Here is a 56,725-nt window from a genome sequence, read left to right as displayed (position 1 = left end):
TGGCCTTGAACTCTTCAGCCCGCTCCCGCTGCGTTTGATCCTGAGAGCCCAAGGCATCCTCTAGGCAGTGATCGATATGATCTAAAACCAAGGCACGTTTGGCCTGTTGAATAGCCTTCTCAACCGCATGGAGCTGCTGGGCAATGTCCAGACAGTGGCGACCATCCTCTATCATCTGCGTCACGCTCGAAAGGTGCCCCCGAGCCCGGTTCAAGCGCTTGATGATGTCAGGATGTGACTGGTGAGTATGTATTGTCATTTTCTTTCCCTTATTCTATTCCTATCCCCCTGGAGGGGATGGTAATCTATTGCCGCTATGCGGCGCTACCGCGTAAGTAAACTGTTATTTACCTTTTTTATCGTCAATTTTTGTCCTGGTTGATTTAAATGCTCCATCGGCTGCGCCACCGCCTTGGCTATCTGAGCCTACTGCTGCTGTTTTTGCCTAGCCTGGTGCTTTCCAGTGTGGGCGAAGCGAGTGCGCATGGCGCAATGAGCATGATTGGCGTTGAGTCATCTCACCAAGAGAGTGTGCAGAAGGGCCATGGGCATGCCCATGGGCATAAGCACGATGACGGTCGACATCTCTCTCATGAGAGCGGCAGTCACTTCCACGAACAAGCGGATCGCTTGGGGGCGGGCCTTGTCATCGCTCCGAACGTCCGTCATGCCCTGCGGCTAGGCGAACGGCGCGGTTTACCCCTGCGTCGCGCCTACCGATTGGAGCGACCACCACGGCCAGTTGTCGCTTGATAACTGGGGCCATCCTTCGGGTGGCCAATACTAATGTCAGACCCGTGGAGGTTACATGTTTCCATCCCAAGTAAGGGGTGCGCTCGGCTTGCCTATGATGGCCCGACGCCACGCCTTAGCCTTTCTAACCCTGCTGTTAATGCTACTGGGAGCCAGTGGCGAAGCGCTTGCTCACGCGGTGGCTGAGGGTGACAAGGGCTATATCCAAGAGATCTATGGTGTTCATTTGATCTCGTTTATGTATCTCGGTGCCAAGCACATGGTAACGGGGTATGACCACATCCTGTTTTTGCTAGGGGTCATCTTTTTCCTCTACCGAATGCAGCATATCGCCATTTACGTCAGCCTCTTTGCCATCGGTCACTCGACGACGATGCTGTTAGGGGTGTACTTCAATATCGGCATCAATAGCTACCTAATTGACGCCATCATCGGACTCTCCGTTGTCTACAAGGCGCTCGATAACATCGGGGCGTATCAGCGCTGGTTCGGCTTTCAGCCCAACACCAAGGTCGCCACCTTGGTGTTCGGTCTGTTTCACGGCTTTGGCCTGTCGAGCAAGATCATTGAATACGATATCTCGCCTGATGGTCTCGTCCCTAACCTCCTGGCATTCAACGTAGGCGTAGAGATCGGCCAGCTACTGGCATTGAGCGCCATTCTCATTGTGATGGGCTTCTGGCGACGCACGACCGGCTTCTTACGCCACGCGTATACCGCCAACGTCGCCATGATGTGTGCTGGTTTTATGCTGGTGGGTTATCAACTGACCGGCTATTTCATTGCCTAATTGAGGGAGTCCCTAATGTATAACACTGACCTTCCAACCCGTGCCGAACTACCGTCAACGGGTAAGTTACTTCGCTCTACGCTGATGGCCGCCGTTATTGCCGTCGCTTTGCTGATCACCGTCGTGCTGCCTGCCGAGTATGCCATTGACCCCACCGGTGCTGGGCGCTTGTTGGGGCTGACTGAGATGGGGGAAATCAAGACCCAGTTGGCTGAGGAAGCCGAGCTTGACCAGGCCAACGATCAAGCCATGGCCCAACAGGCGTCTCAACCCTCGGCATCTCAAGAGGCGAGTAGCGATAGCCAGCCTGCGACGGCAAGCGATGCTGGTTCTCAGACCGCCACGTCACAGGCAGAGATGGCTCCCCAAACAGCCAATTCAGCCCCAGCGAGTGATCCAGTCGCACCTTCGCCCGCTGAATCTGAAAGGATGATGACCGACGCCAGCGTCGCGCTAGCGGAGGCATTGGCTTCCGAGGAAGCCGCTTCCCAGGCGACACAAGCGGAAGAAGCGTCCCCATGGCGTGATGAGGTGAGCTTTACCCTGACGCCAGGGCAAGGCACGGAGTACAAACTCACCATGCAAGAAGGGGCGGTTGCTACCTTTGCTTGGGCATCAGAAGGTGGCCCTGTCAACTTTGATACGCACGGTGATGGCAATGGAAATTCCATCAGCTACGAGAAAGGACGTGGCGTACCCGAGGATGAGGGGGAGCTAGAAGCCGCTTTCACTGGCAATCATGGCTGGTTCTTCCGTAACCGCAATGACAACGATGTGACCATTGTCTTGCGCGTGGACGGAGATTATGGCGAGTTAGTGAAGGCCCTTTAACGGACTAGCCCCTAGTGCTCTCTAGAGTGCTAGGGGCTTCATGACTGTCATACATCGTTAAACAATTAACGCACTTTATACTCAAGAGCCTTGATACCAATAGCATCTGTTTCAGCCAAAAAAAGAAGCTTTTTTGAGAGCTACCACATTGGGCAGCTCTTGCTTTACCTCCCGTATCACTACAAATACCCCAACTCCGCAAATGACTGGCACCCTTCGCTCGCCACCACTACGTGATCAATCACCTAGATATCCATTAGCTCTAAGGCTTCCTTCAGGCGCTCTGTGATTCGCCTATCTGAATCGCTGGGTTCCGGGTCACCACTGGGATGGTTATGAACCAAAATGACGGCAGCGGCGTTGTAGGCCAGCGTGGCTTTGAGCACTTCCCGCGGATAAACGCTGGCGGTGTCGATGGTGCCCCGAAAAAGCTCCTCGAAACGGATAACCCCGCCTTATTCATGAGTATGCTGATTGAGCATCGCGAAGCCCCAGGTTGCTGGCACCGACTCCCAGCAGCCGTATTTGCGGTGTGAGTACCTGCCGATATATACCCAAATAGTACGGTTTCTTTGTTGCTATATAACCTTCAGTAATCGATTCCGGCCATCAGGGCAGCCGTGATCGCCAGCCATCGTGATGGCCGCCTTGCGCTTGGATCGGTTGTGATATCAACCGTGTATCAGCTCAGTGCGGTCAGCTTCGGTAGCCCCTTAAGCAAGGTGGGCCACCATTTGTCAGCGGCATCGCCAAGGTGAACAGTGATGCGCCGGGCGTGTAGCGAGATAGTGGACGCGATCTTGAGCACTTGCTCGCGCATCCGGCTCAGGCTCCAGCCTTGGTGGGTTTGCCGCTCCAGGAGGCAGCGCAGTCCATGCAAGACCTGGTAGGCGTAGAGACTCAGTAGCAGGCTCACTTCGTTGCGGGCCATCACCTCTTGAACGGTGGAGGCGCCGCGATCGGTCGACGAGAGGTGCACGTCGAGCGCTGACTTCACTTCGCCCATGTGCGCCTCGGCGCTGCCGCGCTTGCGGTAGAGCGCCAGGACCTTCTCCGGCGGCCAGTCGAACTTGCCGAGGTTGGTGACCAGGAAGAAGGCATGCAGCAGTAGGTCATCGGGACGTTCTTGGACCACCAGTACCACGCGCCTTGGCGTCGGCCAGGTGCCGGCTTGGTACGCCAGGTCATGGCACCATTCACGAGGCTGCTCAGGTGGTCGGCCACTCGGTCGCTTGAGATAGGGCGCTGCCAGCTTCTGCAGACCTGTATGGCTACGCAGCCGACCCAGGTACTCGATGTCGCGCTCTTCCAAGGCCTCCAATGTCGCATTGTCAGTGAAGCCAGCGTCGATGCGCACTCGCACCTGGGCACCGGTGCTCTCGTTGAGTCGCCGTACTAGATGAGGGATCCAGGTGTCGGCATCCTCGGCTGGGCCGGCATTGCCCTCCCGCAGCAGGCCTTCGTGTACGGCATCGGTGTTGTCGCTACGCCCGAGACACGCCAGCAGCCGCGATAATGTGGCTTGAGAGGGCCGATCTTGAGCCAATGGCGTCATGCCGCGCGCATCGCTGCAGGCCAACTGCCAAAGCGGGTCACGGCGCAGCGTGTCGGTATCGCTGAGATCGATCCAGCCCATCGCACGCTGCAGCACCAGCGTTCGCAGCTGACTGGCCAGGGAGTGACGGATACGTAGTGGGTTGAGTCTATCGACCAAGTTATCCTCCAGCACCTCGATCACGCCGCTGTCGCTGGTGGTGCGTTGGCCGTCGAGCTCAACGCGTATAGATCCGTTGCAGGTCGGAATCCAGGGAGATATGCTTTCACCCATAGCGGATGGTCCTCTTGAATCAGATTCTTAGCGGAATGCACTGATTTTTATAGAGAATACCATCCGCTATCTTCGTTTTCAGGCCTGCCTCATGAATAAGCCGGGATTAGTATCGCTAAACCCAGAGCGCCGAGTAGTTAGGGAGGTAGAGAAAATAGCTGCATAAAAATCAAACAGGGCGACAGATACCTTGACAGTTACCACCGATACGCGCACGGTGCAGGTTGATGACGAGGTAGAGCTGAAATACTACCGGCTCCAGAAAATCAGTGAAGGCGCCATCGACCTGAAAGTAGGCGAGCCGGAAGCCTTGTATGGCCCGACAGAGGTCGGCACCGGCCAGGCAGAGGAAGAGGTGCAGTTATCGACACTGGTCGACAAGCTCAATGAGCGATTTGGTACTGAATTTACCCCGGCGGATCAGCTGTTCTTCGATCAGGTGAAGGAAACCGCCGTTGCCAACGAACAGCTACGCCAGGCCGTCATGGCTAACAGCCTAGAGAACTTCGAACCGGTATTTAACAAGCAGCTTGAGAACTTGTTTGTAGAGCGCATGGACGGCAACGAAGACATTTTCATACGCCTGATGAACGATACGTCTTTCCGCAACATCGCTTCTCAGTACCTGATGCGGGCTGTGTATAACCAGGTCAAAACCAGCGTTGAGACGGGATAAGGCAGGCGAAATGGAATCATGGGAAGAACTCTTCGCTGCGCTGGAAGCGTTTGACGAGGAACAAGCAGAACAAAAACGAAAGGGATTGAATGACTTCAATTTGCTCAGCTCGGTTCTGTCCGTCAATGATGAAGTCCGGCTTCATACCCGGTTTATCTATGCTCTGCTGAATCCGAAGGGGAAGCATTATCAGGGAACGCGATTTCTTGAACTCTTCCTGGAGGCTATCGGACGACAGGATTGGCTGGATCCGACATGTGTAACCGTGCTGAAAGAACATTGTCCGGATGGCCAGGGAGATCAGATTGACCTGTGGATAACTGATGGTAAACGTCAGATCGTTGTCGAAAACAAACTCAATGCGCAGGACCAGCCCCGGCAGGTTGCGCGTTACCTTGAGGTGATTAATGCCACGGATCCGGCACAGGCAGACGAGACGCTGTTTATTTACCTGACTAAAAATCGACAGGCCCCCTCTGCCTTTGGTTTGGGTGGGTTAACGGTTTGTCACCGGACATCCCGTTTGCTCAACACCAGCAGCCAACCGGTCGCTCACTATCAAAATCTCAGTTACCGGAAAAATACCCAACAAGACAGTATTCATACTTGGCTTGAGTCATGCGTCAACGCTGTCGACCGGCAATCTCACATCGCTTGGGCGTTGCGGGATTATCAGGCAGTGGTAGAACGGGCAACGAAGGAGTATGTGAGCAAGGTGAAAACGCTAAAAGACATTCTCGAAGAAGGCATTGCCGAGGGAAAGCGACACCACGAGCAGGCAATCCAGTTGACCAGAGAATTACCTGCCATACACGCAAGTTGGCTTGAACAAGCATTAACAAGCAATCTCGAAGAGCTATTCGAGCCGTTTGTCAGTAAAGGTGACATGACCAGGATTGGGCCGGAAAACGTAGAGTTGCTGAGGCCCTTCGTCCATACCGCTTTTCAAAAAGATGCTTCCGGCCTCCTGTACGCGCCTAGATTTAATTTTTTCCGAGCGGGTAATGGGACGCGTAACCGTGGCGCTTTCTATCGACTGGAGACCGGGCCATGGGCCAAACAGGCGGTTCTTATGCTGTTTTACGGCTCCAAGATGCTCCATGTGGGCTGCCTGCTGACAGAGCATGCTGATCGCTCTATAGAGGGCCTGATGCCGACTCTGAAGCTTTCAGAGCCTGCTGCACTGAAAAGCAAGATATTTCCTCGGGTTATGACATACGCCGAACCCCTTGAGTATCAGGGTATTATTCACCTTGCTGACTTTTCTAACAGCCCACAACGACGAATTCTGAACCAACTTTTAACAATCTTGGGTTGTGCTGACGGCACGACCGTATCAGAAGGAAACGAGATATGAGCTACGACGCTAACTTCGATCAAACCCGACTCAACCAACTGGCGGAACAGTACCTGGCAGATAATCGAGCAGAAGGGGAGGTGTTTTTTCTGAGTGATTCCGATGATAACCGTCTCGATCATGCTCGTTGGCGATTCGAGGAGGCTGATCACGATTCATTGAAGGATTCCGGCTTCAAAATGCATTTGATGGAGCTGCTGGACACCTTGCTGGTGTATCGCGCCGAACACGATAAACCGAACGCTAGCCAGGGCGTTGTAAAAGTTTGCGGCCGTGATCTGGCAATTGAGTGGCTGCCTCGGAGTAAGTTTGAAGAGTTACGGAATGCGTAAGCCTGTACTGACGTGTCATTAGTGCCGGCATCTACGCAAGCCTGCTCCGATATGTAATGACCCAGCCAACTGCCCATTGAGCACTGGCACGACTACATCGGCGCCGCGCCGCTGGCCGATGCCATCCTGGACCGGCTACTACACAGCACCCACCGCCTGATACTCAGAGGAAAATCGATGTGCAAAAAAGCCGCCCCGCAAGCGGTAGAAGTTGACCTATCGTGACCGGTTAGCTTACAAAACCAGAGCCAGCGAGAGAGGAGTGAGCAAATCGGTCACTATCGGGGCTATTGCCGCAACGGGTGGTCACGTTCGCCGGAATACGCACCGTTTCACTTCCCGATGCAGAAGCTCCCGAATATCTCTCCCAGCAGATCGTCGGCACTGAACTCGCCGGTAATCTCTCCCAGTGCCTGCTGGGCATCGCGAAGATCTTCGGCCAATAGTTCGCCTGCTCCGTAGCCTTCCAACTGAGTGCGCCCTGCTTCCAACGCGGCCATGGCACGGTCCAGAGCGTCCAGATGACGGCGGCGCGCCGAGAAACGTCCTTCGGTAGTGGCGGAAAAGCCCATCACCTCTTTCAAATGGGCTTTCAAGTTATCCACACCCGCTCCCGTTTTGGCCGACAGCCTGACGATGGGAGTGCTTGTGGGTAACTCAGGTGTTTCGAGCCCTGGCGCTTCGGCGCTGCTGTCGATCTTGTTGCGCACCAGGGTCAAGCGCTGTCGGTCTGGCAGGCGGGCCACGAACTCGGGCCAGATGGCCATGGGGTCCGTTGCCTGGGTAAGCGAGGCATCGACCAGCAGCAGCACGCGATCGGCTTTCTCGATCTCTTCCCAGGCCCGGGCAACGCCAATTTTTTCTACCGCGTCCGGCGTATCGCGCAGGCCAGCGGTGTCGATAATGTGCAGTGGCATGCCGTCCAAGTGGATGTATTCACGCAGTACGTCACGGGTAGTGCCGGCAATGTCCGTGACGATGGCCGTGTCCTGCTCGGTCAGCGCATTGAGCAGGCTGGACTTGCCCGCATTGGGGCGCCCTGCAATCACCACGCTCATGCCTTCACGCAGCAAGGCGCCTTGGCCTGCGGCCTGGCGCACACGCATCAGCGCCTGCTGCACCTGCTCAAGATGCGTTGCCACGTGGCCATCGGCAAGAAAGTCGATCTCTTCTTCGGGGAAGTCGATGGCGGCCTCAACATAGACACGCAGTTCGATCAACTGCTGAACCAGCCCAGAAACGCGCTGTGAAAACTCGCCTTGCAGCGAGCGAAGGGCATTTTCGGCAGCCGAGCGTGAGCTGGCATCGATCAGGTCGGCAATCGCTTCGGCCTGGGCCAGGTCCAGCTTGTCATTCAAGAACGCGCGTTCGGAGAACTCGCCAGGCCGAGCCAGGCGGGCGCCCAGCGCGAGGCAGCGCTCCAGCAGCATATCCATGATCACGGGGCCACCGTGCCCCTGCAGCTCCAGCACGTCCTCCCCGGTAAAGGAGTTAGGCCCGGTAAACAGCAGCGCAATCCCTTCGTCGATAATGCCTTGAGCACCACTGAAGGGGCCGTAATAGGCATGACGCGGGGGAGGGCATTGCCCCAGTATGGCCTGAGCGATATGGCGGCTTTCCGGGCCGGATACGCGGATGATGCCCACGCCGCCGCGCCCTGGGGGGGTGGCCAGGGCGGTAATCGTGTCTTGGGTATAGAGTCGTTCAGCCATAACGCGTCCCGGAGATCAAAAAAGAGAGTGTATCGTGTATGCAGCGGAAGAAAAGGGCAGGCCTGAAACGCCAGACCCCCGCTTTAGCGGGGGTCTGGTAAAGGGCGGGATGAGAGGCTACTTGGTGCGCATCCCTTTACCCACGTTGGGGTCTTTCTCGATACTGCGGGTAATCACGTACTGCTGGGCTACCGAGATGATGTTGTTCACCACCCAGTAGATGACCAGACCCGCCGGGAACCACAGGAAGAAGAACGTGAAGATAATGGGCAGCATCTTCATGATCTTGGCCTGCATGGGATCCGGAGGCGTCGGGTTGAGCAGCTGCTGAACGTACATCGATACCCCCATCAGGATGGGCAGAATGAAGTACGGATCTTTCACCGACAGATCCTGGATCCACAGCATGAACGGCGCATGGCGAAGTTCAACGGATTCCAGCAGCATCCAGTACAGCGCGATGAAGACCGGCATCTGGATGAGGATCGGCAAGCAGCCACCCAGCGGGTTGATCTTCTCTTTCTGGTAGAACTTCATCATCTCTTGAGACATTTTCTGGCGATCATCGCCATAAAGCTCTTTGAGACGCTGCATCTCCGGCCCGAGCTTGCGCATCCGAGCCATGGACTTATAGGCCTTGGCTGAAAGCGGGAATAGCGCGAGCTTGACCAGCACGGTCAGCAGAACGATGGACCAGCCCCAGTTGCCGACCAGGTCATGAATCTTGTCGAGCAGCCAGAACAGCGGGTTGGCAATGAACCACAGCCAACCATAGTCCACGGTCAGGCGCAGGTTCGGTGCCACCTGCTCCAGGTACTCCTGGACCTTGGGACCCATGTAAAGGGTAGCCCCCAGCGTCGCTTCGCCTTGGGCGGCTATGCTGGTCACTGGCCCTGCAAAGGCGGCAACGTTGCGGTTGCTGGAGTCGGTGGTCGCGTAGTACAGGTTCTGCTGATTCTGAGCAGGTGCCCAGGCAGAGACGAAGTAGTGCTGAATGATGGCTACCCAGCCACCTTGGGCTTCACGGTTCTCGAACCGACCGCGCTGGATATCATCGAAATCGACTTTTTCGTAGCGGTTATCGGGTGACGAGTAGGCAGCGCCCAGATAAGAGCTCATGCCCATGGCGACGCCACTGGAGGGGTCCGGGCTGTTATCGCGAGCCAGTTGGCCAATGAAACGGGCACTGACCGGTTCATCAGTGTTGTTGGCCAGGTAATAGCTGACATTGACCGCATAGCTGCCGCGCTCGAAGGTCAGGCGCTTGATCACGTCAACGCCGTTGACTTCTGCCGTCAGGTCGACGGTGAGCTCTTGCTCGTCGTTGCCCAGGCGGTATTCGGTGTTTTCAGGCGTAAACGTGATGCGGCTTGCCTGGCCATCCAGCTGCAGGCCAGAGCGTGCTACGTAGCTGCGCGTGGCGTTATCCGACAGCAACACGTAGTTGCGTTCAGAGTCCAGCGTCAGCTTGTGCTGTGGCAGAGCGGCATACACGATATCCCCACCAAAGGGGTCGATGCGTACGTCCAGCACATCGGTAGTGACGGCGATGAAGTCACGACTGGCGGTCGAACTTGGCGAGTCGCTCATGCCTTCATCGATGGCGGCCTGAGGTGCGGAAGTACTGGGAACGGAAAGATCGTCGCTGCCGCCTTCACTCGCAGGTGCCCCATTGCTTGTCTGGGTCATTTCGGGAGTGGAGTCGTAGCTGGTCTGCCCGTAATCCTGATTCCACTGTACAACCAGTAGGTAGGCAAGCACTGCCAGTGGAATCAGTAATAAAAGTCGTTTTACGTCCATGAGGGTTCTGCCCGATGGGTGGTGAACATGCTAATGGCGCAGTGTCATTTGCTCGGCCCATGACACACGAAAGCCTGCCAAGCGGCAGGCCGAGGTCGAGCGGCGAGGTGTGTCGTCAAGTGTCACGTGTCAGGCCATGTGATGGCGGAGATGTCGATACCGCCGGAGCCTCGCGCTGGAGTCGTTTCCACATGCCATGCAATTGGCGAGTCAGCGTCTCGTTGTCGATCTCCTGAACGCCTCGCTTGGCCATGATCACGATATCCACAGCGGGCAAGCGATCCTGACGAAGGCGAACGGATTCTCTAACCAGGCGCTTGAAGCGGTTACGTTCCACAGCAAGCTTCACATTTTTCTTGCTGACTATCAGGCCAATGCGGGGGTGCCCCAGAGTATTCAAGCGCGCTAGCGCCATCATGCCCTTGCCATGGACTTTCAAGTCGGCTTGTTCGAACACGTGACTGAAATCCCCAGCGTTCAGCAATCGCAAGCACCGGGGAAAGCCTTGAGGCGACACACGCAATCCGAGATCAGGCGCTCAGACGCTTGCGGCCTTTGGCACGGCGGCGTGCGATGACGGCACGGCCGTTCTTGGTTGCCATACGAGCACGGAAGCCATGCGCGCGCTTGCGCTTGAGAACGCTGGGTTGAAAAGTGCGTTTCATAACTCGTTATTCCCACGTGGTTTAGGACGGAAATTGAATTCCAGATGACCCGGTCCAGTGAGGAACCAGCCGGGGAGTTTCAATTCAAGACCGGAAATTGTAGAGACTTCCTGGCCTCGGTGCAATTTTTCCTTGCATGAAAAGCGTGAAAAGGGCAATGGCGGCCCACGATGCCCTGTCAGTCTGACGAACGTCAATGACACTACTATTACTAATGGGTTTACTTAAACCTGTTGTTATTAATAGTGGGGATACTAATTGTGGATAACTCATTTATCCCTATTTTTATCAAAACCTTAAAATAATAAAAAATCTGTGGGTAACTGGCTGTGAAGCAGCGTAAAAGCTGTGATTTATGTGTGATTAACGCAGCACAACTCAGCAATTTGCGGTTTTGTACCCATGCCGTCCGCTGTTTTTCCTAAGCTCTCATGGTCATTTGTCCACAGGCGGAAAAGAGCCCCGAGTGCGTGTGGATAACCGTTTCGTTGGGCGCTACAATGGTCGGCCGTTTTCAACCGATGGTGAGATGAGTGTCACTCGCGCTTTGGCAACAGTGCCTGGACTACCTGCAGGACGAACTGAATTCGCAACAGTTCAATACCTGGATACGTCCACTGCAGGCAGAAGAAGGAGAGTCCAACGAGCTTCGCTTGTTGGCGCCGAACCGCTTTGTGCGCGATTGGGTGAGCGATAAATATGCGAAGCGAATCAGTGAACTGATGCGCGAGCTTGCTCCTTCCAAACCTCCCAAGGTCAGCTTGACCGTGGGTAGTCGTCGCACCTCGGCACCTGCGCCACAGCCTAGAGAGCTGGGTAATCCCGTCTCCGCATCGCCTGCTCAGGCGCCTGCTCCCGCCGTCCATACTCCGCCCCGCGGTGAAGTGGGCGATGAGCGTGAAATCGAGCAGTTGCGCGAAGAGTCGGGCGCCGGCCGACGCGGCAACGAGCGCCAGGTACAGGTAGAAGGTAGCCTGAAGCACAGCAGCGGCCTGAATCCCAACTTCACCTTTGATACCTTCGTGGAAGGTAAATCGAACCAGTTGGCGCGTGCGGCCTCTCGGCAGGTATCCGAAAATCCGGGTGGGGCCTATAACCCGCTGTTCCTCTACGGCGGGGTAGGCCTGGGTAAAACCCACTTGATGCATGCCGTGGGCAATGCCCTGGCAGGTAGGCGGGAAAACGCCCGAGTGGTGTATCTGCACTCCGAGCGCTTCGTGGCGGATATGGTGAAGGCGCTTCAGCTCAACGCCATCAATGACTTCAAGCGTTTTTATCGCAGTGTCGACGCCTTGTTGATCGATGATATTCAATTCTTTGCTGGCAAGGAGCGCTCCCAGGAGGAGTTTTTCCATACCTTCAACGCCCTGTTGGAAGGTGGCCAGCAGATGATCCTGACCTCGGATCGCTACCCCAAAGAGATCAGTGGCGTCGAAGAACGTTTGAAGTCGCGGTTCGGTTGGGGCTTGACGGTAGCCATCGAGCCGCCTGAGCTGGAGACGCGGGTCGCGATCCTGATGAAGAAAGCCGACCAGGCCAAGGTCGAGTTACCGCATGATGCAGCCTTCTTCATCGCTCAGAAAATACGTTCCAACGTGAGGGAGCTGGAAGGTGCGCTCAAAAAGGTCATTGCCGACTCCCACTTCATGGGCAAGCCGATCACCCAGGACTTCATCCGTGAGTCGTTGAAAGACCTGTTGGCCCTTCAAGACAAGCAGGTGGGGGTGGATAATATTCAGCGCACGGTGGCTGAGTATTACAAGATCAAGGTGGCGGACCTGCTCTCCAAGCGACGCTCTCGTTCAGTGGCGCGCCCTCGGCAGGTGGCCATGGCGCTGGCCAAGGAGTTGACCAATCACAGCCTGCCGGAAATTGGTGATGCCTTTGGTGGGCGCGACCATACGACGGTATTGCACGCTTGTCGTAAAGTGAAGGCGTTGCAGGAGGAGAGCGCAGATATTCGCGAGGACTACAAGAACCTCCTGCGCCTGCTGACCAGCTAACCCATTATGTCGGCCTGCTGCGGTGGGCCTTTCAGGATAGAAAACCGGAGTTTCGATGAAATTTACCATTTCCCGAGAGGCGCTGCTTCGCCCGCTGACTCTGGTGGCGGGGGTCGTAGAACGGCGCCAAACGCTGCCTGTGCTGTCGAACGTCTTGATCCAGGTCGAAGGTGATCAGGTAGCGCTGACCGGTACCGACCTGGAAGTCGAATTGGTGGGGCGCACGGTGGCCAGCCAGGTGGACCAGCCAGGCGCAGCAACGGTTCCTGCGCGCAAGCTGATGGATATCTGCAAGTCATTGCCGGATCAGTCGGATATTCAACTGGCTGTGGAGGACGGGCGCGCCGTATTACGTAGTGGTCGTTCGCGCTTTACACTTTCTACACTTCCGGTTGCAGAGTTTCCCAACATCGAAGATGCGGATGGTAGCCAGGAGTTGAGCGTACCGCGCGGTACGTTGAAGCACTTGATCGAGTCGACATCCTTCGCCATGGCCCAGCAGGACGTGCGCTACTACCTGAATGGCATGCTGCTGGAGATTCAGAGCAATCTGCTGCGCACGGTGGCCACCGATGGGCATCGGCTGGCCATGTGCTCACGTCCGGTAGAAGTGGCCGTCAGCCAGGCGCAGAAACTGATCGTGCCGCGCAAGGGTATTCTGGAGCTTTCTCGCTTACTTGACGACAGTGACGAGCCCGTAAGCCTGACGCTGGGCGCGACCCATGTGCGTGCTCACACGGGTGATTTTACGTTCACGACCAAGCTGGTTGACGGTAAATTCCCGGACTACGAACGTGTTGTGCCGCGCAATGGTGACAAGGTGCTGATCGCCGAGCGCGCCGAGTTGCGTCAGGTGCTGTCGCGGACCGCCATCCTCTCCAACGAGAAGTACCGTGGTGTTCGTCTCTATCTGGAAGAGGGCAATCTCAAGGTGATGGCCAACAACCCGGAACAGGAAGAAGCCGAGGAGAACGTCGCTGTCGAATACAATGGCAGTGCCATGGAAGTCGGCTTCAACGTTAGTTATCTGGTGGACGTGCTTTCCGTGTTGAATGAAGACCGCGTTCAAATGACGTTGGCTGACCCCAATAGCAGTGCGCTGCTGGAAGAGCCAGGTGGCGGTGATGCGCTGTACGTCGTCATGCCCATGCGTCTATAAACGGCAGCAGGACGTTATCTATGACGGCGCTTCTGGTTTCAGAAGCGCCGTTTTCACGTGTGCTGGACGGCAGTCAATGGTCTTGAAGAGTGACATCGACGCATGAGCATCAAGGAGCTTACTTTCCACGGCCTGCGTAACCTGGCCCCCACCACCGTGCAGCCATCGCCGCGCATCAATGTGCTGCACGGCGATAATGGCAGTGGCAAGACCAGCGTTCTGGAAGGTATTCATGTGCTGGGTATGGGGCGCTCCTTTCGAACCCGTCAGCTCAAGCATGCCATACAGACGGAAGCCCCATATATGACCCTGTATGGTCGTTTGGGGGGTGCCCCTGAGGTTACCCTGGGGGTCAGGCGGTTACGCACTCAGCGCGAGCTGGAGCTGCGTTTGAGGGGGGAGAAGGGGGTGCGCTTGGCCGAGCTCGTGGAGGCGATGCCCCTACAGCTCATCAATCCCGATGCCTTCAGGTTGCTGGAGGGCTCTCCTGCCGGGCGTAGAGAGTTTCTCGACTGGGGTGTGTTTCACGTGAAACATCATTTCCTGGATGCCTGGCGAAGAACGCGCCGAGCAGTGAAACATCGGAATGCCCTTCTCAGGCGTGGTAGAATGGTGGCCAGTGAGCTGGTTGTTTGGGAGCAAGAGCTTGCGCAGTGGGGCGAAGAGATGGATCGGCTTCGCCTTGAGTGGTTTAGCCAGTTCTTGCCCATGTTCGAAGAAACGCTGCATAAATTGCTGCCACTACCTGGCCTGACGCTGCGCTATGCCCGAGGGTGGGATAAGCAGCGCTCTCTGGCAGAAGTGCTGAGGGATAGCCGAGAGACGGATCAGCAGATGGGGTTTACCCAGCAGGGCCCTCAGAGAGCAGATTTACGTATTCGATTGAACAAGCAGCCAGCCGTCGAGGTGCTTTCCAGAGGCCAGCAGAAATTGGTCGTCAGTGCGCTGAAGCTGGCTCAGGGGCGGCTTCTGGAAAGTACCACGCAGCGGCACTGTATCTATCTGATTGATGATTTACCTGCGGAGCTGGATGACAGGCACCGCCATCAATTTTGCCATTTACTGGAAGAAATGCAGTGTCAGGCTTTTATTACCAGCGTTGAAGCCACGGCTCTGAGGAATAGTTGGCAAGCCAGTACGGACATAAAAATGTTTCACGTGAAACATTCCCCGGCTGGATGGAGTCAATTGGAGACGGATGGCTAAACGACACGGAACGAGACAGACTTCACGACGGAGTGGTCAATGAGCGAGCAGGCTTACGATTCATCAAGCATCAAGGTGCTCAAAGGACTGGACGCAGTACGCAAGCGTCCGGGCATGTACATCGGTGATACCGACGATGGCACCGGGCTGCACCACATGGTTTTCGAGCTGGTGGATAACTCCATCGATGAAGCTCTGGCAGGCCACTGCAGTGAAATTCGCGTCGTCATCCACCCGGATGAATCGATCACCGTGAGTGATAACGGCCGCGGTATTCCGACTGAACTGCATGAAGGCGAAGGCGTTTCGGCAGCTGAGGTCATCATGACCGTGCTGCACGCAGGCGGCAAGTTCGATGACAACTCCTACAAGGTGTCTGGCGGGCTGCACGGGGTAGGTGTCTCGGTGGTTAACGCGCTTTCAGAAGAGCTGCGTCTCACCATCTGGCGGCAAGGCGAAGTATTCGAGCAGATCTATCACCACGGCGTGCCGCAGGCTCCCCTTGGTGCCGTGGGCAAAACTGAAAAAAGCGGTACACGTGTACATTTTCGTCCGTCTCCTGCCACGTTCGCCAATATCGAGTTTCACTACGATATTCTGGCCAAGCGGCTACGTGAACTCTCCTTCCTGAACTCCGGCGTTGCAATTCGCCTGATGGATGAGCGTAGTGGCAAGGAGGAGCTTTTCCATTACGAGGGCGGCTTGAAAGCCTTTGTTGATCACCTCAACAAGAACAAGACCGTTCTCAACCCGGTTTTCCACTTCAATGCGGAGCGGGAAGATGGGGTGGAAGTCGAAGTGGCCATGCAGTGGAGTGATGCGTTTACAGAAAACATCTTCTGCTACACCAACAACATTCCCCAGCGGGATGGTGGTACTCACTTGGCAGGGTTTCGGGCAGCGCTCACACGGACATTGAACCATTACATCGAAGCCGAAAATCTGCTCAAGAAATCGAAGGTCAATACCTCCGGTGATGACGCTCGTGAAGGTTTGACGGCCATCATTTCGGTGAAGGTACCGGATCCCAAGTTCTCCTCGCAGACCAAGGACAAGCTGGTTTCTTCCGAAGTGAAAACGGCGGTAGAGCAGGAGATGGGGCGTCTGTTCGCAGAATACCTGATCGAAAAGCCCAATGAAGCCAAGTCGATCGTCAACAAGATGATCGACGCGGCGCGAGCCCGTGAAGCCGCCCGTAAAGCGCGTGACATGACGCGTCGTAAGGGGGCTCTGGACATTGCTGGCTTGCCCGGCAAGCTGGCTGATTGTCAGGAGAAAGACCCCAGCCAGTCAGAACTTTACCTGGTGGAGGGTGACTCGGCCGGCGGCAGTGCCAAGCAGGGCCGTGACCGTCGTACCCAGGCCATCCTGCCATTGAAGGGCAAGATTCTAAACGTCGAGAAGGCACGCTTCGACAAGATGCTCTCTTCCGCCGAGGTAGGCACGCTGATCACGGCATTGGGATGTGGTATCGGCCGCGAAGAGTTCAACCCCGACAAGCTGCGCTATCACTCGGTCATCATCATGACGGATGCCGACGTGGACGGCTCGCATATCCGTACGCTGCTGCTGACGTTCTTCTTCCGCCAGATGCCCGAGCTGATCGAGCGGGGCCATATCTTCATCGCGCAGCCACCGTTGTACAAGATCAAGCGTGGCAAGCAGGAGCTCTATCTGAAAGACGAGCAGGCCATGGTGGACTACCTGACCACGACGGCACTGGATGGTGCAGGGCTCCATGTGAATGCCGATGCACCGGGCATCGCAGGCTCGCAGCTCGAGGCCTTGGTGAATCAGTACCGCAATGTCATGAAGCGGATTGATCGCCTGGCACGTGTTTACCCCATTGAGGTATTGAAGCAGGCAGTACATGCCACTGCACTGCAAGGGGAAGCCAGCCTCAAAGATCGCGGTACCATGCAGAACTGGATTGCCGAGCTTCAGAAAGCCATGGATGACAAAGTGGCGTATGAGGGCGGCCCGCGTTATCAGTTCCATCTTCAGGAAGACACCGAGCGTGGTCTGCATCTTCCCGCAGTGTCACTGATTGCTCATGGCGTGACGACCGATTATGTGTGGGGTCTGGATTTCTTCGAAAGTGCCGACTACCGTGCGATTGCAGGGCTTGGGCAAACGCTTAATGGGCTGTTGGAAGAGGGCGCCTACATTGCCCGTGGCGAGCGTCAGAAGCCGGTCAGCCACTTCTCTGATGTGTTGGCCTGGTTGATGCAGGAAGGCCAACGTGGCTTGTCAGTACAGCGCTATAAAGGGCTAGGGGAGATGAACCCTGACCAGCTCTGGGAAACCACCATGGACCCCGATAGTCGCCGCATGCTGCGCGTGACCATTGAAGATGCCGTTGCCGCTGACATGATGTTCAACACGCTGATGGGCGACGAAGTAGAGCCTCGCCGAGACTTTATCGAAACCAACGCACTGGTGGCCAACCTCGACGTATAAGGCTGGCCTTCACCAGCTATTGGCCATTGATGAAAAATGTTTCACGTGAAACATTGAATCAAAAAAGCCGCAGTGGGCAATGCGCCACTGCGGCTTTTTTATGGGAATTTATGTGAAGAACTGTCCCGCGTGATCAGGCTTGGCGCTTTACAACCGTTTAGCGATTCCGCGCGTGCGAATCTAGTGTTCCGGCTAACAACTGTTCAACGAAATCGGCAAGGTCACTGACGACCAGAGTGTTCTCCAAGCCCACACCTTTGGCTAGCGTTCTCGCACCTTTGCCTGTCTTTACCAGCACACTTTGGCAACCTGCCGTCTCTCCGGCCTGCAGATCTCGCAGGCTGTCACCTACCATCCAGCTGCCCTCCAGGTGATCCAGGCCAAGTGCCTGCTGTATTTGCGTCAGTAGGCCGGGCAACGGTTTTCGGCAGGTGCAGTCATCTTGCGGGCCATGGGGGCAATATGCGATGTGCGCAATATGGCCACCTTCGGCTTCTACCAGGCTGCTCATGCGATGATGCATGGCTGCCAGGGTGGCTTCATCGTAATAGCCCCGTGCAATACCTGATTGGTTGGTGGCCACGGCTACCGTAAAACCAGCCTGTGAAAGCCGCGCGATGGCCGTGATGGAAGCAGGGTAGGGCACCCACTCCGCCAGGGACTTGATGTAGTCATCCGAGTCATGATTGATGACGCCATCTCGGTCAAGCATCACGAGCCGTTCTGGCATCAGAGAAGTCGTCGAGGGCATGAAAGTCCTATTTGCTGCGTAGGTGCTGATTCAGTAGCGCCAAGGCGTGCAGGGTATGGGCAATCTTTTTGCCATCGCTGCCAAAGCGCTGGAAAGGAATTTTCTGGAGGCGTTGCAGGCGCGGCAAGGTCGCCAGAAAGCGTTCGCGTACATCGTCGCGGGTGGCCTGCAGGCCGTCCATCAGGGCTGCGGTCAGGCGTTCACGATGAAGAGGTCGTTTGCTCAGCTTGCCATAGAGAGAAAAGATGAAACAGTGCCAATCGCGCACCATGCAGTCGGTGAGTTCATGTACCTGGCCTGGGTCCGTTTCGAAATCGATGAAAACGACCCCATCTTTGTTGACCAGTATGTTGCGTGCAAAGGCCTCGCTAAGATAGCAGCTGCGTTCATGAACATCATTGAGCGCTGAAATCCCAAGGTTTAACAGTTGGTCGATTTCATCTGGTGTTTGCGCCTGGGTCAATTTCTCCAGCAGCGTGGCTGCGGGTTCCTCCGCGCTGCCCGCATCGGCCAGCAACAGGGCGTCAGGGGTTTCTGCCAGAATGGTCGGTACGGCGATACCCGCGGCAGACAATGCTTTGATGCGACTGGCTTCCAGCGCCACGCTCTCCTGGCCGCCCAGATTGGGCACCGGTTTGAGCGCTTCGATGTTCAGCCACCGCGCCATCAAGGTCAGCGGCAGGTAAGCCAGCCGTGAGTTACGTTTGGCGGCTTTTTTCAGCCATACCTTGCGTCCTGCCATCTGGTAAGACACCATGTTGGACTGCTGCTGAGGCAAGGTGTCGAAAAGAAACATATCGTACATGGCCAACTCCCTTGGCGACGTGAGTGCATAGCCGCCAGGTATGTCAGACGCAGCGGCAATTGAAATGTTTCATTAATTTTACCTTGATGTTTCACGTGAAACAAAAGCTTCGTCAAGCACGAAGAAATAAAAAGCCCGGCCACCTGGGCCGGGCTGCAAGCGTTTCTGACGTGAGGCGCTTACTGGGGTAGCTGAGAAATATCCGCGACTTCCAGGAAAAGCGCCTGCAGGCTGGCGAGCAGAGCAAGGCGGTTGCGACGCACGGCCTCGTCATCGGCCATGACCATGACCTGATCGAAGAACGTATCGACCGGCTCACGCAGCGTTGCCAAGGTGTCCAGGGCTTGCTGGTACTCACCGGCGGCAAATAGCGGAGCTACCTGCTGCTGGCAGTGGATGACGGCCTCCGCCAGTGTCTGCTCGGCGCTCTCCTGAAGCAGGGTGGTATCGACTTGCGTGCTGCCATCGTGCGCCTGCTTGCTCAGGATATTGGAGACACGCTTGTTGGCAGCCGCCAGAGCGGTGGCTTCCTCACGCTGGGCAAAGGCTTTGACGGCACGTAACCGACGCGCAAAATCCAGCGGCTTGCTGACGGGACGAGCACGCACGGCCAGGTACATCTCGGCGGTAATGCCTTCGTCCTGCCCCCAAGCGCGGAAGCGGTCGAGCATGTAGGTCAGCACTTCCTCTACCAGTCCTTCGGCTTTGGGCAGTTGCTGGTGCTGGTCGACGGCGACCTGCAGCAGTTCACGCAAGTCGAGGTTCAGCTCGCCTTTTACCAGGATATTCAGCACACCAATGGACGCGCGGCGCAGGGCAAAGGGGTCCTTGGCGCCCGTGGGGCGCTGGCCGATGCCGAAGATGCCCACCAGCGTATCAAGGCGGTCTGCCAGGGCCAGTGCTTGGCCAGTCAGACGGGCGGGGATGGCGTCGCTGGCAAAGCGCGGCAGGTACTGTTCTTCCAGTGCCTGGGCTACTTCGGCAGGCTCGCCATCCTGCTCGGCGTAGTAGCGGCCCATGATGCCTTGCAGCTCGGGGAACTCGAGTACCATCTCAGTGACCAGGTCGCATTTGGCCAGTGCCACGGCACGCTGAGCGTGGGCAACATCACCCTGGATGCGCTCGGCGATGAAGGTAGCAATGGCCGTGCTGCGGCGTGCCTTGTCTGCCAGCGTGCCGAGCTGCTGCTGAAACACGACGCTTTCCAGCTGAGGAATGCGCGATGCCAGCGTTTTTTTGCGGTCGGTATCGTAGAAGAACGCAGCATCCGCGAGGCGAGGACGGATGACCTTCTCATTGCCGGCAATGACCTGGTCAGGGTCCTGGCTTTCGATGTTGGAAATGGTAATGAACAGCGGCTTGAGCTTGCCGTGGTCATCCAGCAAGTGGAAGTATTTCTGGTTGGCCTTCATGGAGGAGATCAGGCACTCGGCGGGCACGTCCAAAAAGCGCTCATCGAAGCTGCCGGTCAATGCCACGGGCCACTCGACCAAACCGCTGACCTCGACCAGCAGGTCTTCATCGATGACCGCATTGGCTTCCTGAACTTCTGCCTCGGCCAGCACCTGCTCACGAATACGCTCGCGGCGCTGCTGACGGTCGGCCAGCACGTAGGCGTTTTCCAGTACTGCCAGATAATCGTCGGCGTGTTCGAGCTGGATCGCATCCGGGGCGTGGAAGCGATGACCGTAGGTGGTGCGGCTGGCCTGCAGGCCTAGTGCTTCTGCGGCAATCACTTCCTTGCCATACAGGGCCACCAACCAGTGTACCGGGCGGGAGAACTCCACACGAGACGCGCCCCAGCGCATGTTCTTGGGCACCGGCAGCGACTGAAGCGTCTTGCGAATCATCTCTGGCAGTAGTGCTTGGACACTCTCGCCTTGCTGCTGCTCCTGGAAGCCCAGCCAGGTGCCTTTGTCGGTTTCCAGGTGAATCAGCTCATCCACGCTGACGCCACAGGAGCGCGCAAAGCCTTCGGCGGCCTTGGTGGGCACGCCATCCTTGAATGCGGCGGCCAGCGCGGGACCACGGCGCTCCACTTCACGATCCGGCTGCTTGTCGGCCAATCCCGATACCTGGACGGCCAAACGACGCGGTGTTGCATAGGCAGTGACGGAGTGAAACGGAACCTCTGCTTCCTGCAGACCTTTTTCAATACCCGCAGCAAACGCATCAGAGAGCGCGTCCAGGGCGGTAGGCGGCAGCTCCTCGGCACCCAGTTCCAGTAAAAGCGTATCAACGGCCATCATGCGTCTCCTTGGTCGGCTAGCAGTTCGCGGCGCAGGGCCTCGGGCGCCATGGGGAACCCTGCTGCTTTGCGTGATTCGAAGTAGGCGGTCGCCACGTCACGGGCCATGGTCCGCACACGCAGGATGAAGCGTTGACGTTCGGTGACCGAGATGGCGTGGCGCGCATCCAGCAGGTTGAAAGTGTGCGACGCCTTGAGCACTTGCTCGTAGGCGGGTAGCGGCAGGCTGGCGGCCAGTAGTTTGCTGCACTCTTTTTCCTGATGGTCGAAGGCAGCAAAGAGCTGGTCGACGTCGGCGTGCTCGAAGTTGTAGGCTGACTGCTCCCGCTCGTTTTGCAGGTAAACATCGCCGTAGCTGACCTTGCTGCCGTCTGGCGCAATGGCCCAGACCAGATCGTAAACGCTATCGACGTTTTGCAGGTACATGGCGATACGCTCGAGGCCGTAGGTCAGCTCGCCGGTGACGGGGTAGCACTCGATGCCGCCCGCCTGCTGGAAGTAGGTGAACTGGGTGACTTCCATGCCGTTTAGCCATACTTCCCAGCCCAGGCCCCAGGCCCCGAGCGTGGGGGATTCCCAGTTGTCTTCCACGAAGCGAACGTCGTGAACCAGCGGGTCGAGGCCCAGGCGCTTCAGTGACCCCAGGTACAGGTCCTGCAGATTGCTGGGGGAGGGCTTCATCACCACCTGAAACTGGTAGTAGTGCTGCAGGCGATTGGGATTTTCGCCGTAGCGGCCGTCGGTGGGGCGGCGGGAAGGCTGCACATAGGCAGCGTTCCAGGTTTCGGGGCCAATCGCCCGCAGGAAGGTGGCGGGGTGGAAGGTGCCCGCGCCGACTTCCATATCGAGGGGCTGGAGAATCACACAGCCCTGTTCTGCCCAGTACTGTTGCAGAGCAAGGATCAAGCCTTGAAAGGTCGACACATCGGGTGTCGATTGGTTTGTCGAGACACTCATCGCGGAAAGCACCGTTGGCCATGAATTCATAAGCCGTCAAGTATACAATTACAGGCAGATGGGTTATAGGCACGTTAGCAAAACAGCCGCTTTTGATAAGGAGAACGAGATGATCGTGGTAACAGGCGGCGCCGGGTTTATCGGCGCCAATATTGTCAAAGCGCTAAATGCTCGTGGCCGTGACGATGTGATGGTGGTCGACGATCTGCGCGATGGCACCAAATTCGTCAACCTGGCGGACTGCACGCTCGCCGACTACCTGGACAAGGATGATTTCATTGCCCGGGTGAAAGCCGCGCTGCGCGGTGAAACGGTGGACCTGCCGACCATCGATGCGATTTTCCATGAGGGTGCCTGCTCGGATACCACGGAGTGGGACGGCCACTACATGATGGAGAACAACTTCGAGTACTCCAAGGTGCTGCTCAACTACTGCGAGAAGCTGGGCATTCCGTTTCTGTACGCCTCGTCAGCGGCCACCTACGGCGGCAGCGACGTGTTCAAGGAAGCCCCTGAGCACGAGAAACCGCTCAACGTCTATGGCTACTCCAAGCTGCTGTTCGATCAGCACGTGCGTTCGCGCTGGAACGAGCTGACTACCCAAGTGGTAGGTTTCCGCTACTTCAACGTCTACGGCCCTCGAGAGCAGCACAAGGGCAAGATGGCTAGCGTGGCGTACCACAACCATCTCCAGATCCGTAACGGCGAAACGCTGAAACTGTTCGGTGCCTACGGCGGCTATGAGGCGGGCATGCAGAGTCGCGATTTTGTCTACGTTGGCGATGTGGTCGACGTGAATCTCTGGTTCCTGGACAACCCCAGCGCGTCGGGCATCTTCAACCTGGGTACGGGCCGTGCCGAACCTTTCAAGGCGATTGGTGAAGCGGTGATCGATTTCTATGGTCAGGGCGAAATCGACTATATCCCGTTCCCCCAGGAGCTGAAGGGGCGCTACCAGAGCTATACCCGTGCGGACATCGGCCACCTGCGTGCAGCGGGATGTGATGTCGAGTTCAAGACGGTGGCTCAGGGGGTCAAGGCCTATCTGGAGTGGCTGAATGGCTGACTTTGCCAAGCGGCTGCTGGTGGTCGGCCCTTCCTGGGTCGGCGATATGGTCATGGCGCAAAGCCTGTTCATGACCTTGAAGGCGCGCACCCCAGGGGCCACGCTGGGCGTGGTGGCCCCGGCCTGGTCGCAGCCGATTCTCGAGCGCATGCCCGAAGTCGATGAGGTGTTGCCACTGGAGGTCGGCCATGGTGAATTTGGCCTGGCGAGTCGGCGGGAGCTGGCCGCTCGGTTGCGGGGCCGCTTTGACCGCGCCATTGTGCTGCCGCGCTCCTGGAAGGCGGCGCTGGTGCCTTTCATGGCACGGATCCCTGAGCGGGTAGGGTTCCTGGGGGAGCATCGCTACGGGCTGCTGAAAGAGCGCCGCAAGCTGGATAAACAGGTGCTGGATCAGACCGTCAAGCGCTTTGTCTCGCTGGGGCTTCCTGCCTCTGAAGCGCAAACTGGCCAGTTTGCCATTCCCAAGCCCAGGCTCACCATTGACCGTGACAATCTGGTGAATCTGCGGTTGAGCCACGCGCTCTCTTCCCGCCCCGCAATCGGCATGATGCCAGGCGCTGAGTATGGGCCGGCCAAGCAATGGCCATTGGCCTATTTTCATCAGTTGGCGGCAAAACTGGTCAAAGACGGCTTTGAGGTGCGCGTGCTGGGGGGAGCAAAAGACCGTGAGGCGGGGCAGGCGATCGTGAAGGGGCTGTCGCATGCACACAACCTGTGCGGGAAAACCCAGCTGGCCGACGCCGTCGATCTGTTGGCCGACTGCCGTCAGGTGGTCACCAATGACTCTGGCCTGATGCATGTGGCGGCAGCGGTTGGAGTGCGTATTCAGGCGCTATATGGTTCGTCGTCTCCTGCCTATACGCCGCCTCTCACCGAACAGGCGTCCATTCACTACCTGGGGCTCTCCTGCTCGCCATGCTTCGCGCGAGTGTGCCCGCTGGGGCATACCAACTGTCTCAACGATTTGCCCGTCGAGCGCGTCTATCAGTCGATCTGCGCCGACCTGCCGTGAGGGGCTGACGAAGGCGCTGTCAGTGCAGGATCTCGACTTCCTCGGCTTGATCGGCCGGGGTCTCCATGACCTGCGCCGAGGAGCTCTCCTCAGGCTCTCTGCGCTGGGGGGCGAGGCCTTCCCATAGGCGATGCTGAAGCGCTGTTTCTTCGCGCAGACGGGCATTGAGCGTATTCAGCCCGTGGTTTTCCGCCAAGGTAGGACGGCGGCCCAACAGGGAGGTGCCAAGGCCTGCTCGGCCTTCGTGTAGCGGTAATCCCATGGCGTCCAGTATGGTGGGAAACACATCCAGCATGGTGGCTTCGCGGCGTATCCGCTGGGGAGTCACCCTGTCGCCCAGCATGATCATGGTATTGTCGCGATCCAGCGCCGTCAGTTGATCCCATACCGACACGCGCATGGTCAGGTGGTCGCTGAGCACCACCACCAGCGTATTCTCCAGCAGGTTTTCTGCTTCTAGCCGTTCGATCAGATCGCGGGCCAGCCAGGCCGAACACTCCACGGAGTAAAGAATGTCCTGGCCATCGAAGGCCCCTTGACGGTCAATGCAACGCTGAGCGGGAAAGCCGCTGGGGGCATGGCCCGCGATGCTCAGGTTGACCACTGCCCAGGGGCCATCGTCTTCACGGTTCAAACGGCGTATTTCGTCGACGGTGAAGTCGTAGAGGGTATCGTCATAGAGGCCCCAGCTATTGAGATATTCGGGGTCCTCCATGTCCGTGATGAAATCCTCCTTGCCCTTGACCGTGTCGAACTGATGCCCTCGGTAAAAGAGACCTTTCCCCGCAAACTGCGTACTGGCTCCCCCCAGATAGCTGAGCCGATAACCTTGACCCGCCAGAATATCGCCCAGGCAGTCTACGCCAGGCACGACCTGGGAAAGGGGTTCGAACTGGCTGTCATGCAACAGGCCAGCAGGCATCAGGGGAACGCCGCACTGGCTGGCGATCATCCCGGCCATGGTCCAGCCGGTGTTGTCCATTTGCTGCACACCTTCGAAGACGATGCCACGCTCACCCAGCACATCCAGGTCATCGTAGGCGTTGCCGAATATGTCGTGACGATAGGTACGCTCGAGGCTTTCCAGGTAGAGGAGCAGCAAGTTAGGTGCATTGGGCTGGTCTTCCAGCGGTGGCTGAACGTAGCGTCGATCCAGCCAGGCCCCGTCATCGGTCACGATGGCGGCACTGCGTTGCCCCAGCCCATACAGCAGCGGGTTCCCGGCTAACAAGGCAATGGCAAAAAAGCGTTCGGTCAGACGCCAACGCTGGTCGTGGCGTGCGATAGAGATGACGGAGATCAGCATGGCGAGCACGACCAGCGTATACACCACTGCCATGACCATTTTGCCGCCACCGCCATGGTCGGCCATGCCCGCTTGCAGATGGAAAAATACCGCGCCCAGGTCCACACTGCCAAAGCTGTCGACCAGGTAGACGTAAATGCCAAACAGGCTCAGCGGTAGCAGCGACCATGGCCAGACGGGGCGGTAGCGGGCATTCAAGGGAGCACCCCAGCGCAGCTTGAGGCCTACCAGCATCCACACGGTGGCGGTGATGAAAAGCGTCCACCAGGGCAAGCGCGTCAAGACAGTAACGGCATAGCCCAGGCTCGCGCCAATCACGACCAGCGGTAGCCAGGGAGTCAGGGGGGGTGACTTGGAAGCGAGCATGCCATGTCCCTTTTCGTCGCTTGCTGAATGAGCCTGTTAGCTTACCAAATCTCGACGTTCATGGTCGTGGTAGCATGCAACGAAACTGGTCATGAAGCATGAGCGAATGGATCGCTCATCTCGTTGTTATAGATTCGTTGATATAAATTCGCTGGGATAGGTGAACTGTGACTATTGCTGCTGTGTTGATCGTCAAAAACGAAGCCCACCATTTGCGTGAATGCCTGGAAACGCTCACTTGGGCCGATGAAATCGTCGTGCTGGATGCGGGCAGCCAGGATGCTACCTGCGAGATTGCCCGCGCGTTCACGGATAAGGTCCATGTGAATGCCGACTGGCAGGGGTTTGGCATTCAGCGCCAGCGAGCAGAAGCCCTGGTAAGCAGTGACTGGATTTTGATGGTCGACGCCGATGAGCGCGTGACCCCTGAATTGCGTGACAGCATTCAGGCCGCCGTTCAGCAGCCGCCTGCTGCCTATAGCGTGAGTCGGCTCTCCTGGTGTTTTGGCCGTTTCATTCGCCACTCGGGCTGGTACCCAGACCGAGTGCTGCGTCTCTACCCGAAAGGTCAGGCAGGGTATAACGCCGCGTTGGTGCACGAGAAGCTGGTCGTCGACGCAGGCCTTGCCGAAAAGCCGTTATCCGGCGACCTGCTTCACTACACCTACCGCGATCTGCGCCACTATCTGGAGAAATCCGCCCACTATGCCCAGGCCTGGGCAGAACAGCGGGCTGCGCAGGGCAAAACGGCCACGCTATGGCAAGGCATTCGCCATGGTCTGGCCTGCTTTCTCAAGATGTACGTGCTCAAAGCCGGGTTCAAGGATGGCAAGCAGGGGCTGCTGCTGGCTCTGCTCTCTGCGCATTCCACGTTCGCCAAGTACGCTGATCTATGGGTGCGTACCCAAACCGCCGAGAAGCAGCGCTGAGATCTGGTGGGCTGCCGCGTCGAGATCGATGGCAGTCATGTCCTGTGTGTCAGCGCCTGAAGGCGGGCTAAACGCCAGGCGCTTTTCCGCTCGGTTGCAAGTTTGCCAGCGCAGCGGCGTGGCTGAGCGCTTGGCGGGATAAAAGCCCGCTGTGGCGATGTCCAGGCAGCCTGCGATATGCAGCGGGCCGGTCGAGCCGGCAATCAGCATGTCTGCTCCGCCAAGCTGTAAGGCAAAGGCGTCGACACCTGCGGTGTCGGGGAAGTGGTCTGCTTCAACACCCTGTTTGGCTAGCTGCTCCCTCAACTCTTGTGCCTGAGGCTGCTCACTAGGGCCAGCGCTGATCAGCCAGCGTAGTGGCAAGTGCTGGCACTGCTGGTGAACGTGAGTGATCAACTCGGCGTACTGTGCCACCGATAGATTCACCGCCGAGCCGCCACTGCCAGGATGAACGACCACCACGCGCTCTGACGTATCGTTTATCAACGCTTGGCGCTGTGCATGGCGCAGTGCGTCATCCAGCGGCCAGAAGGGTGGTGAAGGCAGGGTAGAGAGTTTCAGCGAAAGGCGTGCCAGCAGCTCACAGGCCAGATCGACGTTGTACTGGTACTCCGGCTTTGCTGACTGCGAGCGGCGTTGGCGTACCCGCACGTTATAGAACACCTGCGCCCACTTGGTCGCGGGGGCAACACGCAGCGGAATACCTGCTTTCATGCCAAGCCAACCAATGCGTGGCGTCGAGAACAGCGTTAGCAGGGCATCGAATTTCGATTGTTTCACGTGAAACAATAGCGCCTGCTGCGCCGCTTTATCGGCCTGGCTTCCGGGGTCGATAATGACCTCATCGACCCATGGGCACGCGTTGGCCAAGGGGGCGGTATAGGCAGGAACCAGCACGGTGACATGGGGCTCTGGCGTTGCCTGTTTCAAGCAGGCCAGGGCGGGCCAGGCCAGCATGAAATCTCCAATCTTGTCGTTGCGGACCACTAAAATGCGAGGTTGCGCAGTCTGGGGATGATTCATGAAGGCTCCTGGGGTGATAATGGTCAACCGTGTCAACGTCATGGCAGAGAGGTATCAGTGGCTCACCATATTATGCAGGTCTGTATGTCGAAAGGGTGGGGCGGACTGGAGATGTACCCGTCGCGCATTATGCCTGAATTGCAGCGCCTGGGGGTGGTGAACCATGGCCTTGCCATCGCCGGGTCGCGTGTCGCCAGCAGTATGGAGGGCGCAGGAGCAAGCGTGTTCACGGTGCCGAGTACCGCCCGAGCACTCCTTTCGCTACCTGCGTTGCTGGGTTATATAGACCGGCATCGTATCGATATCGTGCACTGCCATAAGTCGAGTGACCTGCGTGTTGCGGCACTGCTCAGCCTCTTTCGTCCTCGCTTGAAGCTGTTTTTTACCGAGCATATGGGAGTGACGCGCCCCAAGAAAGGTGTGTATCACCGTTTGGCCTATTCGCGGGTAACAAAAGTCTTTTCGATCAGTCAGGCGACCTATCGACGCAACAAGCAGGCATTGCCCGTCTCGGAGGCGCGCCTTCACTGCCTTGGGCTGGGCGTGAACGTGGATGCCTACCAAGGGGCGGTGCACGCCAAATCAGCGCTCGGCCTTCCTGAGGACGGATGTTTGATTGCACTGCCAGGACGTCTGACGCCCGGCAAAGGGCATGAGGTGTGGCTGGAGGCATTGGCATCGTTGGATCGCCAAGCGTTGTGGTATGGCTTGATCATTGGCGGTGTCACTGCCGATGAAGGGGCTGACGAATCATTTGTAGCGGCGATCAAGCAAAAGGTCGCAGCGCTTGGTTTGCAAGAGCGCGTCCACTTTCTCGGATTTCGCCAGGACTTACCCGCGCTGCTCCAGGCCATCGATATCGCGTGTATCCCTTCGCGTAATGAAGCCTTTGGGCTGACCGTCATCGAGGCCATGGCTGCCCAATGTGCTGTCGTGGGGGCCAATAGCGGTGCTATCCCTGAATTGATAGACCAGCAAAGAGGTCGCCTGGCCGACCCGCTATCGGCTGAAGAGTGGTCCATTGCCCTGAAAGAACTGATCGATGCGCCGGAGACCAGACGGGTGCTGGGTGAAGAGGCGCGTCGATGGGTGGTCGCGCATATGGCGCTCGACGTGCACGCGAAAAAACTGCTGCGCGAATATCAACTGCCCGAGTGAGAGCCCGCCAGATAGCCCGCCACGATGTGAGTGTGCGGGCGTGCACTGGCAAACTTCACCACAGACCGTTCCAGCCGCTGCAAGTTGCCCGCTTGCCATTTGCCCGGCGGGCGCAGTTGGCAGCGGTCGAGATCGATGAGCCAGGGCTTGCCAGCCTCATCCACCAGAATATTGCGGGCGTTGAGATCCACATGATCGAGCCCTGCCTGGTGAAACCGCTTGATCATGGCGCCTACGCGCATCAACAGCGCCTCGTCTGCCTCTTCGGCGCTCAGTAAGGAGGCGAGCGCTCGGGCGCCCGAGATGCGTACGGTCAGCAGGGCCGCCTCATAGGTCAAACCGAACCGAGTGACGCAGCAGGCCACTGGGCGAGGCACGGGAAGCCCTTGCTCATACAGCGCGGCGGTCAAGCGCACTTCACGAAACGCTCGTGTGCGCTCTGCCCCCAGCCAGACATAGCGCTGCTTGCTGACCTTGGCGATGAGCCCGCCGCGCTGGTAAGGGCGCAGCACCCACTGCTCATGGTCGCGTGCCTGCAGGAACAGGCTGCTGCCCCGGCCGGGTGCTTCGCCGACTACCAGGCCTCGCGATTGCCAGTAATCTGCCTCGAACAGCGCCGTGCTCAGTGGGTGAGTCGGGGAGGACAGTTGGTGTGATGCGCAGGCGTCACTTAAACTGTCTGCATCATGTAAAATCAGCCCATTTTTCTGCTGGAGTGCCGCTAAGCGCATGAAGCCCTCTCTGCCTGCTCAACCAAACCATATTGCCATTTTGCGCCTCTCCGCGTTGGGAGACGTGTGCAATCTCGTGCCCACGGTGCGAGCGTTGCAGCGCCAGTGGCCGCATGCGCGCATTACCTGGATTATCGGCAAGGGGGAGCACAGTTTACTGGCCGGGCTTTCCGGGGTCGAGTTCGTCGTGTACGACAAAGCGACCGGGCTTGCCGGCATGCGGGCCATCTGGCGTGAGCTGGCCGATACCCGCTTCGACGTGCTGCTGCATATGCAGCAGGCCATTCGTGCCAGTGTGCTCTCGCTCGGTCTCAAAGCCAGCGTCCGGGTAGGGTATGACAAGGCCCGTGCCAAGGACGCCCAGCACTGGTTCACCCAGCACCAGCTAGCCCCCCACGAGCACGCCCATGTGCTGGAGTCGTTCATGGATTTTGCGCGTCTGTTGGGCGTCGAAGACGAGCGTCTGGAGTGGAATCTCGCGGTGCCTGCCGTTGCCTACGAGGAAGCCCGGGCAATCAGTGGCGACACGCCTTATTTGGTGATCAACCCCTGTAGCAATGCGCGCTTGCGCAATTTTCGCAACTGGTCCGTGGAAGGGTATGCCAGCGTGATTGAACACGCCTGGGTACAGCATGGTCTCAAGAGCGTGCTCACGGGGGGCGGCAGCCCCCTGGAGCGTGAAATGGGCGACCATATCGAGGCGCTCTGCCAGCCGGGGAGCGTCATCAATGCCATCGGCGGCACCTCGCTGAAGGGCGTGCTGGCGCTGATCGATAACGCTCGCGCGGTGATTGCCCCGGATACGGGCCCTGCGCATATGGGCAACGCCATGGGTACGCCGACGCTTGGCCTCTATGCCACCACCAACCCCCAGCGGGCTGCGCCCTATCTGTGGCGCGATTTTGCCGTCAATGCGTACCCCGATGCGGTACGCACCTATCTGCATAAATCGGTGGACGAAGTGAGCTGGGGGCAGCGGGTGCGGCATGCCGATGCCATGGACCTGATCAAGGCGGACGACGTCATTGCCAAGTTAGACGCGCTGCTGGCGCATAGCGCAGCGCACACCACAACAGGACTCTCGGATGAAAGTTGATCTAACCGCCCTGGAACATGCCCGCGTACTGGTGGTCGGGGATGTCATGCTCGACCGCTACTGGCATGGCGGCACCTCGCGTATCTCACCGGAAGCCCCGGTGCCCGTGGTACGCGTGGAAGATGCCGATGACCGCCCCGGCGGCGCGGCCAATGTGGCGCTCAACGTGGCGTCATTGGGTGGGCACGCCGCGCTGGCGGGCCTGGTGGGAGAGGATGACAATGCCGAGCTGCTCACCAAGCGCCTGGCGGCAGCCAATGTAAGCACTTACTTCCAGCGCAGCCCTGATGTTCCAACGATTACCAAGCTGCGTGTAATGAGCCGTAACCAGCAGCTGCTGCGCCTGGATTTCGAGCAGCGCCTCGATAGCGTGGACACCAGCGCCCTGCTGGCGCAAGTGGAACAGGCGCTGCCCGAATGCGACGTGGTGATCCTGTCGGATTACGGCAAGGGCACGTTGAATCAGGTCGAGCGACTGATCGAGATGGCTCGCCAGCACGGCAAGCGGGTACTGATCGACCCCAAGGGTCAGGATTTCACCAAGTACCGGGGAGCCAGCCTGATCACTCCTAACCTGGCCGAGTTCGAGGCCGTGGCGGGCCCCTGTGCCACCGACGCTATCCTGGCCGAGCGAGGCGAAGCGCTGCGTGCCAAGCTGGCACTGGAAGCGCTGCTGATTACCCGCAGCGAGAAGGGCATGACGCTGATCCGTGAAGGCCATGCACCGCTGCACCTGCCCACCCGTGCCCAGGAAGTGTTCGATGTCACGGGGGCCGGCGATACCGTGATTGGCCTGATGGGCCTGGCCCTGGCCGCTAACCATGCGCTGCCGGAAGCCATGATGCTGGCCAACTTGGGCGCGGGCCTGGTGGTGGCCAAGCCGGGTACCGCCACGCTCTCCATTGCCGAGCTTTACACCGCGCTGCATGGCGACAAGCTGGCCGAGTTCGGCGTGATCGAGCCAGCGCCTCTGATCGATGCCGTTCGCGCTGCGCAGCTGCGCGGTGAGCGGGTGGTGATGACCAATGGCTGCTTCGATATTCTCCACGCAGGCCATGTGGCCTACCTGGAACAGGCCAAGCGCCTGGGTGACCGGCTGGTCGTGGCGGTGAACGATGATGCGTCCATTGGCCGGTTGAAAGGGCCGAAGCGCCCCATCAACCCGTTGAACCGACGGATGCAGGTGCTGGCGGGGCTCGGCGCGGTGGATTGGGTGGTGCCGTTCAGTGACGACACGCCTGCCGCCCTGATCGAGCAAGTATTGCCGGATATTCTGGTCAAAGGCGGCGACTACCGCCCCGAAGACATTGCTGGCGGCAGCGCCGTGATTGCCAACGGGGGCGAAGTCAAGGTGCTGGGCTTCGAGGATGGTGTTTCCACCACGGCAATGATCAGCTCGATTCTGGATCGCGAAAGTTGATGACTGCCCCCCGCTGGCCACGGCTGGCCTATTCGGCTGTGCTGTATGGGCTGGCGCCCTTGATTGGCTGGCGCATCTGGCGTGAGCAAGTCCCCACTTGCTCACGACTCCAGCGGCTGGGACTGCGCCTTGCACCACTCCCGCCCGCGCCGCGCCTTTGGCTGCACTGCGCTTCCGTGGGGGAAGTGCGCGCCGCACGCCCGCTGATCGAAGGGCTGCTGGCGCGCTTTCCTCACCACAGCCTGCTGCTGACCACCATGACGGCTACCGGCGCCAGACAGGCACAGGCGTTGATAGCAGAACAGGAGACTGCCGACCAGACGCGCCTTGCCCACCGTTTTTTGCCGTTGGATTTTCCCGGCGCGGCCAGGCGTTTTGTGGCTCGCGTACAGCCGGACCTTGCCATCCTGTTTGAAACCGAGCTGTGGCCGAACCTGCTTCACGCCTGCCATCGGCAGGCGGTGCCCGTTGCCGTAGTGAACGGCCGACTATCGCCCCGCGCGTTTGGCCGCTACCAGCGTTTGCGCCCGCTGATGCAGGGGGCCTTGGCCAACGTGACGTGGCTGGCTGCCAAGTCGCCAGAGGACGCCGAGCGTTTTCACGCGCTGGGCTGTGCGGCTGAATCCACCACCGTGGTCGGGTCACTGAAGTTCGAACAAGCCTTTCCTGAAAGGCTATTGGAAGAGAGTGAGTACTTACTTAATGCCTGGGGTCAGCGTCCCGTGTGGGTCGCTGGCTCTACCCGAGACGGGGAAGAGGCGCTGCTGCTGGCTGCCCATCGTCAATTGCTCACGCGCTTCCCCGCGGCGCTGTTAGTGCTGGTGCCCAGGCATCCACAGCGGTTTGATGAAGTGGCGGCCCAGTGTGAGCGTGAAGGGTTCAAGGTGAGTCGTCGAAGCCAGCAACAGCCCGTCACGCCCGCCACCCAGGTCTACCTGGGGGATACGCTGGGCGAGCTGGCGACGCTGTACGCTGCGGGCAGTGTCGCCTATGTGGGGGGGAGCCTGGTGCCACTGGGCGGGCACAACGTGTTGGAGCCCGCTGCACTGGGTAAGCCCGTGCTGTGTGGTCCGTCACTGGAAAACTTCAGCGATGTTGCCGAGCCGCTCTTGGCCGCCAAGGCACTAACGATGGTTGACACGCCAGATGCGCTGGCAAGCGTTCTGGTAGAACACATCACCAACCCTGAGTGTGCCAGGCAGCGCGGGCTGGCTGGGCAAGCGGCAATCACAGCCCAGCGCGGGGCGCTTTGGCGCACGCTGGATGGGCTTGGCCGGTGCCTGGCCTTGGCCGGGGATTAGTCCTGGCCAAGGCCAGGCTTTGGCGAGAGCTCAGCGTAAGGCCGTGCGCTCTACGCCATCCGCTTTACCCAGCAGCAATACATCGGCACCGCGTGCAGCAAACAGGCCGTTGGTGACTACGCCGACGATGCCATTGATACGCGCTTCCATGGCTACCGGGTCGTCGATCATGAAGTTGAAGCAGTCGATGATCTGGTTGCCGTTGTCGGTGATGACGCCCTGACGGTAAACGGGTTCGGCACCGAGTTTGACCAGCTCGCGGGCCACATAAGAGCGCGCCATGGGAATCACTTCTACCGGCAGGGGAAAGTTGCCGAGCTGGGCGACGTATTTCGAGCCATCGGCAATACAGATGAAGCACTCGGCGCAGGCGGCGACGATCTTTTCACGCGTCAGTGCGGCACCCCCACCTTTGATCATATGCAAGTGAGCATTCACTTCGTCGGCACCGTCGATGTAAAAGGGGACGTTGCCAACGTGATTGAGTTCGAAGACCTCGATACCCTGTGCTTTCAAGCGCTCTGCGCTGGCCTCTGAGCTGGCCACGGCCCCTTTGAAGCGGTCGCGTAACGCGCCCAAACGATCAATGAACAGGTTGGCGGTGGAGCCGGTGCCAATGCCCAGCACGGTGCTTTTTTCGAGATATGGCTCGATTTCATCGAGCGCGGCATCGGCGACAGCGGCTTTTAGTTCGTCTTGTGTCATGATGGAGTCCAATCAGGGTGGGCAGTCGTCCTTAGTATAACGGCCTGAACGCCCGCTGCCGATGGCAACGCCGCTAGACGTTGGCGGCTGTCATCTGCTACCAATAGAGGTTTTGTTCGCACCCGCCAGGGTCACGCCATTTTTCCGGGATATCAGCATGCTCGAAGCAACCGTCAAAAAGATTCTCCAGGCCCGTGTCTACGAAGCGGCCTGCGAGACGCCTATTTCCCCCGCTCCCTTTTTGTCGCGTCGTTTCAACAACCAGATTTTGATCAAGCGCGAAGACTTGCAGCCGGTGTTTTCGTTCAAGATCCGCGGGGCCTACAACAAGATGGCCCAGCTCACGGAAGAACAGAAAGCCAAAGGGGTGATTGCTGCCTCGGCGGGCAACCATGCACAGGGCTTGGCCATGGCGGCCAAATTGATGGGCGTGAAGGCCGTCATCGTGATGCCTCGCATCACGCCGGATATCAAAGTGCAGGCGGTACGTGCGCGGGGGGCAAAAGTGGTGCTGAAGGGCGACGCCTTTGCCGCCGCAGCCGAGCATGCGCAGGAGCTGATCAAGGAGCATGGCTACACCTATATTCCGCCGTTTGACGATATCGACGTCGTGGCGGGCCAGGGCACCATCGGGGTCGAGATCCTGCGCCAGCATAGCGGGCGGCTGGATGCGATTTTCATCCCGGTAGGCGGTGGTGGGCTGATTGCCGGGGTGGCGGCCTACGTGAAATACCTGCGTCCTGACATCAAGATCATTGGCGTCGAGGCCGAGGATAGTGCTTGCTTGAAAGCGGCTCTGGAGGCCGGAGAGCGCGTCGTGCTGGAGCAGGTGGGCGTGTTTGCAGAAGGCGTGGCCGTGGCGCAAATTGGCGACGTGCCGTTCTCTCTGGTGCGTGACCTGATCGACGATGTCATTACCGTGAACACCGATGAGATGTGCGCGGCGGTCAAGGACATTTTTGAAGATACCCGTGCCGTGGCGGAAACGTCTGGAGCGCTGTCGTTGGCCGGCCTGAAGAAATACGTGCAGCAGACCGGTGCCGAGGGAGAAACCCTGTTGTGCATCAATTCGGGAGCCAACACCAACTTTGACCGCTTGCAGCATATTGCCGAGCGGACGGAGCTCGGTGAGCAACGTGAAGCCATTCTGGCCGTCACCATTGCTGAAAAGCCTGGCAGCTTCAAGAAGTTCTGCCGAACGCTGGGCAAACGTATGGTGACCGAATTCAGCTACCGTTATGCCGATGACAGCGAGGCCCATATCTTTGTTGGCGTGCAGGTAAAACCAGGTGGCGAAGACCGCCTGGCGGTGATCGAAAAGCTGCGCGAAGGCGGGTATCAGGTCGAGGACTTGACCGATAACGAATTGGCAAAGCTGCATATTCGCCATCTCAGTGGTGGTCGTCCCAGCGAGCACTTCGAGGAAGAGCTTTATCGTTTCGAGTTTCCGGAACGCCCAGGGGCTTTGATGAACTTCCTCACCCAACTGCCCCATGACTGGAATATTTCATTGTTCCACTACCGTAATCACGGCGCCGCTTACGGCCGTGTGCTGGTGGGCATGCAGGTGCCCAGTGAGGACCGAACCCACGTGACCGAGTACCTGGATGCCATTGGTTACCGCTATTGGCAGGAGAGCGACAATCCCGCCTATCGGCTTTTCATGGCGTAAATGAATGTAAGTGTTTGCTAACTTCGCAGACAAGGACTGCCCGCCAGGTTCACAAGACTAAAACGTTTAATTAAGGGGTGAAAATAGTGCCAATAGCGGTTGTCACTACCCCCCTTATAGCCCTATAGTCGTCGGCGAAAATAATGAGGTGTGTCATCTTTCCAAAGGCAACCCCTTGGTGACGCACCCAGGGCTACCGGCATTTGGAAAGACGTTGGAGATTAGGCATGCGGCGAAGAAAACCTGATATGGTCATGGCGCTAACCGTGGTGTTTTTGCTTGGGGTTTTGGCGACTGGCTATGCCCAGGCAATATCGGGAAGTTGATCAATGGTAGCAGGGTAGAGCGGTATCGACGTCGCGAGCCTGCAAAAGGTCAAACAAGAGGGCTGATCATGGATCAGCCCTTTTTATGGGGCGTACCGTGGCTTGATCGGTGACCACGGCCGTGAGCGGAATATCCCAGGGCTCCAACGGCAGCTGGTCGACCTGTTGGCAAGCGTGCGCCACCCCAATCAAGGCGGGAGCCGGGCCAGGTCTGCGCATGAAGGCCAGACTGCGGTCGTAAAACCCTCCCCCCATGCCCATGCGGTTGGCCTGCTGGTCGAACCCGACCAGCGGTACGATCAGCGTATCCAGTGCCCAGGCGGGCAGCCTATGGCCACGGTGGGCAGCAAACCGTGGGCAGGGCTCGGCAATGCCGAAACGATTCTTGACCATGGGGGTATGCTGGTCGTAACGCACGAACCATAGGCTGTTGGCGCTGAAAGGGCGTAGCACAGGAAGGTAGATCGTGGTGCGTCGCTGGCGAAGCCATGCGATCAGGGGTGTCGGGTCGATTTCGCCATGGATCGGCAGGTAGAGACTGATGCGTTTGGCGCGTCTGATTTCGGGCTGACGCCTCAGGCGCTGGCAGAGTGAGCGGGCCGCCTGCCGTTGCTGTCTGGCGGTCAGCGCCTTGCGTCTACGTTTGAGTTCTCGGCGCAGGGCCTGCTTCTCATCGGGCGTCGTATGCGTCATCGCTATCAGGCCATGTTGAAGTGTTCCCCAGAATGCCGCTGTCGTTCTGGCCCTGAACCTATTGGTTCAGGTGGGTGGCCGCAGCCAGACCGTCAGGCTTTCCGACGCACGGACATGCGCACGGGTCTGGCTAGCATTTGGCCCCCTGGTACTGCGTATAGGCTCGAGGGACTATAACGACTGGCGCGCATTCCAGAGAACATCCCTATCCTAACAGAGGCGCTGCCAATGCCAAAGCATCCATGCCCCGAACGGCTCTCTTTACGCGTCCGTTGGCTTGCGAGTACCTGCCAACGCTCGTTCGAGGCGCTCATTGAGGCGGCTCAGGTTAGCCTCACCCGCACGGTGCTCGTCCAGCGCTTCCAGCAATTCATGGGTGATGTTCAGCGCGGCCATGATGGCAATGCGCTCGTTGCCTAACACGCTGCTCTGGGCGTGAATACCGTGCATGGCTCTGTCCAGATAGCGAGCAGCGCGCTCCAGCTGCACCTCCTGCCCGTTATCGCAGGCAATGACATAGCTGCGCCCCAATAGGGTGATCTCTTTCGTTGGCCGCTTGGCGGTACTCATCATTGACTCCAGCACGGGCCAGTCAGGGCCCCAATGCGTTAACATCACATAAATAGGATGGATAGACGATATTCACTATAAGAGAGCCGCTCGTACGGGGTCAACGCACGTACCGGCCGCGCTCTGCGCAGAATCTTACTCTGACTTTTGCTAAAGCGAGCACAAAACATGTCATTGATTGACGAGCGCCAGGACTTTTCTGACGTGGCGGATGTATTTTTATTGCACGGGAGCATGCAGTCTCCCGCTTTTCTGGATGGGCGCCTATGTGGCCTGCTGGCGCTGCGTGATGTGAGTGCCGAAGGGTGGCTGGAAGAGGTTTGCCTGGGCCTCGGTGTCGAACAGCCTCGGGACCAGGCAAGTGCAGAGCGACTGTTGGGCTGGCGACGTCAGACGCTGGAAGCCTTGAGTGCCAGCGACTTGAATTACGCGCCGCTGCTGCCGGATGAGCTGTTCTCGCTTGCCGAACAGGCCCAAGGGCTCAAGGAGTGGACGCTGGGCTTCATGGAAGTCGTCGAAGAGGTGGCCGATGACACGCTGCGAGAGCGCTGGTCGCAGACCCTGCGTGAGGCTATCGAAGATCTGGCGGGGCTGAGTCAGATCGAAACCGATATCGATGATAGCTCGGACAACGAGAACGACCTGTTTGCATTGACCGAGCACGCGCGCATGGCGGCCATGCTGCTGTATACCGAGCAGCACCCGGGCCAGCCCCAGGTCGAGCAGGTCGACGCCCCCGTCCACTGATATCTGACTGTTCTGCAGAATACGCAAGGAGCCACTATGTTGCCTGAGCGATTGCCGCGCCCCGCGCCCATTGGGCCTGACGAGTACCGCCAGCGGCGTGAGGCGCTGATGGCCCAGCTGCCGCCGAACGCGGCCATGCTGATACCGGGAGCATCGTTAGTGACACGCTCCCACGATAGCGAATATCGCTTCCGTCAGCAGAGCGACTTTTACTACCTCACGGGCCTGCAAGAGCCCGACGGCCTGCTGGTGCTGCTGCCTGGGCGTGCCGAAGGCAGCAGTGTGGTGTTCTGCCAGGACCGGGACCCCACGCTGGAGGCCTGGACGGGCCGTCGGTTGGGTGCAGGCGGGGTGGAGCAGCAGCTGGGGGTCGACCAGGCCTTCGAGAACGCCCAGCGCGATGTGCAACTGGCAAGGCTGCTCGATGGCCGCGAACTGCTCTACGCGCCGCTGGACAATCCCGAAGCGATCAGCCTGCTGGAAGAGGCGCTAGCCCAGGCCCAGGCGAGCGTGCGCCGTGGTAAGCCCGCCTTGAAAGGCTGGCTGGATTGCCGCCCACTCATCCATGAGATGCGGCTGATCAAGAGTCCGGGGGAAATCGCCCTGCTGCGCCATGCGGCGGCCATTTCTGCTCAGGCCCATGTACGTGCCATGCGCACCTGCCAGGCAGGCGTGTATGAGTATCAGCTTCAGGCCGAACTGGAGCACGCGTTCATGTGGCAAGGGGCCAGCGGTCCCGCCTACAGCACTATCGTGGGCGGCGGCGCCAACGCCTGTGTGCTGCACTATATTGAAAACAGCGATGCGCTGGAGGCAGGGTCGCTGGTGCTGATCGATGCGGGCGCCGAGTTCGATCTCTACGCTGGCGACATCACCCGCACTTTCCCGGTCTCCGGTCGCTTCAGCGATGCCCAGCGAGCGCTCTACCAGGTGGTGCTGGAGGCTCAGGAGCGCGCTGTGAACGCCGTCGCTCCAGGCGCTACCCTGGCCGATATTCATCAAGGGGTCGTGCACGATTTGACCAAGGGCCTCATCGACCTGGGGCTTTTGGAAGGCGAGGTGCAGGCGCGGATCGATGACGAGAGCTATCGACGCTTTTATCTGCACTCCACGTCGCACTGGCTGGGTCTGGACGTCCACGATGTGGGGACTTATCGACTCGATGAAAACACGCCCAGGCCGCTGGCACCGGGCATGGTACTGACCATTGAGCCCGGCCTGTATATCCCTTGTGATGACGATATTCCTACGGCTTACCGTGGGATCGGTATTCGTATCGAAGACAACGTGGTGGTCACTGCCCTTGGGGGAGAGGTGATCACCGATGGGGTTCCCAAGCAGGTCGAGGCCATCGAGCAATTGATGGCTAAATAGTGACCAGTCGACAAAACCGATGAATTCGTTATGTAAATTACGTTATGGGTTACGATGATTCGCGTGGGCTGAACAGCCAAGCCACGTCAGGAGAGGTGAATGCAGGTGTCCGCAGCGGTAACAGAAGCTTCCAGTGAGCGGCCTGCCACTCACGATATCGTGATCGTGGGGGGGGGCTTGGTAGGCGCCAGCCTGGGGTGCGCCCTCGCGCCTCTGATCGAGCGTTTTGGTTGGCGCGTGGCCATGATCGAGGCCAAGGCACTGCCAGACACGAGCGACCAGGCCACCTGGCAGCCCAGCTTCGATGCGCGTGCCAGCGCCATTGCCGAGGGTTCCGCCCAGCGCTTTCGCCAACTGGGCGTGTGGCAGGAGATGCAGGCCGAGTCCACGCCCATCCAGCGCATTCATATCAGCGAGCGTGGACGTTTGGGGGCGACACGCCTGAGCGCGGAAGAGCTGGGCGTCGAGGCGCTGGGGCATGTGATTCCCAACGCCTGGATGGGGCAGGTACTGCACCGTCGATTGCAGCAACTCCCCATCGAATGGCACTGCCCCGCCTCGGTCACGTCGCTGACCCCGCAGGCAGGGGGGCAGCATCATCTTCGCCTGTCGAATGGCAGTGAACTGACTGCCACGCTGACGTTACTGGCCGACGGAGGCCGCTCGGGCTTGAAAGAACAGTTGGGCATTCAAAGCCGTCGTCACTCTTATGAACAAACCGCCGTGATTGCCCATGTGGGGGTCAGTCAGCCGCACCACGGGGTCGCCTACGAGCGCTTCACCGCAGACGGCCCCATTGCGCTGTTGCCCTTGCCCGGTCAGGCCATGGAGCTGGTCTGGACACACCCCAGCGGGGGTGAGCAGGCGCGCATGGCGCTGTCTGAGCAGGCGTTCTTGAGCCAGCTGCAGCAAGCGTTCGGCGACCGGGTAGGCCGCTTCAATCGGCTTGGGCAGCGTTATTGCTATCCGCTTTCGCTGGTGACTGCCGAAGAGCCGGTAAGGCCGGGGCTAGCGGTGCTTGGCAATGCTGCACACGCGCTGCACCCCGTGGCTGGGCAGGGCTTCAATCTTGCACTGCGCTCCGTGATGGATCTGGTCGAGGCGCTGGCCCAGGCTGCCCAACACCAGCAGCCCTTGGGCAGTCTGGCAACCCTGGCGGCTTTCGAGCGCCGTCGTGCCCATGATCGTGCCAACGTCATCCGTTTCAGCGATGGCCTGGTGCGGCTGTTCGGTGCTTCGCTGCCACTGCTGCCCCATGCCCGTGGTGCCGGATTGATTGGCCTGAACCTGGTGGGACCGCTGCGCCGGGGGTTGGCACGCCGAGCCATGGGGCTAGAACGATAGCGCTGGGACGGTAGCGCGCACCATTGGCGCTGACACATTAAGGATTGGCTATGACGATTCAAGCAGAACAGGGAACCACGGTCACGCGTTTCGATGCGGTGGTGGTGGGGGCCGGCATGGTCGGGGCCAGCGTGGCAGGGTTGCTGGCCAAGGCCGGTATGCAGGTCGCGCTGGTCGAGGCCCGTGAGAAGCCTCTGCAGTTGGAAGGGGTGGCCCAGGCGCTACCGGCGCCCCGTGTCAGCGCCCTGACGCCGGTGTCACAGCGGCTGTTGAACCATCTGGGCGCCTGGCCTGCCATGGCGGCGACGCGTATCACTCCTTACCGTTACATGCAGGTATGGGACGCCGAGGGCAGTGGCAACATCCACTTTTCGGCGGACGAGGCGGGCACCGCCGTGCTGGGGCATATCGTCGAGAACGACGTGACCCTGGCCGCACTCAATGCACAGCTGGCCAACCTGCCGACGTTGACCCGGCTGAATGGCGTGCGCGTCTCCGCGCTGCAGACCAGTTCCAAAGGGCGCTGGCTGGTATTGGAGGATGGCCGCCAGCTGGAAACCCCGCTGCTAGTGGCGGCCGATGGTGCGCGCTCTGTGCTGCGCGAACTGGCGGGCATCGAGGTGGCAGAGGAGTCCATGGGCCAGGAAGCGGTGGTCACCACCGTGCGCTGTGAGCACGCCCATGGAGCGACGGCCCGTCAGGCCTTCGTAAGCGGCAGCCCGCTGGCTTTCCTGCCGTTGACCGTGGACGGCGATGATCGGCTGTGCTCGATTGTGTGGTCCGTGCCACCCGAGCAGGCGGCCCGGCTTGAGTCGCTGGCACCGCAAGCGCTGGGAGAGGACTTGGGTCGTGCCTTCGATCACCGTCTGGGGGCTGTCACGGTGCTTGATCGAGCCTATCGCTTTGCGCTGGTACAACGCCACGCCCGCCGCTATGTGCAGGAGCACTTTGCCCTGGTGGGGGATGCGGCGCACAGCATTCACCCCTTGGCGGGGCAAGGGGTGAACCTTGGGCTGATGGATGCGGCGGTGTTGGCGGAAGAAGTGGTTGCTGCCTGGCGGCGTGGCTCGCCCTGGGGCAGCCTGACCATCCTGTCGCGCTACGAACGCCGCCGTCGTCTCGACAATACGGCCATGCTGGCCCTGATGAAGGGCTTCAAGGGGCTGTTTGGCAGTCAGCAGCCGGGCCTGACCCTGCTGCGTAATGTCGGCATGAGTGGCATGAACCAGTGGGTGCCACTCAAGCGGCTCATCATGCGGCAGGCCACCGGTGAAAGAGGTCGCCTGCCGAGCACGTGCCGTTAGCGGCGCCGGTCGACGACATTGAGCGCTTTCAACAGGTTGAGCGCTTCGCTGAGCTGATAGTCGTCGCGCAGCCGCTGCGACATGGCAGCGCGCTCGCGGGGCTGGTTCTGACTGCCCAGATGCCCTTCCAGGTCGGCTTCGCGCAGTTCACGGCGGCTTTCGGCCACTTCCAGGCGGCCACGCACCACTTCCACGTCCGGCTCGATGCCCTGCGCCTGGATGGAGCGGCCATTGGGCGTGTAGTACAGCGCCGTGGTCAGCTTCAGCCCTTCGCCATTGCCTAGCGGCATGATCTGCTGCACCGACCCTTTGCCAAAGCTTTCGGTGCCCATGATGACTCCACGGCGCTGGTCCTGAAGCGCACCCGCCACGATCTCTGCGGCGGAGGCGCTGCCGCTGTTGATCAGCACCACGAGCGGTACATCACGCGCAGGCGTATCGGGCGATGCCGAGAAGGACATCTCGGTATCCGACAGGCGACCTTCGGTATACACGATCAGCCCGCTATCCAGGAAGAGGTCGGCCACGCCCACCGCCGCCTGCAGTACCCCGCCAGGGTTGTTACGTAAATCCAGAATCAGGCCTTCGAGCGGCTGTTCGCGAGCCATGCGCTCGAGGGCGCGGCGTGCCTGTTCCGGCGTGCGTGATTGGAACTGGCTGATACGTAAATAGCCGTAGCCAGGCTCCAGGGTTTCATGGCGCACGCTTTCGCTACGGATGATTTCCCGGGTCAGCGTAAGGTCTCGTGGGGTATCTTCGCCCGCGCGCAGAATGGACAGCCGCAGCTGGCTGCCCGGCTCGCCCCGCATCAGGTTGACGGCTTCCTGCAAGGAGAGGTTATCGGTGGGTGTGCCATCGATGGCGATGATGATGTCCCGCGACAGCAGGCCCGCGCGGGAGGCCGGTGTATCGTCGATGGGAGTGATCACCATGAGTTGACCATTCTCGGTGCCGACTTCGATGCCGATGCCGCCGAACTCGCCCTGGGTGGACTCGCGAAGGCTCTGGTACTCGTTGGCATCCAGGTAGGCCGAGTGAGGGTCCAGCTCGCTGAGCATGCCGCGCATGGCATTGCGCAGCAGCGTGCGATCATCCACTTCCTCGACATAGGCCCGTTTGATGCGTTCGAACACCTCGGCGAAGGTCTGGATCTCTTCCAGCGGAAGGTCGTCGGCGACGCTATTGGCCGTTTGAGCCGCCAAGGGTAAGGGAGCTGCCAGCAGCGCGAGCGGAAGCAGGGTCGCCAAGAAACGCTTGGCAGGGGCCGATACCTCGGTTACAGATAGCGTCATGCGTACTCCGCAAGGCGAAAGGCAGCGCCGCTGGGCGCCGCAGGGGTTGAGACGATTGGCGCGACACCTTCATGGATGCCGCTGCTATCAGCTTATCCCGTCAACGTCGTGCAATCCAACGTTGCGGGTTAATTGGTGCGCCCCCTCGCCGCACTTCGAAATAGAGCGCGGACGAAGGCTGCCCTCCGCTGTTGCCCACTCGGCCGATGCGGTCGCCTCGGTTCACTTGCTGGCCCGGGCGGGCATCGAACTGCTGAAGATGGGCATACAGGGTCATGATCTGATCACCATGATCGATGATCATCAGGTTGCCGAACCCCCGCATCCAGTCCGCAAAGACCACCCGCCCAGAGTGGACGGCCGTGACCGCCGTGCCGGCGCCCGCTTGAATCACGATACCGTTGTAATGCACGCCCTGACGGCGTTGGAAGCTGGCCGTGATGGCGCCCTGTACTGGCCAGGGCAGGTCGCCCTGGGTGCGGGTGATGTTGGTGGAGGGCGTCGGTTCGGCCAGTCGGGCAAGCTCGGCCTGGATGGCGCGTAGCTGCTGTTCGGCCTGCTCGCGGCTCTGGCTGAGATCGGCCAGACGGTCGGCTTCGCTCTCGTAACGGTCATCCAGCGTGGTCACGACGCTGCGCCGCTCCTCCGTGCGGCGGGCCAGCAGCGCACTCTGCGCTTCCAGCTCGTCCGCCAGGGTATCCAGCCGGGTCTGGCGCTCGGCCAGCGCCTGCTCGGTATCCACCAGCGCGGTATCCAGGCGGGCAATGTCGCCCAGGCGACGTTGCCGCGCCTGCGTCAAGCGGTTCAAGTAGGCCTGCATGCGGTCCAGCTCGGCGGGGTTGCTCTGGTTCAACAGCAGCTTGAGCTGAGGGGTGGGCCCCAGCCGGTAGAGGGCCGCCAGCTGCTGGCCCAGCGCTGTGTATTGCGCCGCTCTTTCCTGCTCGAGCCGCTCACGGTGCTGGCGCAGTTGCTCGCTCTCTTCGTTCAGTTGGCGGCGTTCCCCCTGCAGCTGGTCCAGACGCTGGTGCGTTTGGGCCAGCTCCGTCTCGACGGCACGCAGGGCCTGTTGGGCGCTGTCACGGGCCTGGTCCGTCACGCCCAACTGTTGGGTCATGGCATCGATTTGCTGGCCTAGCGCATCCAGCTGCTGCTGGGCGGCACGCTCATCCTGCGCGACGGCAGCGGACGTGCCCAGCATCAGCAGCGCCAGCAAGGGCAGCCGTTGCCACGATGGCATTAGGCGAAGCGCAGCAGTGACTGGCCCGTCATCGCGTCTGGCTGTGGCTGATGCATCATCGCCAGCAGCGTGGGTGCCAAATCGCACAGACGGCCGTCCGACAGCTGAGCCTCGCGCTCACCGACGTAGATCAGCGGTACCACGAAGGTGGTGTGAGCGGTTTGCGGCTCGCCGGTCACCGGGTGCACCATCTGTTCGGCATTGCCGTGGTCGGCGGTGATCAGGCAGGCGCCACCGGCCCGCTCGATGGCCTCCACGACCCGCCCAACGCAGGTGTCGACGGTTTCAATGGCCTTGACGGCGGCGGCAAAATCCCCCGTGTGACCGACCATGTCGCCGTTGGCGTAGTTGCACACCATCAGGTCGAAGCGGCCGCTGTCGATGGCGTCCACCAGCTTGTCGGTGATGTCGAACGCGCTCATTTCCGGCTTTTCGTCGTAGGTTTTCACATCACGAGGCGACGGCACCAGGATACGTTCTTCGCCGTCATACTCGGCTTCGTTACCCCCCGAGAAAAAGAACGTCACATGAGGGTACTTCTCGGTTTCGGCGATGCGCAGCTGGGTCAGGCCGCGCTTGGACACCACTTCGCCCAGCGTATCGGTGAGGTCGGTGGGGGGAAACGCCGCCGGAGCGGCAATGTCGGCGGCGTACTGGGTCATCATCACCAGGCCGTCACCCGCCAGGGCAGGCCGGGTCTGGCGCTGGAAACCGGTAAAATCTGCATCGGTGAAGGCGCGGGTCAGTTCGCGGGCTCGGTCAGAGCGGAAGTTCAGAAAGATCGCCGCGTCGCCATCTTGTAACGTCATGGCGCTACCGTTGACGGGAACGCTGGTGGCCGCCACGAACTCGTCGGTTTCACCACGCGCGTAGGCATCCCGCAGGCCGCTTTCAGCGCTGGTGGCGGTATGGTCGGCATGACCCTCGGTGAGCAGGCGGTAGGCCTGCTCGACCCGCTCCCAGCGGTTGTCTCTGTCCATGGCGAAGAAGCGGCCAATGATTGAGGCCACGAAGCCGTTGTCGGCACCGACCAGCTCGGCAAGCCGGGCATTGGCGCGCTCGATGGAGGCCAGCGCGCTTTGCGGGGGCATGTCGCGGCCATCCAGGAAGGCGTGCACGTAGATTCGCTGAGCGCCGCGCCGTGCTGCCAGTTCTGCTACGGCAATGAAGTGGTCTTCATGGCTGTGTACGCCTCCAGGGGAGAGCAGGCCCAGCAAATGTACCGCTTTGCCGTTGGCCACGGCGTCGTCGATGGGTTTGGTCAGCACGCCATTGGTATCCAGGTCGCCATCCTCGATGGCCTTGGTGATCCGCGTGAAGTCCTGGTACACGATGCGCCCAGCCCCCAGGTTCATGTGGCCCACTTCCGAGTTGCCCATCTGCCCATCGGGCAGCCCCACATGGCGGCCATCGGTGTGTACGAAGGCGTGGGGGCGTTTGGCCCACAGAGCATCCATGTTCGGGGTATGGGCGGCAGCCACGGCGTTATGTGCGCTATCGGGGTTGTGACCATAGCCGTCCAGGATGATCAGGGCGACGGGGCGGGGTGCAGATGATGCCATGAGAAACCTCGTTATATGGGTCAGCCAAGCAACGAAAAGTGCTGTTTGAAACGCTGGCAATGGCCATTCAGCCAGTTTTCAGACAGTACCTGAGAAACAGGGTCGCGGCGGGCGCGTGCTTGGGGCATCATAACGCAGGCAGCCGCTGGGCGTCATGGCCTGCGCGGTATGCCCTGTGACGTGTATACTTGTCGCGTTTCTGATGGCGGCCAGGCCGCTTTTTTCTGCATAGACCAAGAGATTGTGTTCGCGATGATCGATCAGCTGTTCGAATTCGTAATGAACCACCCCCTGTTGGTGGGGGCATTTTTGCTGGTGCTCACGGCGTGGATTGTCTACGAAACGCGTAGCGCTGCCTCAAATGCCGTGTCCTCTAGCCAGGCCACCCAGCTCATCAACCGCGAAGATGCGGTGGTGGTGGACATTCGTGAAAGCAAAGACTTCAAGGCGGGGCATATCGCCGGTGCACGCAACATTCCCCAGAGCAGCCTCGATAGCCGCATGAACGAGCTGGAGAAAGTCAAAAGCCAGCCGATCATCGTGGTGTGCAAGCATGGCCAAAGCTCGGGTGCCGCACAAGCCAAGCTGGTCAAGGCGGGCTTCGAGCGGGCCACGAAGTTGCGTGGTGGCATGATGCAGTGGCAGGCCGATGGCCTTCCCGTAGTGAAGAAGTAAACGACGAAAGCGGCCTCTGGGCCGCACGCTTTTTTATTGAATGAATAACGAGGAGTCTCCCATGGCGGAAGATAACAACACCCCGCAGGCCGGTGCCGCTGAAGGCGAAAAGCCGCAGCTGAAATTCTCTTTGCAGCGTATTTACGTGAAAGACATTTCCTTCGAAGCGCCGAACTCTCCTTCCGTGTTCAAGCAGGCGTTCAAGCCCAAGGTCAATCTGGATCTGAACACTACCAGCCAGAAAGTGGCTGACGACCAGTACGAAGTCGTGGTCAAGGTCACCGCCCAGGTGAATGACAGCGAGTCCGGCACCACGTCGTTCCTGGCCGAAGTCGAGCAGGCTGGCCTGTTCCGTATTTCCGGCATCGAAGGTGCGCAGCTGGAGCAGACGTTAGGCGCCTTCTGTCCTAACCTGCTGTTTCCTTACGCCCGTGAGTGTATCGACAACCTGGTCAACCGTGGCGGCTTCCCTGCGCTGATGCTGGCGCCGGTCAACTTCGAAGCCATGTACGCCCAACGCAAGCAGCGTGAAGCGCAGCAGGCAAGCCAGGCTGCCGAGAACACCCACTAAGCCATGCTCGAAGCGCATTCGGCAGCACACTGGCTCGCCACGCACGGCAAGATGCCACGCCTTCATGTGCCCACCGAGCTGCGTGTCGGGGCAACCGTCACGCTGCCGGAAGGCCCTGCCAAGCACGTTACCCGCGTGCTACGCATGGGGGAGGGCGCGGCACTGATCCTGTTCGACGGGGCGGGCCAGGAGGCAGGCGTTCGGCTGGCGGAGGTGGGGCGAAAACAGACCACCGCAACCGTCGAATCGGTATGGCCAGGCAGCGCGGAGTCTCCGCTAGCGGTGCATCTGGGCCAGGCGATTTCCAAGGGAGATCGCATGGACTATGCCATTCAGAAAGCCGTGGAGCTGGGCGTCGCTGCCATCACCCCACTCTATACCGAGCGGGGGGATGTTCGCCTGAAAGGCGACCGAGAAGAGAAGAAGCTGGCCCATTGGCAGGCGGTGGCTGCCAGCGCCTGCGAGCAAAGTGGGCGTGCAGTGGTGCCTCCCGTGTACCCGCCGCAGGGGCTGGAGGAGTGGCTGGCCGAACGGCAAGAGCCGCTGCGCCTGATGCTTCATCTGGCCACGGGCAATGGCTTTGCACAGTCGTCTCGGCCCGCTTCGGCAGCGTTGCTGATTGGCCCCGAAGGAGGGCTCAGCGAGACCGATATCGCTGCGGCCACCGCCAGCGGCTTTACGCCGCTGACATTAGGGCCCCGTGTACTGCGTACGGAAACCGCACCGGTCGTCGCGCTGACCCTCCTGCAGCATCATTTCGGCGATTTGTAAGCGCTTACTGTCAGCCGCTGCCGCATTCTCTGTGGCAGCGGCTTTTGTATAGCAGGCTGTCAGGCCGAATACGGCCTCGCTTTGGCTAGCGTTAGCAAGGTACGCTACCGATTCTCAACCCTTCGCAAGGACACCTCCATGGCCCGTGAGTCCCATGCCTCTCCCCGTTCTGCCAGCGATGCGACTGCCCAGCTGGGAGAAGTCGCTTACTTGACCGTGACGGCAGTGAACAGTACGGGCGCCTTTCTGCGTTGGGGCCAGCCCAAGGACGTGCTGCTGCCCTATAGCGAACAGCGTTTTCGCCCGGATCCCGGCAAGCGCGTACTGGTCATGCTGTATAGCGATGACCAGGGGCGTCCCGTGGCATCCATGCGATTGGACCGCTTCCTGAGCGACGACGCCTGGGCGCTGTCGCAGGGTGATGAGGTCACGGTAGTGGTGGCCGATCGCACGGACCTGGGCATGAAAGTGGTGGTCGAGCACCGTTACTGGGGATTGATCTATCAGGACGACATGACCCAGCCGCTGCGCCGAGGGCAGACGCTGAAAGGCTATGTAAAACAGCGTCGCGAGGATGGCCGAGTCGATATCTCGCTGCTGCCGCCGGGGGCGGCTCGCCTCGATGTGGTGGGTGACAAGATACTGCAAGCGCTACGCGAAAGCGGCGGCTACTTGCCGCTGGGCGATAAAAGCGATGCCCACGCCATCAAGGCGCGCCTGGGGGTGAGCAAGAGCGCCTACAAACAAGCGATCGGGCGGCTTTACAAGCAACAGCTGATCACCCTGGCCCCCGATGCCATTCGCCTGGTGCCTGGCGCGCTCTCCGAAACCGCAGACAAATAGCCGCGGTTGGAGCCGTGCCTGCAGTACGGCATACTGAATAATGATTGTTCCTGCATGGACGGTATTTCGATGAGCCACTCAACGTTGCATCTCGGTGTCGTGATGGACCCGATCAGTGACATCGCCTACAAGAAAGACACCACCCTGGCGATGCTGTGGGCTGCCCAGGAGCGCGGCTATACCTTGCACTACATGGAGCAGGACGATCTGTTCTTGAACGCAGGGCAGGCCTACGCACGCATGCGTCCATTGACCGTGCATCGTGATCCTGCGCATTGGTACGACCTTGGCGAAGCAGTTCAGCGGCCACTGGCAGAATTGGACGCCGTGCTGATGCGCAAGGACCCGCCGGTAGATGCCGAGTTCATCAATGCGGTGCACCTGCTGGGCTTTGCCGAGCGCGAGGGAGTGCTGGTGGTGAACCCCACCGCCGCCTTGCTGCAGTGTAACGAGAAGCTCTTTGCCCAGCAGTTTCCTCAGTGCTGCGCGCCAACGGTCGTGGCCAGCCGTGATGACGTGCTGCGTGCCTTCCACGCCGAGCATGGCGACGTGATCTTCAAGCCACTCGACGGCATGGGTGGCACGGGCATTTTTCATATCGGCCCTGATGGCCGCAACATTGGCGCCGTCATCGAGCAGCTGACGCTGCGCGGTCAGCGTCAGATCATGGCGCAGCGCTACCTGCCGGAAATCAAACACGGCGATACCCGTATTCTGCTGGTCGATGGCGAGCCTGTGCCCTTCGGGCTGGCGCGCATCCCCTCGGCGGGAGAGACCCGCGGCAACCTGGCCGCCGGTGGGCGTGGCGTGAGTCGCGAGCTGACCGAGCGTGATCACTGGCTGATCCAGCAGGTACAGCCGCTGATCCGTGAGAAAGGGCTGATGTTCGTGGGTCTGGATGTCATCGGTGACTACATCACCGAGATCAACGTGACCAGCCCCACCTGCGTGCGGGAAATCGACGATCAGCGCGGCACCGACATCGCCGGCATGCTGCTGGACGCCATCGAGCGTCGCCTTGCTTCCGCCCAATAACGCCCGACTTGCTGATTCAGCGGCAAGCCATAGGAGACGCATGCAAAGCTTAAAACACCATTTTTTAATGGCCATGCCGCATCTGGACGACCCCAACTTTGCGGGCAGCCTGGTGTACTTGTGTGACCATGACCACAATGGTTGCATGGGGGTGATTACCAACCGCCCCCTGGAGATCACGCTGGATGCGCTGTTCGAACAGCTCTCCTTGGGGGGCGATGAGAGCCCGCACCGCAATGCGCCTGTCTATTACGGTGGCCCCACCCATAAAGACCGTGGCTTTATCCTTCACGAAGGGGATAGCCAGGCGTGGGATTCCAGCGTCCAGGTAGAAGATGGCATTGCCCTCACCACCTCCATGGATATTCTTCAGGCGCTGGCGGATGGCAGGGGGCCGGAGCACTTTCTCGTGTGCCTGGGGTGCGCGGGCTGGGAAGTGGGACAACTGGAGGATGAGCTCAAGGACAACGCCTGGTTAACGGTGGAAGGTCAGGCTCGCGTGCTGTTCGACACCCCGCCCGCCGAGCGCCTGGCCGCTGCCGCTGGCCTGCTGGGCGTCGATCTCAACCTGATGACCCGTGACGCCGGTCACGCATGACGAAGGGGCAGTAACGCGATGGCCGACAGTGGGGAGCGCCTGATTCTGGCATTCGATTATGGAACGCGGCGCATCGGTGTGGCGGTAGGCAATGAGCTGCTCAACAGCGCCCGCGAGCTGACGCCTCTCCCTGCACGGGATGGCATTCCTGACTGGAACGTGGTGTCTCGTCTGGTTCAGGAGTGGCAGCCCGACCTGTTCGTGGTCGGGCTACCGTTGAACATGGATGGTAGCGAATCGCCCATGAGTACCCGTGCGCGCAAGTTTGGCAACCGCCTGCATGGGCGTTATGGCAAGCCGTGCGAAATGGTCGATGAGCGTGGCTCTACCCGTGAAGCCAAGCAGATCGCCCACGCATCGGGACATCGCGGCAACTATCGTCAGCAGAGCGTGGACGGCATCGCTGCCGTGCTGATTCTGGAAGGCTGGTTCGCCCACCGAGAAGGCCTTCCCGGTGGGCGAACCGCGCACTGAGCGTTTAGCTGCTCAGCCGTCTGCTCATCAGCGGTCCAGCGTGCCAATTTGCGGCGGTACGAACCAGCGTACTGGCCGCATGTCCTGCTCGATCAGCTCGTCCACTTTCAAGAGCGTGGCAAAAATGGCCATCCGCATGGGGATGCCGTTATCTGTCTGGCGGAAGATCGCCAGGCGCGGATCGCCATTCAAATCGACGTTCAAATCATTGGCGCCTGGACGGCTATCGCGCGGTAGCGGGTGCATCACGATCGTGCTTTGGCTGCAGCGGTGATCCAGAAAATCGCGATTGACCATGAAGTCATCGGAAAGCCCCTGGAAGCTCTCGTTCATTTCATCCGTGAAGCGCTCCTTCTGGATGCGCGTCGTATAGACGACGTCCAGATCCGAGAAGTCGCTGGCCAGGGAGTCGCGCTGCTCGATCCGATGGCCCCGCGATGCCACCAGATCCACCAGATAAGACGGCATTTCCAAGCCGGGTGGGGAGACCAGCGTTATCCGCAGCGGATCATAAAGCGATAGCAGCTTGATCAGCGAATGCACCGTGCGCCCGTATTTCAAATCCCCGGTCAGTAGAATGTGGGCACCACTCAGGCGCTTGCCCAACCGCTGGAACTCCTTGTCGATGGTATAAAGGTCCAGCAGCGCCTGGCTTGGGTGCTCGCCTGGACCATCACCACCGTTGATGACCGGCACATGCGTTGCGGCGGCAAACTCGGCAACCGACCCTTGATCCGGGTGGCGCATGACGATGGCATCACAGTAGCCGCTCATTACCCTGCTGGTGTCGTACAAGGATTCGCCCTTGGCCATGGACGAGAAGGTAAAGCCCGTGGTGTCACAGACACTGCCTCCCAGACGGCAGAAAGCTGCATTGAAACTCACCCGCGTCCGCGTACTGGCTTCGAAGAACAGGTTGCCCAGTACCGCACCTTCCAGCACTCGCGTGACCTGACGGCGACTGGCAATCGGCTCCATGCGTGCGGCCACCCGTAACAGGTGATCAACGCTTTCGCGATTTAATGAATCGACGGTTAACAAGTGCTGGCTCATCGAAGACCTCATATCCGTAGGTGCAATAGATGTGGCGAATGTTGCGGAGTGCCAAGTGTAACCGCCAAACAGTAAGCGCCGAAGTGCTTTCCACGGGTTGTGTGATCGCGTGGGCGACTTTTTTTGACTATTTGGTAAATACCCCTTGCCAACCCGGCAGCGAATCCGTAAAGTACGCATCCGCTGCCGGGGACGCCAAGCGTTGCCAGCGGTGAAGAAGGTCGAAAAACCTTCGGTTTGTCAGGAAGTTAGCGTCATCTGTTGGTTGGATTGATCGCTCGCTTTACTCGCTGAAAACAGCCCTTGACAAACACCACGGAATGCGTAGAATACGCCTTCCTCGCTGAGGCAACACGGTTCAGGTCACCGAGCCAGTCACAGCGAAATGATGACAGTAGTATCGCTCTTTAACAATTTGATCAGGTAATTCATGTGGGCGCTTGCCGATGAGGGTGAATCATCACCTAATATCAAGGCAAGCGAACACCAAGATACTCTTCGGAGTATCGCAGTGAATTCGTTTGAACCTTGAGCCAAGTTTGATCCGCTTTTGTTGCCTTCGGGCAGCGAGTAAGGATCGCATTGATCTTAAACTGAAGAGTTTGATCATGGCTCAGATTGAACGCTGGCGGCAGGCCTAACACATGCAAGTCGAGCGGTAACAGGGGTAGCTTGCTACCCGCTGACGAGCGGCGGACGGGTGAGTAATGCATAGGAATCTGCCCGATAGTGGGGGATAACCTGGGGAAACCCAGGCTAATACCGCATACGTCCTACGGGAGAAAGGGGGCTCCGGCTCCCGCTATCGGATGAGCCTATGTCGGATTAGCTGGTTGGTGAGGTAAAGGCTCACCAAGGCGACGATCCGTAGCTGGTCTGAGAGGATGATCAGCCACATCGGGACTGAGACACGGCCCGAACTCCTACGGGAGGCAGCAGTGGGGAATATTGGACAATGGGGGGAACCCTGATCCAGCCATGCCGCGTGTGTGAAGAAGGCCCTCGGGTTGTAAAGCACTTTCAGTGAGGAAGAACGCCTGGTGGTTAATACCCATCAGGAAAGACATCACTCACAGAAGAAGCACCGGCTAACTCCGTGCCAGCAGCCGCGGTAATACGGAGGGTGCGAGCGTTAATCGGAATTACTGGGCGTAAAGCGCGCGTAGGTGGCTTGATAAGCCGGTTGTGAAAGCCCCGGCTCAACCTGGGAACGGCATCCGGAACTGTCAGGCTAGAGTGCAGGAGAGGAAGGTAGAATTCCCGGTGTAGCGGTGAAATGCGTAGAGATCGGGAGGAATACCAGTGGCGAAGGCGGCCTTCTGGACTGACACTGACACTGAGGTGCGAAAGCGTGGGTAGCAAACAGGATTAGATACCCTGGTAGTCCACGCCGTAAACGATGTCGACCAGCCGTTGGGTGCCTAGCGCACTTTGTGGCGAAGTTAACGCGATAAGTCGACCGCCTGGGGAGTACGGCCGCAAGGTTAAAACTCAAATGAATTGACGGGGGCCCGCACAAGCGGTGGAGCATGTGGTTTAATTCGATGCAACGCGAAGAACCTTACCTACTCTTGACATCCTGCGAATTTGGTAGAGATACCTTAGTGCCTTCGGGAACGCAGAGACAGGTGCTGCATGGCTGTCGTCAGCTCGTGTTGTGAAATGTTGGGTTAAGTCCCGTAACGAGCGCAACCCTTGTCCTTATTTGCCAGCGCGTAATGGCGGGAACTCTAAGGAGACTGCCGGTGACAAACCGGAGGAAGGTGGGGACGACGTCAAGTCATCATGGCCCTTACGAGTAGGGCTACACACGTGCTACAATGGTCGGTACAAAGGGTTGCCAACTCGCGAGAGTGAGCCAATCCCGAAAAGCCGATCTCAGTCCGGATCGGAGTCTGCAACTCGACTCCGTGAAGTCGGAATCGCTAGTAATCGTGGATCAGAATGCCACGGTGAATACGTTCCCGGGCCTTGTACACACCGCCCGTCACACCATGGGAGTGGACTGCACCAGAAGTGGTTAGCCTAACGCAAGAGGGCGATCACCACGGTGTGGTTCATGACTGGGGTGAAGTCGTAACAAGGTAGCCGTAGGGGAACCTGCGGCTGGATCACCTCCTTAAACGATGTCTTCCCCTCGCGGCAAGCGCTCACAATGAATTACCTGATCAGAATGCTGTTGATGAGCAGTGATAAGCGTTTTCTTCACATTAAAAAAAGAAAAAAGGTCTTTCTTTTTCTTTTGAAGTGAAAAAAGCATCCGCTTACCACTGCGCATAGCAGTCGCTCTTTAACAATGTATATCATGCTGACAGAAACGCGTTGAACGCGTTTCTACGTAAATTGTATTGTGATACGTCTCAAGCGTATCCGGCAATCGTTATCATTGCGAACCCCAGACTCCTTCGGGTTATAGGGTCAAGCAATGAAGCGCACACGGTGGATGCCTAGGCAGCCAGAGGCGATGAAAGACGTGGTAGCCTGCGATAAGGTTCGGTGAGGTGGCAAACGACCTGTGACCCGGACATCTCTGAATGGGGAAACCCACTCATCACAAGATGAGTATCTTGCGCTGAATACATAGGCGTAAGAGGCGAACCAGGGGAACTGAAACATCTAAGTACCCTGAGGAAAAGAAATCAACCGAGATTCCCCTAGTAGCGGCGAGCGAACGGGGACCAGCCCTTAAGCGTGTGAAAGATTAGACGAACAGACTGGGAAGTCTGGCCATAGCGGGTGATAGCCCCGTAGTCGAAAATCTGATCACGTGAAATCGAGTAGGTCGGGGCACGAGAAACCTTGACTGAAGACGGGGGGACCATCCTCCAAGGCTAAATACTCCTGGCTGACCGATAGTGAACCAGTACCGTGAGGGAAAGGCGAAAAGAACCCCGGAGAGGGGAGTGAAATAGATCCTGAAACCGTGTGCGTACAAGCAGTAGGAGCCCACTTGTTGGGTGACTGCGTACCTTTTGTATAATGGGTCAGCGACTTATATTCAGTGGCGAGGTTAACCGTATAGGGGAGCCGTAGGGAAACCGAGTCTTAACTGGGCGACACAGTCGCTGGATATAGACCCGAAACCGAGCGATCTATCCATGAGCAGGGTGAAGGTTGAGTAACATCAACTGGAGGCCCGAACCAGGATCTGTTGAAAAAGATTTGGATGACTTGTGGATCGGAGTGAAAGGCTAATCAAGCTCGGAGATAGCTGGTTCTCCTCGAAAGCTATTTAGGTAGCGCCTCACGTATCACCGCCGGGGGTAGAGCACTGTTTCGGCTAGGGGGTCATCCCGACTTACCAACCCGAGGCAAACTCCGAATACCGGTGAGTGCCAGCGTGGGAGACACACGGCGGGTGCTAACGTCCGTCGTGAAAAGGGAAACAACCCAGACCGTCAGCTAAGGTCCCCAAATCCTGGTTAAGTGGGAAACGATGTGGGAAGGCTCAGACAGCTAGGAGGTTGGCTTAGAAGCAGCCATCCTTTAAAGAAAGCGTAATAGCTCACTAGTCGAGTCGGCCTGCGCGGAAGATGTAACGGGGCTAAACCAGGTACCGAAGCTACGGGTTCACACTATGTGTGAGCGGTAGAGGAGCGTCGTGTAAGCCGATGAAGGTGTGTTGAGAAGCATGCTGGAGGTATCACGAGTGCGAATGCTGACATGAGTAACGATAAAGGGAGTGAAAAACTCCCTCGCCGGAAGACCAAGGGTTTCTGTTCGACGCTAATCGGAGCAGAGTGAGTCGGCCCCTAAGGCGAGGCCGAAAGGCGTAGTCGATGGGAAACGGGTCAATATTCCCGTACCGGACATGATTGCGATGGGGGGACGGAGAAGGCTAGGTGAGCCAGGCGTTGGTTGTCCTGGTGAAAGTGAGTAGGCTGGGGTCTCAGGTAAATCCGGGACCCTTCAAGGCCGAGACACGAAACGAAGACACTACGGTGTCGAAGTCATTGATGCCACGCTTCCAGGAAAAGCCTCTAAGCTTCAGATCATGTGCGACCGTACCCCAAACCGACACAGGTGGTCAGGGTGAGAATCCCAAGGCGCTTGAGAGAACTCGGGTGAAGGAACTAGGCAAAATGGTGCCGTAACTTCGGGAGAAGGCACGCCGGCGTAGGGTGACGAGACTTGCTCT

Annotated in this window: 50 protein-coding genes, 2 rRNA genes, 1 other RNA gene and 1 pseudogene (2 of these 54 cut by a window edge); 32 read left to right on the top strand and 22 right to left on the bottom strand. The window is 59.1% G+C overall.

Annotated features, from left to right (window positions below):
* A protein-coding gene (locus tag RVM27_RS08570; protein ID WP_081195078.1) for a metal-sensing transcriptional repressor crosses the window boundary here: on the bottom strand, positions 1-259 show its 5' portion. It extends 17 nt beyond the left edge of the window; the window shows 259 of its 276 coding nt (coding positions 1-259); it begins with the start codon at positions 257-259; its stop codon lies off the left edge, out of view.
* 128 nt (positions 260-387) lie between these two features.
* Between RVM27_RS08570 and RVM27_RS08565 the strand changes: the two genes are divergently transcribed.
* The 3 genes from RVM27_RS08565 to RVM27_RS08555 are packed head-to-tail and all read left to right on the top strand — an operon-like array spanning position 388 to position 2,374.
* Positions 388-753, top strand: a complete 366-nt coding sequence (locus tag RVM27_RS08565; RefSeq protein WP_498939631.1) for a hypothetical protein — start codon at positions 388-390, stop codon at positions 751-753.
* A 55-nt stretch (positions 754-808) separates the two neighbouring features.
* Positions 809-1,543: a HupE/UreJ family protein gene (locus tag RVM27_RS08560; RefSeq protein ID WP_218314074.1), complete on the top strand. Its 735-nt coding sequence runs from the start codon at positions 809-811 to the stop codon at positions 1,541-1,543.
* Positions 1,544-1,558: 15 nt separating this feature from the next.
* The gene (locus RVM27_RS08555; RefSeq protein ID WP_218314073.1) at positions 1,559-2,374 is read left to right on the top strand and encodes a hypothetical protein; all 816 of its coding nucleotides are present in this window, start codon (positions 1,559-1,561) and stop codon (positions 2,372-2,374) included.
* A gap of 179 nt (positions 2,375-2,553) precedes the next feature.
* Here the strand turns inward: RVM27_RS08555 and RVM27_RS08550 are convergent.
* A pseudogene (locus tag RVM27_RS08550) lies at positions 2,554-2,823 on the bottom strand (JAB domain-containing protein); the annotation flags it as partial.
* Positions 2,824-3,056: 233 nt separating this feature from the next.
* Positions 3,057-4,202, bottom strand: coding sequence for a transposase (locus RVM27_RS08545; RefSeq protein WP_498956359.1), 1,146 nt, complete (start codon positions 4,200-4,202; stop codon positions 3,057-3,059).
* Between the two features lie 190 nt (positions 4,203-4,392).
* On the opposite strand from RVM27_RS08545, the gene RVM27_RS08540 reads away from it, so the two are divergent.
* From RVM27_RS08540 to RVM27_RS08525, 4 genes are all read left to right on the top strand, one after another.
* Complete coding sequence (locus RVM27_RS08540) at positions 4,393-4,878, top strand: hypothetical protein (RefSeq protein ID WP_287805875.1); 486 nt, start codon at positions 4,393-4,395, stop codon at positions 4,876-4,878.
* A 10-nt stretch (positions 4,879-4,888) separates the two neighbouring features.
* A complete protein-coding gene (locus RVM27_RS08535) occupies positions 4,889-6,235 on the top strand; it encodes a PDDEXK-like family protein (RefSeq protein WP_498956358.1) in 1,347 nt (448 codons plus the stop codon).
* Positions 6,232-6,567, top strand: a complete 336-nt coding sequence (locus RVM27_RS08530; RefSeq protein ID WP_287805872.1) for a hypothetical protein — start codon at positions 6,232-6,234, stop codon at positions 6,565-6,567. Before RVM27_RS08535 ends, RVM27_RS08530 begins: the two co-directional genes overlap by 4 nt.
* Positions 6,568-6,636: 69 nt before the next feature.
* Entirely contained in the window at positions 6,637-6,792 is a 156-nt protein-coding gene (locus RVM27_RS08525) for an ATP-binding protein (RefSeq protein ID WP_498957758.1), read from the top strand.
* Positions 6,793-6,899: 107 nt separating this feature from the next.
* Here RVM27_RS08525 and mnmE read toward each other — a convergent pair whose 3' ends face one another.
* The 4 genes from mnmE to rpmH form a co-directional block, all read right to left on the bottom strand.
* Entirely contained in the window at positions 6,900-8,279 is a 1,380-nt protein-coding gene (gene mnmE / locus RVM27_RS08520) for a tRNA uridine-5-carboxymethylaminomethyl(34) synthesis GTPase MnmE (protein ID WP_287805870.1), read from the bottom strand.
* 117 nt (positions 8,280-8,396) lie between these two features.
* Positions 8,397-10,079 (bottom strand): membrane protein insertase YidC, encoded by a 1,683-nt coding sequence (gene yidC / locus RVM27_RS08515; protein WP_287805868.1) that lies wholly within the window; start codon positions 10,077-10,079, stop codon positions 8,397-8,399.
* Between the two features lie 115 nt (positions 10,080-10,194).
* Entirely contained in the window at positions 10,195-10,596 is a 402-nt protein-coding gene (rnpA, locus tag RVM27_RS08510; RefSeq protein ID WP_157779951.1) for a ribonuclease P protein component, read from the bottom strand.
* A gap of 13 nt (positions 10,597-10,609) precedes the next feature.
* Positions 10,610-10,744 carry a 50S ribosomal protein L34 gene (rpmH, locus tag RVM27_RS08505; protein WP_009723348.1) on the bottom strand — a complete coding sequence of 45 codons (135 nt, stop codon included), beginning with the start codon at positions 10,742-10,744 and terminating at the stop codon, positions 10,610-10,612.
* Between the two features lie 533 nt (positions 10,745-11,277).
* On the opposite strand from rpmH, the gene dnaA reads away from it, so the two are divergent.
* The 4 genes from dnaA (at position 11,278) to gyrB (ending at position 17,572) form a co-directional block, all read left to right on the top strand.
* A complete protein-coding gene (gene dnaA, locus RVM27_RS08500; RefSeq protein ID WP_039179107.1) occupies positions 11,278-12,747 on the top strand; it encodes a chromosomal replication initiator protein DnaA in 1,470 nt (489 codons plus the stop codon).
* Positions 12,748-12,802: 55 nt separating this feature from the next.
* Positions 12,803-13,906 carry a DNA polymerase III subunit beta gene (gene dnaN, locus RVM27_RS08495; protein WP_218314097.1) on the top strand — a complete coding sequence of 368 codons (1,104 nt, stop codon included), beginning with the start codon at positions 12,803-12,805 and terminating at the stop codon, positions 13,904-13,906.
* A gap of 102 nt (positions 13,907-14,008) precedes the next feature.
* Complete coding sequence (gene recF, locus RVM27_RS08490; RefSeq protein ID WP_498957737.1) at positions 14,009-15,112, top strand: DNA replication/repair protein RecF; 1,104 nt, start codon at positions 14,009-14,011, stop codon at positions 15,110-15,112.
* A gap of 39 nt (positions 15,113-15,151) precedes the next feature.
* Entirely contained in the window at positions 15,152-17,572 is a 2,421-nt protein-coding gene (gyrB, locus tag RVM27_RS08485) for a DNA gyrase subunit B (RefSeq protein WP_498957736.1), read from the top strand.
* A gap of 157 nt (positions 17,573-17,729) precedes the next feature.
* Here gyrB and gmhB read toward each other — a convergent pair whose 3' ends face one another.
* From gmhB to glyQ, 4 genes are all read right to left on the bottom strand, one after another.
* Positions 17,730-18,323, bottom strand: a complete 594-nt coding sequence (gmhB, locus tag RVM27_RS08480; RefSeq protein WP_498957735.1) for an HAD family hydrolase — start codon at positions 18,321-18,323, stop codon at positions 17,730-17,732.
* Between the two features lie 7 nt (positions 18,324-18,330).
* Positions 18,331-19,128, bottom strand: coding sequence for a BUD32 family EKC/KEOPS complex subunit (locus RVM27_RS08475; protein ID WP_498957734.1), 798 nt, complete (start codon positions 19,126-19,128; stop codon positions 18,331-18,333).
* Between the two features lie 179 nt (positions 19,129-19,307).
* Positions 19,308-21,374 carry a glycine--tRNA ligase subunit beta gene (gene glyS / locus RVM27_RS08470; RefSeq protein WP_498957733.1) on the bottom strand — a complete coding sequence of 689 codons (2,067 nt, stop codon included), beginning with the start codon at positions 21,372-21,374 and terminating at the stop codon, positions 19,308-19,310.
* Positions 21,374-22,333: a glycine--tRNA ligase subunit alpha gene (gene glyQ / locus RVM27_RS08465; RefSeq protein WP_026001915.1), complete on the bottom strand. Its 960-nt coding sequence runs from the start codon at positions 22,331-22,333 to the stop codon at positions 21,374-21,376. The genes glyS and glyQ overlap by 1 nt, the downstream gene beginning before the upstream one ends.
* Before the next feature lie 109 nt (positions 22,334-22,442).
* Here glyQ and rfaD point away from each other — a divergent pair, with 109 nt between their 5' ends.
* A complete protein-coding gene (gene rfaD, locus RVM27_RS08460; RefSeq protein WP_016915616.1) occupies positions 22,443-23,399 on the top strand; it encodes an ADP-glyceromanno-heptose 6-epimerase in 957 nt (318 codons plus the stop codon).
* A complete protein-coding gene (gene waaF / locus RVM27_RS08455; RefSeq protein WP_498957732.1) occupies positions 23,392-24,411 on the top strand; it encodes a glycosyltransferase family protein in 1,020 nt (339 codons plus the stop codon). The genes rfaD and waaF overlap by 8 nt, the downstream gene beginning before the upstream one ends.
* A 19-nt stretch (positions 24,412-24,430) precedes the next feature.
* On the opposite strand, the gene RVM27_RS08450 is transcribed toward waaF, so the two are convergent.
* Positions 24,431-26,083, bottom strand: coding sequence for an alkaline phosphatase family protein (locus RVM27_RS08450; RefSeq protein ID WP_498957731.1), 1,653 nt, complete (start codon positions 26,081-26,083; stop codon positions 24,431-24,433).
* A gap of 167 nt (positions 26,084-26,250) precedes the next feature.
* Between RVM27_RS08450 and RVM27_RS08445 the strand changes: the two genes are divergently transcribed.
* Entirely contained in the window at positions 26,251-27,012 is a 762-nt protein-coding gene (locus RVM27_RS08445; RefSeq protein ID WP_039179131.1) for a glycosyltransferase family 2 protein, read from the top strand.
* On the opposite strand, the gene RVM27_RS08440 is transcribed toward RVM27_RS08445, so the two are convergent.
* Positions 26,974-28,035, bottom strand: a complete 1,062-nt coding sequence (locus RVM27_RS08440; protein WP_498957730.1) for a glycosyltransferase family 9 protein — start codon at positions 28,033-28,035, stop codon at positions 26,974-26,976. The genes RVM27_RS08445 and RVM27_RS08440 overlap by 39 nt on opposite strands.
* Before the next feature lie 57 nt (positions 28,036-28,092).
* Here RVM27_RS08440 and RVM27_RS08435 point away from each other — a divergent pair, with 57 nt between their 5' ends.
* A complete protein-coding gene (locus RVM27_RS08435) occupies positions 28,093-29,193 on the top strand; it encodes a glycosyltransferase family 4 protein (RefSeq protein ID WP_498957729.1) in 1,101 nt (366 codons plus the stop codon).
* On the opposite strand, the gene RVM27_RS08430 is transcribed toward RVM27_RS08435, so the two are convergent.
* A complete protein-coding gene (locus RVM27_RS08430) occupies positions 29,178-29,924 on the bottom strand; it encodes a 3-deoxy-D-manno-octulosonic acid kinase (RefSeq protein WP_498957728.1) in 747 nt (248 codons plus the stop codon). The genes RVM27_RS08435 and RVM27_RS08430 overlap by 16 nt on opposite strands.
* On the opposite strand from RVM27_RS08430, the gene RVM27_RS08425 reads away from it, so the two are divergent.
* From RVM27_RS08425 to waaA, 3 genes are read left to right on the top strand one after another with little or no spacing between them, the layout of a single operon-like run.
* Positions 29,923-31,020, top strand: a complete 1,098-nt coding sequence (locus RVM27_RS08425) for a glycosyltransferase family 9 protein (protein ID WP_498957727.1) — start codon at positions 29,923-29,925, stop codon at positions 31,018-31,020. The two genes, RVM27_RS08430 and RVM27_RS08425, sit on opposite strands and share 2 nt — an antisense overlap.
* Positions 31,010-32,440 carry a bifunctional heptose 7-phosphate kinase/heptose 1-phosphate adenyltransferase gene (hldE, locus tag RVM27_RS08420; protein ID WP_498957726.1) on the top strand — a complete coding sequence of 477 codons (1,431 nt, stop codon included), beginning with the start codon at positions 31,010-31,012 and terminating at the stop codon, positions 32,438-32,440. Before RVM27_RS08425 ends, hldE begins: the two co-directional genes overlap by 11 nt.
* Positions 32,440-33,741 (top strand): 3-deoxy-D-manno-octulosonic acid transferase, encoded by a 1,302-nt coding sequence (waaA, locus tag RVM27_RS08415; protein ID WP_498957725.1) that lies wholly within the window; start codon positions 32,440-32,442, stop codon positions 33,739-33,741. The genes hldE and waaA overlap by 1 nt, the downstream gene beginning before the upstream one ends.
* Positions 33,742-33,771: 30 nt before the next feature.
* Here waaA and rpiA read toward each other — a convergent pair whose 3' ends face one another.
* Positions 33,772-34,446 carry a ribose-5-phosphate isomerase RpiA gene (rpiA, locus tag RVM27_RS08410; RefSeq protein WP_227407395.1) on the bottom strand — a complete coding sequence of 225 codons (675 nt, stop codon included), beginning with the start codon at positions 34,444-34,446 and terminating at the stop codon, positions 33,772-33,774.
* Positions 34,447-34,603: 157 nt separating this feature from the next.
* On the opposite strand from rpiA, the gene ilvA reads away from it, so the two are divergent.
* The gene (gene ilvA / locus RVM27_RS08405) at positions 34,604-36,118 is read left to right on the top strand and encodes a threonine ammonia-lyase, biosynthetic (protein ID WP_039179180.1); all 1,515 of its coding nucleotides are present in this window, start codon (positions 34,604-34,606) and stop codon (positions 36,116-36,118) included.
* 392 nt (positions 36,119-36,510) lie between these two features.
* Here ilvA and RVM27_RS08400 read toward each other — a convergent pair whose 3' ends face one another.
* The 3 genes from RVM27_RS08400 to RVM27_RS08390 form a co-directional block, all read right to left on the bottom strand.
* Positions 36,511-37,137 (bottom strand): 5-formyltetrahydrofolate cyclo-ligase, encoded by a 627-nt coding sequence (locus RVM27_RS08400; protein WP_498957724.1) that lies wholly within the window; start codon positions 37,135-37,137, stop codon positions 36,511-36,513.
* Between the two features lie 20 nt (positions 37,138-37,157).
* Positions 37,158-37,339: non-coding RNA, 6S RNA (gene ssrS, locus RVM27_RS08395), on the bottom strand.
* Positions 37,340-37,398: 59 nt separating this feature from the next.
* Complete coding sequence (locus RVM27_RS08390) at positions 37,399-37,707, bottom strand: cell division protein ZapA (protein WP_016915630.1); 309 nt, start codon at positions 37,705-37,707, stop codon at positions 37,399-37,401.
* 168 nt (positions 37,708-37,875) lie between these two features.
* On the opposite strand from RVM27_RS08390, the gene RVM27_RS08385 reads away from it, so the two are divergent.
* The 4 genes from RVM27_RS08385 (at position 37,876) to RVM27_RS08370 (ending at position 42,476) form a co-directional block, all read left to right on the top strand.
* The gene (locus tag RVM27_RS08385) at positions 37,876-38,454 is read left to right on the top strand and encodes a UPF0149 family protein (protein ID WP_498957723.1); all 579 of its coding nucleotides are present in this window, start codon (positions 37,876-37,878) and stop codon (positions 38,452-38,454) included.
* A gap of 36 nt (positions 38,455-38,490) precedes the next feature.
* Positions 38,491-39,828 (top strand): Xaa-Pro aminopeptidase, encoded by a 1,338-nt coding sequence (pepP, locus tag RVM27_RS08380; protein WP_498957722.1) that lies wholly within the window; start codon positions 38,491-38,493, stop codon positions 39,826-39,828.
* A 99-nt stretch (positions 39,829-39,927) separates the two neighbouring features.
* Positions 39,928-41,172: a 2-octaprenyl-6-methoxyphenyl hydroxylase gene (gene ubiH / locus RVM27_RS08375; protein WP_498957721.1), complete on the top strand. Its 1,245-nt coding sequence runs from the start codon at positions 39,928-39,930 to the stop codon at positions 41,170-41,172.
* A 50-nt stretch (positions 41,173-41,222) separates the two neighbouring features.
* On the top strand, positions 41,223-42,476 hold the full coding sequence (locus tag RVM27_RS08370; protein WP_227407397.1) for a UbiH/UbiF/VisC/COQ6 family ubiquinone biosynthesis hydroxylase: 1,254 nt from the start codon (positions 41,223-41,225) through the stop codon (positions 42,474-42,476).
* On the opposite strand, the gene RVM27_RS08365 is transcribed toward RVM27_RS08370, so the two are convergent.
* The 3 genes from RVM27_RS08365 to gpmI all read right to left on the bottom strand — a co-directional run bounded on the left by RVM27_RS08365 (position 42,473) and on the right by gpmI (position 46,567).
* The gene (locus RVM27_RS08365) at positions 42,473-43,768 is read right to left on the bottom strand and encodes a S41 family peptidase (protein ID WP_039179205.1); all 1,296 of its coding nucleotides are present in this window, start codon (positions 43,766-43,768) and stop codon (positions 42,473-42,475) included. The genes RVM27_RS08370 and RVM27_RS08365 overlap by 4 nt on opposite strands.
* Before the next feature lie 100 nt (positions 43,769-43,868).
* Positions 43,869-45,005, bottom strand: coding sequence for a murein hydrolase activator EnvC family protein (locus tag RVM27_RS08360; protein WP_193462038.1), 1,137 nt, complete (start codon positions 45,003-45,005; stop codon positions 43,869-43,871).
* A complete protein-coding gene (gene gpmI / locus RVM27_RS08355) occupies positions 45,005-46,567 on the bottom strand; it encodes a 2,3-bisphosphoglycerate-independent phosphoglycerate mutase (protein WP_193462037.1) in 1,563 nt (520 codons plus the stop codon). Before gpmI ends, RVM27_RS08360 begins: the two co-directional genes overlap by 1 nt.
* 252 nt (positions 46,568-46,819) lie before the next feature.
* On the opposite strand from gpmI, the gene RVM27_RS08350 reads away from it, so the two are divergent.
* The 7 genes from RVM27_RS08350 (at position 46,820) to ruvX (ending at position 51,534) form a co-directional block, all read left to right on the top strand.
* Positions 46,820-47,242: a rhodanese-like domain-containing protein gene (locus tag RVM27_RS08350; RefSeq protein WP_016915639.1), complete on the top strand. Its 423-nt coding sequence runs from the start codon at positions 46,820-46,822 to the stop codon at positions 47,240-47,242.
* A 61-nt stretch (positions 47,243-47,303) separates the two neighbouring features.
* Entirely contained in the window at positions 47,304-47,813 is a 510-nt protein-coding gene (secB, locus tag RVM27_RS08345) for a protein-export chaperone SecB (protein WP_016915640.1), read from the top strand.
* 3 nt (positions 47,814-47,816) lie between these two features.
* Complete coding sequence (locus tag RVM27_RS08340; RefSeq protein WP_218314109.1) at positions 47,817-48,584, top strand: 16S rRNA (uracil(1498)-N(3))-methyltransferase; 768 nt, start codon at positions 47,817-47,819, stop codon at positions 48,582-48,584.
* Positions 48,585-48,722: 138 nt separating this feature from the next.
* A complete protein-coding gene (locus RVM27_RS08335; RefSeq protein WP_039179221.1) occupies positions 48,723-49,427 on the top strand; it encodes a CvfB family protein in 705 nt (234 codons plus the stop codon).
* A 69-nt stretch (positions 49,428-49,496) separates the two neighbouring features.
* Positions 49,497-50,462 (top strand): glutathione synthase, encoded by a 966-nt coding sequence (gene gshB / locus RVM27_RS08330; RefSeq protein ID WP_039179303.1) that lies wholly within the window; start codon positions 49,497-49,499, stop codon positions 50,460-50,462.
* 40 nt (positions 50,463-50,502) lie between these two features.
* Complete coding sequence (locus RVM27_RS08325; protein ID WP_026001922.1) at positions 50,503-51,060, top strand: YqgE/AlgH family protein; 558 nt, start codon at positions 50,503-50,505, stop codon at positions 51,058-51,060.
* Positions 51,061-51,078: 18 nt separating this feature from the next.
* Positions 51,079-51,534, top strand: coding sequence for a Holliday junction resolvase RuvX (gene ruvX / locus RVM27_RS08320; RefSeq protein ID WP_016915645.1), 456 nt, complete (start codon positions 51,079-51,081; stop codon positions 51,532-51,534).
* Between the two features lie 27 nt (positions 51,535-51,561).
* On the opposite strand, the gene RVM27_RS08315 is transcribed toward ruvX, so the two are convergent.
* Positions 51,562-52,587: an aspartate carbamoyltransferase gene (locus tag RVM27_RS08315; RefSeq protein ID WP_016915646.1), complete on the bottom strand. Its 1,026-nt coding sequence runs from the start codon at positions 52,585-52,587 to the stop codon at positions 51,562-51,564.
* 590 nt (positions 52,588-53,177) lie between these two features.
* Between RVM27_RS08315 and RVM27_RS08310 the strand changes: the two genes are divergently transcribed.
* Both RVM27_RS08310 and RVM27_RS08305 read left to right on the top strand, forming a co-directional pair.
* Positions 53,178-54,709: ribosomal RNA gene (locus tag RVM27_RS08310) — 16S ribosomal RNA — on the top strand.
* A gap of 294 nt (positions 54,710-55,003) precedes the next feature.
* Positions 55,004-56,725 (top strand): 23S ribosomal RNA (locus RVM27_RS08305); it runs 1,171 nt beyond the window's last position.
* The 16S and 23S rRNA genes sit together here, the layout of an rRNA operon.

This window comes from Halomonas sp. KM007, from assembly GCF_050709225.1.
In the GTDB taxonomy this organism is placed as follows: Bacteria; Pseudomonadota; Gammaproteobacteria; order Pseudomonadales; family Halomonadaceae; genus Vreelandella; species Vreelandella hamiltonii.
Note: the sequence above shows the minus strand (reverse complement) of the source record. Positions and strands in the feature narration are given on the sequence as shown.

Coding starts and splice junctions, on each gene's coding strand:
- RVM27_RS08565 (WP_498939631.1), top strand. CDS start 388: ATGCTCCATCGGCTGCGCCACCGCCTTGGCTATCTGAGCCTACTGCTG.
- RVM27_RS08560 (WP_218314074.1), top strand. CDS start 809: ATGTTTCCATCCCAAGTAAGGGGTGCGCTCGGCTTGCCTATGATGGCC.
- RVM27_RS08555 (WP_218314073.1), top strand. CDS start 1,559: ATGTATAACACTGACCTTCCAACCCGTGCCGAACTACCGTCAACGGGT.
- RVM27_RS08545 (WP_498956359.1), bottom strand. CDS start 4,202: ATGGGTGAAAGCATATCTCCCTGGATTCCGACCTGCAACGGATCTATA.
- RVM27_RS08535 (WP_498956358.1), top strand. CDS start 4,889: ATGGAATCATGGGAAGAACTCTTCGCTGCGCTGGAAGCGTTTGACGAG.
- RVM27_RS08530 (WP_287805872.1), top strand. CDS start 6,232: ATGAGCTACGACGCTAACTTCGATCAAACCCGACTCAACCAACTGGCG.
- mnmE (WP_287805870.1), bottom strand. CDS start 8,279: ATGGCTGAACGACTCTATACCCAAGACACGATTACCGCCCTGGCCACC.
- yidC (WP_287805868.1), bottom strand. CDS start 10,079: ATGGACGTAAAACGACTTTTATTACTGATTCCACTGGCAGTGCTTGCC.
- rpmH (WP_009723348.1), bottom strand. CDS start 10,744: ATGAAACGCACTTTTCAACCCAGCGTTCTCAAGCGCAAGCGCGCGCAT.
- dnaN (WP_218314097.1), top strand. CDS start 12,803: ATGAAATTTACCATTTCCCGAGAGGCGCTGCTTCGCCCGCTGACTCTG.
- recF (WP_498957737.1), top strand. CDS start 14,009: ATGAGCATCAAGGAGCTTACTTTCCACGGCCTGCGTAACCTGGCCCCC.
- gyrB (WP_498957736.1), top strand. CDS start 15,152: ATGAGCGAGCAGGCTTACGATTCATCAAGCATCAAGGTGCTCAAAGGA.
- gmhB (WP_498957735.1), bottom strand. CDS start 18,323: ATGCCCTCGACGACTTCTCTGATGCCAGAACGGCTCGTGATGCTTGAC.
- RVM27_RS08475 (WP_498957734.1), bottom strand. CDS start 19,128: ATGTACGATATGTTTCTTTTCGACACCTTGCCTCAGCAGCAGTCCAAC.
- glyS (WP_498957733.1), bottom strand. CDS start 21,374: ATGGCCGTTGATACGCTTTTACTGGAACTGGGTGCCGAGGAGCTGCCG.
- glyQ (WP_026001915.1), bottom strand. CDS start 22,333: ATGAGTGTCTCGACAAACCAATCGACACCCGATGTGTCGACCTTTCAA.
- rfaD (WP_016915616.1), top strand. CDS start 22,443: ATGATCGTGGTAACAGGCGGCGCCGGGTTTATCGGCGCCAATATTGTC.
- waaF (WP_498957732.1), top strand. CDS start 23,392: ATGGCTGACTTTGCCAAGCGGCTGCTGGTGGTCGGCCCTTCCTGGGTC.
- RVM27_RS08450 (WP_498957731.1), bottom strand. CDS start 26,083: ATGCTCGCTTCCAAGTCACCCCCCCTGACTCCCTGGCTACCGCTGGTC.
- RVM27_RS08440 (WP_498957730.1), bottom strand. CDS start 28,035: ATGAATCATCCCCAGACTGCGCAACCTCGCATTTTAGTGGTCCGCAAC.
- RVM27_RS08425 (WP_498957727.1), top strand. CDS start 29,923: ATGAAGCCCTCTCTGCCTGCTCAACCAAACCATATTGCCATTTTGCGC.
- RVM27_RS08430 (WP_498957728.1), bottom strand. CDS start 29,924: ATGCGCTTAGCGGCACTCCAGCAGAAAAATGGGCTGATTTTACATGAT.
- hldE (WP_498957726.1), top strand. CDS start 31,010: ATGAAAGTTGATCTAACCGCCCTGGAACATGCCCGCGTACTGGTGGTC.
- waaA (WP_498957725.1), top strand. CDS start 32,440: ATGACTGCCCCCCGCTGGCCACGGCTGGCCTATTCGGCTGTGCTGTAT.
- rpiA (WP_227407395.1), bottom strand. CDS start 34,446: ATGACACAAGACGAACTAAAAGCCGCTGTCGCCGATGCCGCGCTCGAT.
- ilvA (WP_039179180.1), top strand. CDS start 34,604: ATGCTCGAAGCAACCGTCAAAAAGATTCTCCAGGCCCGTGTCTACGAA.
- RVM27_RS08400 (WP_498957724.1), bottom strand. CDS start 37,137: ATGACGCATACGACGCCCGATGAGAAGCAGGCCCTGCGCCGAGAACTC.
- RVM27_RS08390 (WP_016915630.1), bottom strand. CDS start 37,707: ATGAGTACCGCCAAGCGGCCAACGAAAGAGATCACCCTATTGGGGCGC.
- RVM27_RS08385 (WP_498957723.1), top strand. CDS start 37,876: ATGTCATTGATTGACGAGCGCCAGGACTTTTCTGACGTGGCGGATGTA.
- pepP (WP_498957722.1), top strand. CDS start 38,491: ATGTTGCCTGAGCGATTGCCGCGCCCCGCGCCCATTGGGCCTGACGAG.
- ubiH (WP_498957721.1), top strand. CDS start 39,928: ATGCAGGTGTCCGCAGCGGTAACAGAAGCTTCCAGTGAGCGGCCTGCC.
- RVM27_RS08370 (WP_227407397.1), top strand. CDS start 41,223: ATGACGATTCAAGCAGAACAGGGAACCACGGTCACGCGTTTCGATGCG.
- RVM27_RS08365 (WP_039179205.1), bottom strand. CDS start 43,768: ATGACGCTATCTGTAACCGAGGTATCGGCCCCTGCCAAGCGTTTCTTG.
- RVM27_RS08360 (WP_193462038.1), bottom strand. CDS start 45,005: ATGCCATCGTGGCAACGGCTGCCCTTGCTGGCGCTGCTGATGCTGGGC.
- gpmI (WP_193462037.1), bottom strand. CDS start 46,567: ATGGCATCATCTGCACCCCGCCCCGTCGCCCTGATCATCCTGGACGGC.
- RVM27_RS08350 (WP_016915639.1), top strand. CDS start 46,820: ATGATCGATCAGCTGTTCGAATTCGTAATGAACCACCCCCTGTTGGTG.
- secB (WP_016915640.1), top strand. CDS start 47,304: ATGGCGGAAGATAACAACACCCCGCAGGCCGGTGCCGCTGAAGGCGAA.
- RVM27_RS08340 (WP_218314109.1), top strand. CDS start 47,817: ATGCTCGAAGCGCATTCGGCAGCACACTGGCTCGCCACGCACGGCAAG.
- RVM27_RS08335 (WP_039179221.1), top strand. CDS start 48,723: ATGGCCCGTGAGTCCCATGCCTCTCCCCGTTCTGCCAGCGATGCGACT.
- gshB (WP_039179303.1), top strand. CDS start 49,497: ATGAGCCACTCAACGTTGCATCTCGGTGTCGTGATGGACCCGATCAGT.
- RVM27_RS08325 (WP_026001922.1), top strand. CDS start 50,503: ATGCAAAGCTTAAAACACCATTTTTTAATGGCCATGCCGCATCTGGAC.
- ruvX (WP_016915645.1), top strand. CDS start 51,079: ATGGCCGACAGTGGGGAGCGCCTGATTCTGGCATTCGATTATGGAACG.
- RVM27_RS08315 (WP_016915646.1), bottom strand. CDS start 52,587: ATGAGCCAGCACTTGTTAACCGTCGATTCATTAAATCGCGAAAGCGTT.